The sequence below is a fragment of the Polaribacter porphyrae genome, assembly GCF_002954685.1.
GTDB classification, from domain to species: Bacteria; Bacteroidota; Bacteroidia; order Flavobacteriales; family Flavobacteriaceae; genus Polaribacter; species Polaribacter porphyrae.
This window is the reverse complement of the sequence record NZ_MSCN01000001.1, coordinates 115,344-173,014: the sequence shown is the minus strand read 5'-3', so window position 1 is coordinate 173,014 and position 57,671 is coordinate 115,344. Positions and strand designations below refer to the sequence as shown.

The following is a 57,671-nucleotide window of genomic DNA, read 5'->3' as shown; positions in this document are numbered from 1 at the left end:
AACAACATGGGATCACGATTTTTTCGATTTAGACTTTTCTTTTGTGGGTTCTAAAACATTAGTTTTATTAATACATGGTTTAGAAGGTAGCTCTGAATCTAAATATATGACCTCACACACCAATCATTTTAATAATTTAGGTTTAGACACAGTTTGTTTCAATTTACGAGGTTGTAGTGGAGAAGATAATTTATTGTTAGCTACTTATCACAGTGGAAAAACCGAAGATGTCGATTTTGTAGTAAATCATCTATTAAAAGAGTATAATTATGAAAATATAGTTATTGTTGGTTTTAGTTTAGGTGGCAATTTAACCTTAAAATATTTAGGTGAAAAAGGAGCTAATGCATCATCAATTATTAAAGGTGGAGTAGCTGTTTCTGTACCTGTTGACATTGCTACTGCAGAAAAGGAAATGGATAAATTAAAAAACAAACTCTACATGGAAATGTTTTTTAAAACCATGAAAAATAAAATTTTAGAAAAAGCCCATAAATTCCCTGAATATAAACTAGATAAAGACAAACTCTTCAAAGCCACAAAATTTAAGCATTTAGAATACTTATATACTGCACCAGTTTTTGGATTTGATAGCCCAGAAGATTATTGGGAAAAAGCGAGTTCTAAACCCTATCTTTTAAAAATTAAAAAACCTACCCTTTTAATTAACGCAAAAGATGATTCTTTTTTATCAAAAGAATGTTATCCTTATAATGAAGCAGAAAATTCAGAATTTTTCTTTTTTGAAGAAACAAAATATGGAGGCCATGTTGGTTTTATGACTTCTTTTAAACCCAAAGAAAATACTTGGTTAGAGCATAGAATAGAAAGGTTTATTAAAGAAAACATTCAAATCGATTTTTCTTAAACAATATCTGTTAAAAAGAACAGTTATTTTAGTAGGTTTTAAGATATTTGTTATCTATAATTTGGTATTGGTGAAAAACAGATTTTTACTTTTTTTTGTCGTTTTTACGGCTATGACTAATGCACAATCGTTTAGAAATTATTCTAATGAATTTTTAAATATTGGTGTAGACGCTGCTGCATTAGGTATGAGTAAAGCTGTGGTTGCCACAACTAACAACGTAAATTCAACCTATTGGAATCCAGCAGGTTTAGTAGGTATAGAAGATTATCAAGGCTCATTAATGCATGCTTCTTACTTTGCAGGAATTGCAAATTATAATCATGCAGCTTTTGCAATGCCCATTAACAAAGAAAGTGCTCTAGGCATTTCAGTTATTCGTTTTGGAGTAGATGATATTTTAAATACCACAGAATTAATCGATAATGATGGTAATATCGATTTTAACAGAATTAGCCTTTTCTCTGCTGCAGATTACGCTTTTAATGTGTCTTATGCTAGAAATTTAATTTTTAAGGATGTAAAATTTGGAGTAAACGCCAAAGTTGTAAGAAGAATTATTGGTGATTTTGCCTCTTCTTGGGGTTTTGGTTTTGATGCAGGTATTCAATTCGAAAGAAACAATTGGCATTTTGGTTTAATGGTAAGAGATATTACCACAACTTTTAATACTTGGGCTATCAACGAAACCGAATTTGATAAAATTAAGAATGCTATACCTGGTCAAAATCAAGAACTACCAGAAACAACAGAACTTACCAAACCTAAAATACAACTAGGTGTTGCTAAAGAATGGAGAATTGGTCGTTTTTTTAATCTTTTATCAGAAGTTAATTTAAATGTTCGTTTTGAGCAAACTAACGATATTTTTTCATCAGAATTAGGAAGTATAGACCCTGCAATTGGTTTTCAATTAGATTATGATAGATTAGTGTACTTGCGTTTAGGAGTTGGTAATTTTCAATATCAAACAGAGTTTGATAATTCTAAAAACTTAACCTTGCAACCAAATTTCGGTTTGGGTTTTAATTACAGAGGCATTCAAGTTGACTATGCTTTAACCAATATTGGCAGTGTTGGTAATGCATTATTTTCTAATATCTTTTCTATTACTTTTGATTATAGTTTCTTTAGAAGATAAAAATGAAAAAATACATTCTCTTTTTTATTGTTTGTTTTTCTCTCTCAACATCCATTTTTTCTCAAGTAAAACTCTCTGTTTATTCAGAAATAAGTATCGTTACTGCTGGTCCTGGCACAGCATTATATGAAGCTTTTGGGCATTCTGCTATTCGAATTAAAGATCCTGTACTTCGTTTAGATTTGATTTACAACTATGGTGTTTTTGATTTTAATCAGCCTAATTTTTATACAAATTTTGCAAAAGGCCACATGCTCTACACACTTGCTAGGTATGATTTTAAATATTTTATAGCTAGTTATAATAAAGACAAACGTTGGCTAAAACAACAAGTTTTAAACTTGACACAACAGCAAAAGCAAGCTTTTTTTATGTATTTAGAAAAGAATGCTTTACCAGAAAATGCAGCTTATTTATATGACCCATATTTTGATAATTGTGCAACAATTTTAAGAGATATTACAGATGATGTTCTTGGAGATAAAGTTCAATTTAATGACAATTACGCAAATAAAAACCTTTCTTTTAGAGATTTAACTAATAACGAAATTCACTGGAATACTTGGGGAAGCTTTGGGTTAAATCTAATTGCTGGCATTCAATTAGATAAAAAACCAACCTCTAAACAATATCTTTTTTTACCAGATTATGTTTTTGATTCTTTTAAAAATGCTAAAACCAAAGTTAATGGAGAATCTAAAAACTTGGTTTTAAAAGAAGAAACTTTACTAAATTTCAAAGAAAAAAAGGCTGAAATTTCGATATTTAATCCTCTTTTAATTATTAGTTTACTATCGCTTTTGGGCATTTTTATTACTTATAAAAACTTTAAAAATAACAAACGTTCAAAATATATTGATTTTAGTTTGTTCTTTATAAGTGGTTTTATTGGCTGTATTTTATGCTTCTTTTGGTTTTTCTCTAGCCACACAACAGCTCCACATAATTATAATGTTTTGTGGGCATTTCCTTTAAATATTATAGTAGCTTTTTTAGCCTTAAGAGCACAATTTCCCAAAAAAATACTTTTGTATTTAAAGTTCTTGTTAGCACTTTTTATTTTTATTCCAATTTTGTGGATATTTGGCATTCAAGTGTATCCTTTGGCATTAATTCCTTTTTTAATTTTTATTGTTACTCGATATTTGTTTTTGATAAAAATATCAGAATAAATCAATCTCTTTCAATTTTTCATAATTTTTATAGCATTTTTTTGATGGAAATTTTATTTTTGATAAATAAAATCATCAACCATGAACAAGCAACTTATAGAATGTGTCCCAAATATTAGTGAAGGCAGAGACCTTGCAAAAATCAATTCAATTGCTAATGTTGTAAAAACAGTAGAAGGTGTAAAACTACTTGATGTTGATCCTGGCAAAGCAACAAACAGAACTGTTATCACTTTTGTAGGAGAACCAAAAAATGTGATTGAAGCTGCTTTTAGGTTGATAAAAAAAGCTTCTGAATTAATAGATATGAGCAAACAAAAAGGTGAACATCCACGTTTTGGAGCAACTGATGTTTGCCCTCTTGTACCGATTGCAAATATTTCTATGGATGAAACTGCTAAATACGCACATCAACTAGGAAAAAGAGTTGGAGAAGAATTAGGTATCTCTGGTTATTTTTATGAGAATGCAGCTACATCAACAAATAGAAAAAATTTAGCAACAGTAAGAGCTGGAGAATATGAGGGCTTAAAAGATAAATTAGCAAACCCAAATTGGAAACCTGATTTTGGTCCTGACACCTATAATCCAAAAATAGTTTCATCTGGTGTTACAGCTATTTCTGCTCGCGATTTTTTAATCGCTTATAACGTTAATTTAAATTCTACCTCAACAAGAAGAGCCAATGCCATTGCTTTTGACATTCGAGAAGCTGGTAGAGTAAAACGAGAAGGTAACCCAATTACTGGTAAAAAAGTATTAGACAAAAATGGGGAACCTGTTCGAGTTTCAGGAAAATTAAAAGCTGTAAAAGGAATTGGTTGGTTTATAGAAGAATATGGAATTGCTCAAATTTCATATAATTTAACGAATATTTCTATTACCTCTATGCACGAAGCTTTTTATGAAACTGTAAAATCTGCGACTGAAAGAGGTTTACGAGTAACAGGTTCTGAATTGGTGGGTTTAGTACCTTTAAAAGCGATGTTAGATGCAGCAGATTTTTTCTTAATAAAACAACAACGTTCATTAGGTATTAGCGAAACTGAAAAAATAAAAATTGCTGTTAAATCTTTAGGTTTAGATGATTTAAAACCTTTTAATCCACAAGAAAGAATTATTGAATATGTAATGAATACTGATGCTGAAAAAAAACTTGTAGATTTTACTGTAAGTGATTTTGCTGATGAAACTGCCTCTGAATCTATGGCTCCTGGAGGAGGAAGTATTGCTGCTTATGTAGGTGCTTTAGGGGTTTCTTTAGGAACAATGGTTGCCAATTTATCTGCTCATAAAGCTGGTTGGGATGATAAATGGGAATATTTTTCTGATTGGGCAAAAAAAGGACAACAATACAAAAGCGAACTATTATTTTTGGTTGATGAAGATACCAATGCTTTTAATAAAATTATTGATGGTTTTAGAATGCCAAAATCGAATGCTGAAGAGATTAACACTCGAAAAAAAGCCATACAAAATGCTACAAAGTATGCTGCTGAAATTCCTTTAAAAGTAATGCAAACTGCATACAACTCTATTGAAGTGATGCTAGAAATGATGGAAAACGGACTACAAAACTCTCTTTCTGATGGTGGTGTTGGTGTTTTATGTGCTAAAACTGCTGTAACTGGAGCTTATTTTAATGTGAGGATAAATGTAAAAGATATTAAAGACGAGGTCTTTAAAAAAGATATTCTAAAAAAGGCAGAAGACTTATATCAAAAAACGATTATTTTAGAAAATAAAATGATGGGTATAATCAACTCAAACATATAAGTTTTGGAAATTGAAAAACTAAAAATAATTCCTTTTGATGAAAAATATGCTCAAGATTTCTATGATTTAAACGTAGAATGGCTTAAAAAGTACTTTTATGTAGAACCTTATGATGAGAAGGTTTTGAGCAACCCTAAAGAATATATTATTAATAATGGAGGTTATATTTTCTTTGCTCTTTATAAAAATGAAATCGTAGGTGTTGTTTCACTCATCAACCAAAAAACTTTTTTTGAATTAAGTAAAATGGCTGTTCCTCCTAAATATCAAGGTAAAAAAATTGGCAAAAAGTTAATGCAACATTGTATTGGTTTTGCAAAGAGCAAAGGTTGGGATAGTATTACTTTATATTCACATAGAAGCCTAGAAAGTGCTATTTATTTATATAAGAAAATAGGATTTAAAGAAATTCCTCTAGAAGAAAATTCACACTATAAACGCTCTGATATTAAGATGCTTTTGAAATTATAAAAAACTCTGAATAGCCAATTCATACCCTTTTAACCCAAAACCAAACAACACTCCTTTTGCAACAGGAGCAATAAAACTTTGATGTCTAAATTCTTCGCGCGCATGAATATTAGAAATGTGCAACTCTACAACAGGAGTTTCAATGCCTTTAACAGCATCACCTATACCAACAGAAGTATGTGTGTAAGCAGCAGCATTTAAAATAATACCATCATAACTAAAACCAACTTCGTGTAATTTATCTATAATTTCACCTTCTATATTTGATTGAAAATAAGACAATTCAATAGTTTCAAACTTTAATTGCAAAGTTCTGAAAAAATCTTCGAAGGTTTCTGAACCATAAATTTCTGGTTCTCTTTTACCTAATAAATTTAGGTTTGGTCCATTTATGATGATTAATTTCATGTAAATTTTTAAAGTGTAAATATATACTTTATTTTTAGCAAATGAAATGGCAACCTGCAATAAAAGATTATCAACTCTATTTGAAAATAGAAAGAGGGTTATCTAAAAACACCATTGATAGTTATACCAGAGATTTAGAAAAATTAACGCATTTTTTAGGTAAAAATGACATCGTATTATCTCCTATTATTATTGATAAAAATACAATTCAGCAATTTATTTATGAAATTGCAAAACAAGTAAATCCAAGAAGCCAAGCACGTATAATTTCTGGTTTACGTAGTTTTTTTGACTATTTGGTTTTTGAAGATTATAGAAAAACTAACCCTACAGATTTGTTAGAAGCCCCAAAAATCGGTAGAAAATTACCAGATACACTTTCTGAAGATGAAATTGATGCATTGATTAAAGCTATAGATTTAAGTCATCCTCAAGGAGAAAGAAACAGAACTATTATCGAAACCATGTATAGTTGTGGATTACGCGTTAGCGAGTTAATTACTCTAAAAGTTTCTGATTTATTTTTTGATGAAGGTTTTGTAAAAGTAACAGGTAAAGGAAACAAAGAGCGTTTTGTACCTATTCATTATAATGCCCAAAAATACATTACCATTTATATTGATGAAATTCGCAGTCATATTAAAATTAAAAAAGGTTTTGAAGACACTCTATTTCTAAATAGAAGGGGTAAAGGGTTAACACGTCAAATGATATTTACCATTTTAAAAGATTTAGCAATAAAAGTAAATCTAAATAAAAAAATTAGCCCACATACATTAAGGCATTCTTTTGCAACTCATTTACTTAAAAATGGAGCTGATTTGAGAGCAATTCAACAAATGCTAGGTCATGAGAGTATAACTACTACTGAAGTTTACGTACATTTAGATAGAACGTATTTACATAAAGTTGTTGAGAAATTTCATCCTAGAAGAACAAATTAGCATACAGTTTTCAGTAGCAGTAATCAGTTAGAAATTCACTGAATACTTGTTATACTGAAACTGTAAACTTTCTTATTTAGCCACGTTAACAGCTCTAGTTTCTCTAATTACAGTAACTTTTACTTGACCTGGATAGGTCATATCATTTTGTATTTTTTGAGATATACTAAATGATAGTTCTGCTGCTTTAGTATCATTTACTTTAGTACTTTCTACCATTACACGTAATTCACGACCAGCTTGAATAGCATAAGCTTTTTGAACTCCTGAGAACCCAAAAGCAATCGCTTCTAAATCCTTTAAACGTTGAATATAAGAATCTAAAACTTGACGTCTTGCTCCTGGTCTTGCTCCAGAAATCGCGTCACATACTTGCACAATAGGAGATAATAAACTCTTCATTTCAATTTCATCATGGTGTGCACCAATAGCATTACAAACCTCTGCTTTTTCACCATATTTTTCAGCCCATTGCATTCCTAATAAAGCATGTGGTAACTCACTTTCAGTCTCTGGCACCTTACCAATATCATGCAACAAACCTGCTCTTTTGGCTAGTTTGGCATTAATACCCATTTCTGCTGCCATTATTCCACAAAGATTAGAAACTTCTCTAGAGTGCTGTAATAAATTTTGTCCATAAGAAGAACGGTACTTCATACGACCAATAGTTTTAATTAATTCTGGATGCAAACCATGAATTCCTAAATCTATGACTGTACGTTTACCTACCTCTATAATTTCTTGTGTGATTTGCTTTTCGGTCTTACGAACTACCTCTTCAATTCTTGCAGGATGTATTCTACCATCAGTAACTAACTTGTGCATAGACAAACGAGCTATTTCTCTACGTACAGGATCAAAACAAGATAAAATAATAGCTTCAGGAGTATCATCAACAATAATTTCTACACCTGTAGCTGCTTCAAGAGCTCTAATATTACGTCCTTCTCTACCAATTATTCGTCCTTTTACATCATCAGATTCTAGATTAAAAACAGAAACACAGTTTTCAACTGCTTGCTCTACTCCTACTCTTTGTATAGTTCCTAAAATAATTTTTCTAGCTTCTTGTTCTGCAGTAAGTTTGGCTTCTTCTATCGATGTTTGTACAAAAGCCATTGCTTCGCTTTTAGCTTCATCTTTTAAAGATGATACTAATTCTTTCTTGGCTTCATCTGCAGAAAAACCAGAAATTTGTTCTAGCATATCTACATGACGATTGTGCATTTTTTCTAACTCACTTTCTTTCTTTTCAAGAAATTCAAGTTTATAATTGTAATCTTTTTCTTTTTGTTCTAAAGATTGATTTAATCGTTTTGTTTTATCAACTTCAGAGGCAGCTTTAGATTCTCTATCTCTAATCCTTTTTTCTACGTCAGAAATCTTTTTTTCTCTAGATAAGATAACTTTCTCATGTTCAGATTTTAATTCTATAAACTTTTCTTTAGCTTGTAAAATTTTATCTTTTTTTATGGATTCTGCATCTATTTTAGCTTCTTTTAAAATTGAAGCTGCTTTGGTTTGAGTTTCATTTAAAATCTTTTTTCCTTTCGATTTTTCTATCGATTTGAAGATGATAATGCCTATTATTATCCCAACTATAACACCTACAATAGCAGGTAGTAATAATTCATTCATAATTTAATTTTGATATATAAAAAAAGCCTACGTTAGTTGGTTTTTTTTAAACTCCATAATGACATATATAGGATTAACTAACTGTTCAAGGATCCACCCAAGATACTGAAATAATACTGAAATAAATTCAGTATAAGGTTCAGCACTAGTGGCATGCTTTAGTAGTTAAGACTCATCCTTCATAATAGAATAGTGTTGAGTTTAATAAACAGTACTAACGTAGGCAGTGTGTTACTATATTTTAATGAACTTATTCTAAATGAGCACTTACCAATTGCGTAAGTTCGTTTAGTTTTTTTATTTCTTCTTTTTTTGTGTCGTTTTTAACTAAAGATAGTATTTCTAATTTAGACGCAAATTGTAATGCAGACATAGCTAAAACATCTTGTTTATCGCTAACTGCGTAATTTTGCTCGTACATAGAAATTAACTTATTTATTGCATTTGCTGCTTTACGCATTCCTTCTTCTTCTTTAGTGTTATTTACACTTAAAGGATATGTTCTACCAGCAATTACAATATTAATTTTTAGTTTGCTCACAATGTAAAGAACTTTATTCTTGTAACTGAAATATACATTTATCTATTTCTCTAATTAATGAATTTATTTTCAGTTTTGTATCTTTTGTATTTGTACTACTGCCTTCAATAGTTTTGGCAATTTTCAGCAAATCGTATTCTTTTTTCTGATTGATTAAACGTTGCTCTTTTTCTAAAAGTTGATATTGCAAATTGGTATTGTTTTGAAGCAAAATTTTGTTTTCATTTTTTAAAAACTCATAATTAGAAAGTAAATTTTTTATTTTTTTTTCTAATAAATGGATTGCTTCTAACGTGTTACTCATAAACTTTTAGAATAAACTATCTCTACAAAGTTAGCATTCTGTTTTAAATATTACAACATTTTACTGCTTTTTTACTAAACCATTGATGCTAAACAAATTATAAAAACAATAGTTTTTACTATTTTTACCACAAAAATAATTGCCTTTTGAAAGTTTCTCTTTTTACATTACTATTATTATTTTACTTTTCAAATCTAAACTCTCAAGAAAAATATCCAAAAAACTATTTTAGGCATCCATTAGATATTCCTATTGTGCTTTCTGGTTCTTTTGGCGAATTAAGAAGTAATCATTTTCATGCTGGTTTAGACATAAAAACTCAAGGCAAACAGGGCTTACCTGTTTATGCTACTGCAGATGGTTATGTTTCTCGAATAAAAGTGCAACAATTTGGCTATGGAAAAGCAATTTATATCACACATCCTAATGGATATACTACTGTGTATGGTCATTTAAAAAAGTTTGCTAATCAAATAGAAAACTATGTAAAATCTGTTCAATATAAAAGAGAAAGGTATGCTACTGGAAATTTATTTTTCAAGGAAGATAAGTTCCCAGTAAAAAAGGGAGAAGTTATTGCATATTCTGGTGATACAGGTGGTTCTGGAGGGCCACATTTACATTACGAAATTAGAGATACTAAAACAGAGCATATTATCAATCCGCTTTTATTTGGGGTTAAGGTTGATGATAAAAGAGCTCCTACTTTTCGAGCCTTAAAAGGGTATACTTTAAAAAATAACTCAAGAATAAATCAACAACAAAAAAGTTTTCAAATCCCAATAAAAAATCTTGGTAAAGGAAATTATCAAGCTGATAGAATTTCTGCAAGTGGTCTTATTGGTTTTGCAGTTAGTGTGCATGACAGATTTGATAAGGCTCCTAACAAAAATGGAATTTATAGTTTAGAAATGCTGGTAAATGGGAAACGCTTTTTTTATCATGATGTAGAAACGTTTTCTTTTGCAGAAAGTAAATACTTAAATCTTCACATTGATTATAAGCATTACAAGAAATACAAAAGGCGTTATCAAAAAACACATAAGGTTACACAAAATAAACTATCTACTTATGAAAAGCTGATAAACAATGGAAGAATACATGTAAAAGAAGGATTAAATTATACTGTGAAAATTATTGCAAAAGATTACCAAGGAAACATAAGTACCATAAAAATCCCTGTTATTGGTAAAGAGAGTAATACTATTTTCAAAAAAATAAAAGACACAACAGCTTACAAAATAGAAGCAAAAAAGTTTCATAGATTTACTAAAAAAAATGTTACTGTTGCCTTCCCTAAAAATACATTTTATAATGATTTGTATTTAGATTTTAAGGTAGATAAAGGCATTGCAAAGGTTCATACACCTACTGTTCCTCTTGATAAGCGATTTACACTAACTTTTAATGTTTCTAACTATTCTGAAAAAGAAAAACAACAATTATATATTGCTAATGTAGAATATATAAGGTACCCTAGATATCAATATACACGAAAAAAAGACAGTATCTTTTATACAACCACAAAAACATTAGGAAATTATAAACTTTTAAAAGATAGCATAAAACCCAAAATACGTTTGCTATATTTTAAAGACAAACAATGGCTTACAAAACTAAAAACGCTGAAAGTTAAGATTTCTGATATTGGTTCTGGTGTAAAAAATTGGAGAGCCACCATTGATGATGAATGGATTTTAATGCAATATAATCATAAAAAAGGGATATTAACGTATAATTTTAGTGATAAAAAATTGGTTGGTAGCAAACATATCTTTAAACTTGTAGTTTCAGACAATGTTGGAAATACGAATGAAGTTTCTGCAACGTTCTATAAGAAACAGATAAACTAATTTTTGTGAAAAAAATCTTCTTTGTATTGTGCTTATTACCAAGTTTTTTGGTAGCTCAAAAAACCACTATTTTAAGAGGTACTGTAAAAAACAGCAGCAATATACCCATTGAAAAAGTATCTATTAAATATGGTAGAACTGGTACAGAAACTGATAAAAATGGGAACTACAGAATAAGAGTTCCACTTGAAAAAGAAGTTACTATTGCCTACAGCCACGTTTCCTATAAGACGTTTACCAAAAAAATTACTGCAAAAAACAAAAAAGGAATTCGTTTTAATACTATTCTAATTGCTAAAACTGAAGAATTAGATGAAATTATTATTCAAGATAGAAGAAAAGAAGCCCAAGGTTTAGAATCTATAAACATAAAAACCGCTTTAAGTACTATTGGTCCAAATGCTGGTGTAGAAAATACTTTAATGACTCTACCAGGAGTTAATAACAACAACGAGTTGAGTACCCAATACAATGTTAGAGGTGGTAATTTTGATGAAAATTTAGTTTACGTTAATGGTATTCAAGTGTATAGACCTTTTTTAATACGTTCTGGTCAGCAAGAAGGTTTGAGTTTTATAAACTCAAATATGGTGCAAAATATCGATTTTTCTGCAGGTGGTTTTCAAGCTAAATATGGTGATAGACTTTCTTCTGTATTAGATATTACTTATAGAAAACCAAAAGAAACTGCAACTACTATTAATGCTAGTTTACTTGGTGCAAGTGCTACTTTTGAAGGACAATTTCTAGATAAAAAATTGAGTACTATTACTGGTGTTAGATATAGAGACAACAGTTTATTTGTGAATAGCAAACAAATAGAAATTAACTTTAGACCACGTTTTACAGATGTTCAAACTTTCTTATCCTATGATTTTTCAGAAAAATTTACGCTAAATTTTTTAGGCAATTTTTCTTTGAATAACTATAATTATCAACCTTTATCAAGAAGAACTCGTTTTGGCACAGTTGCAAATCCTTTAGAATTGATTGTTTTTTATTCTGGACAAGAAGAAAATAATTACTTAACAATGTTTGGGGCTTTCTCCGGAATTTACTCGATAAATGATGATTTCACGTTAACAACAACAGCTTCTAGATACAATACACAAGAGGAAGAATATTTTGATATTGCTGCTCAATATAATTTAGGAGAGGTTGATGCTAATATTGGTTCAGAAAATTTTGGCGAGGTAGAATTTTCACAAGGAATTGGTTCTCAATTAAATCATGCCAGGAATGATTTAGATGCATTAATTACCAATGCAGAAGTTAGAGGAACCATCAAAAAAGATAAGACACAATGGAGTTTTGGCGTAAAATATCAGAAAGAAGATATTAAAGATAGAATTAGAGAATGGGAAATAATCGATTCTTTAGGTTTTTCTATTAGACCTCCAAATCATACCTCAAATAATCAACCTTATCAACCTTTTGAAGGTGATATTGTTCCTTTTCAAAACATTAGAGAAGATAATACTGTTGCTATTGATAGAATTACTGGGTTTGTTCAGTTCGATAAACGTTCTTTTTGGAACGAACATGAAATTTGGTATAATTTAGGGGTTAGAACACACCACTGGAAAGTTAAAGGAAATGGAGTTTCTTCGAAAAATCAATTTATTTTTAGTCCACGAGCTCAATTTGCTATAAAACCAGATTGGGAAAAAGATATGTTATTTAGAGTTTCTGGAGGATGGTATTCTCAACCACCCTCATATAGAGAATTAAGAGATTTTAATGGTCAGCTAAATGTTGATGTAAAAGCACAACAATCTATTCATTTGGTTACAGGAATGGATTATAGTTTTACAATGTGGGGCAGGCCTTTTAAACTCACTACTGAAGCCTATTATAAAAATTTAAGTAATATTAATTCTTATACTGTTGATAATGTTAGAATAAGATACAGAGCAGATAACGTAACCAAAGGATATGCTTATGGATTAGATTTACGTTTAAATGGAGAGTTTGTACCTGGTAGTGAAAGCTGGGTAAGTATTGGCTATTTAAAAACCGAAGAAAACATAAATAATAGAGGTTACATTTCAAGACCTACAGATCAACGATTAAAATTTGCGATTTTGTTTCAAGACTATGTACCTAATTTACCTAACTTAAAAGCATATTTAAATTTGGTTTTTAACACTGGAGTTCCTGGCGGTTCTCCTGCTTATGCAGATCCCTACAATTTTCAAGAAAGATTACGAGATTATAGACGAGCAGATTTAGGAGTTTCTTATGTTTTTACTGATGCTAACAAACAATATGATACAGGTTGGCTATCTAAATTTAAAGAATTAACTGCTGGTTTAGAATTGTTTAATATGTTTGATATTCAGAACTCTATAACCAATACTTGGGTTAGAGATGTGTATTCTAAACGTCAGTTTGGCATCCCTAATTTTATGACAGGTAGAGTTTTGAATTTTAAAGTTAGTATGAAGTTTTAAATATTTAAAACTTATTATCACCATCTAATAAATCTCCTATTCCTCCTAAAATTGAACCTTCGCCTCTACTTCCATTTCCAGTTTTAGGTGCCATTGCTAAAACTCTACCTGCAAGTCTGCTAAAAGGTAAAGATTGCACATATACAGTCCCTGGACCTTTTAATGTTGCAAAAAACAAACCTTCTCCCCCAAAAACTGTGTTTTTAATTCCTCCAACAAATTCAATGTCATAATCTACAGTTTGCGTAAAACCTACAATACAACCAGTATCAACTTTTAACACTTCTCCTGGTTGTAATACTTTTTTTGCCATTGTTCCTCCTGCATGAATAAAACTTAACCCATCACCTTCCATTTTTTGCATGATAAAACCTTCGCCACCAAATAAACCTCTACCAAGTTTTTTAGAAAACTCAATACCAATAGAAACACCTTTAGCTGCACATAAAAAAGCATCTTTTTGACAAATAAATTTGCCTCCAAATTCATTTAAATCAATAGGGATAATTTTTCCTGGATAAGGGGAAGCAAACGAAATTTGCTTTTTCCCTAGTCCATCATTGGTAAAAACGGTCATAAATAAACTTTCACCAGTTAAAATTCGTTTTCCAGCTGAAAATATTTTGCCCAAAATTCCTTTTTCTTGATTAGAACCATCACCAAAAATAGTATTCATTTTAATTTGGTCATTCATCATCATGAAAGTTCCAGCTTCAGCAACTACTCCTTCTTGAGGGTCTAGTTCTATCTCTACAAACTGCATTTCTTCACCAAAGATTTTATAATCTATCTCATGAGCATTTATTATTTTGCTTGATGAGTTGTTAGGTAGTTTATCTTGAAACATATTTTTATTTTTTAGTAGTAATTTACTAATTAGAGAACTATACATTAAAAATGTTACAAATATTTTTATAAAAAATAAAAGCCGAGAATAAATTCTCGACTTTCTTTTCTAATAAGTAATATCATCCCCCAATTTTATTACGTTATTAGCTACAAATATATAAAATCTATTAATAAATAAACAAATACATTTTTAAATTCTTTAATCTAACTTTTATATATTAGTGTACCCGAACTTTATTTAAAAGTTCCTTTTAATTTTTAACTTTTAAACTCCATTGAAATTGAAATGTTGAAACCACAATACCTTCTTCATTTTTACCTTCAGAGGTAAGTACTACTACTTGTCCTTCTTTTGTTTCTATAGAATTTTTTATTGTATTTTTCACTAATTGCCCATCATTACAAGTAAAAGTAATTTTACCAATAGCTTTTTTAAAAAAATCTCCTTCTTGATGCGTAACTAACATCGAAACATTTTTTTTAGAATTGGCAATTTCTTGCATTACCAGAACTCCTGTACTCATTTCTGCAGCCATACCTTGTGCTGCCCAAAACATACTTTTAAACGGGTTTTGATTTATCCATTTATGTTTAATTATTACTGTACAATTTGTATCTGTAAGTGTTTTTATGCGCATTCCTGAAAGCCAGCCCAGTGGCAATTTAAAAAACATAAATCTATTTATTCTAGATACAGTAATCTTCATAAAGCTTGTATTTACCTGCAATGTACAGCTTTTAAAGCGATAAAAAAACAACCACTATATGTTAATTAAATGTTAAATAAAGGTACTATGTATTGCATAATACCTTTTTTTAGATATATATTTGCATAAGAAAGTATTATATCAATTAATCATGAAAAAAAATAACGAAAAAACAAATGCCTTTTTAATACATATATCTGCTTTTGCAGGTTTTATATTTCCATTTGGCCATATTATTACCCCACTAATCGCTTGGCAAACTTTAAAAGAGAGAAGTTTGTTTTTAGATGAGCAAGGTAAAGAAGCTGTTAACTTTAATATTAGTTACACATTATATGTTTTTTTACTTACCATATTATTTGTGCCTTTTGCTATAGGTTCTTTTTTTCATGGTAATCACAGATATTTTAGATGGAATGATTTTAACATAAACCTAGATTTAGATTTTAGCAACTTATTTGGCTTTATTGGTTTAGGATCAATTGCTGGTATCATTTACTTTTTAGGTATTATACTCGTAATCATTGCATCATTAAAAGCAAAAGAAGGAGAAAATTATAAATATCCTTTTACTATAAAATTTATAAAATAAATCACAATAAATGAAGATAGAAAATACAAAAGCACAAATGAGAAAAGGTGTTTTAGAATTCTGCATCTTATCCATCTTAAAACATGGTGATGCATATACTTCTGAAATTCTTTCTACTCTAAAAAGTGCAGAAATGATTGTGGTTGAAGGTACCATTTATCCGTTGTTAACTCGCCTTAAAAATGCTGGTTTGTTAACCTATAGATGGGAAGAATCAACCTCTGGTCCACCAAGAAAATATTACGTTTTAACAGAAAACGGAGGCATGTTTTTAAAAGAGCTAAACAAAACATGGAGTAATTTAGTAAATGCTGTAAGCCAAGTAACTAGTAAAAAATCGACTACAAATGAATAAGACAATAAATATAAATTTAGGAGGGTTTTTCTTTCATATAGATGAAGTTGCCTACCAAAAACTGAAACGTTATTTAGAATCGATTTCTAAATCGTTAAGTGATGATCCTCAAGGAAAAAATGAGATTATAGCTGATATTGAAGCTAGAATTAGCGAACTGTTATCAGAAAAAATTGCTGATGCAAGACAAGTTGTAAATGAAGGTGATATTGAAGATATCATTAAAATTATGGGGCAACCAGAAGATTATGCAGATGCAGAAGAAGCATATAGCGATTCTAGTTACTCTTACTCTAGGAATAACAATTCAGGTAAAAAGTTATTTAGAGATGGTGATGATAAATTTTTAGGTGGTGTAGCCTCTGGTGTTGCTCACTATTTTGATTTAGATCCTATCTGGGTACGTTTAGGTTTAATCGCCTTGTTTTTCGGAGGTGGTTTTGGAGTATTATTATACATCATCCTTTGGATATTATTACCAGAAGCAAAAACTACTGCAGAAAAATTACAGATGGAAGGTACACCTGTAAACATTGATAATATTGAAAAGAAAATTAGAAAAGAGTTTACAAGTGTTTCAGAAAAAGTAAGTGAAGTAGCAAATCAAGCATCAGAAAAGTTAAAAGAAGGTGCTAACGAGTTTTCTGATAAAATGAGTAAAACTTTTTCGGGAAAGACAAAAAAAAATAACGGAGCAAGTGATTTCTTTGATACTATTGGTAAAATAATTTTATCAATTTTTAAAGTAATCGGAAAATTTATAGGTGTCATCATCATCTTTGTATCTGCTGCTGTTATTTTATCTCTAATTATTGGAGGGTTTTCTGTTGGGAGTTTAGAATGGTTAAATGTTAATGGCGAGTTTTTAAGCTATCCACCATTTTTTTACGATGCAATTTTACCTAAATGGTTATTAACATTAAGTATGTTCTTATTAGTTGGCATTCCTTTTTTAGTACTATTTGTTTTAGGCTTAAGAATCTTATCTAGCAATGTTAAAAAGTTAAGTAAAGCTACATCATTAACATTATTAGGTATCTGGGTTGTTTCTCTATTGTCTTTAATTTTTACAGGATTAGATTTTGGAACATCGCATTCTAATTATGGAGAATCAACTGATAAAAACGATTTGAATATTATTGCTAATGATACTTTAACATTGAAAATGGTAAATGATGATACTATTTATTATCGTCATAATTTAAGAAGGAGTACCTATAAAGAAGAAGTAGAAGTAAATGGTGAAAAGATGACTTATTCTAGTTATGTTAAAGTAGATGTTAGAAAAAGTAATACTAATGAGGCATATTTTATCATTCAAAAAGAATCTAGAGGTAAAAATAAATTGAGTGCTAAAAACAATGCTAAAAAGATAAAATACAAGTACGAAATTGTGGGTAATACCATTATACTAGATGCTTATTTTTTATCAGAATATAGAAATCTTTGGAAAGATGAAGAAATAAATGTTGCCTTTTATCTTCCTGAAAATGTAATTGTTTATTTTGATAATTCTGTAAAAAACTTCTTATATCATGTTGATAATGAAACTGATATTTATGATAAAGATATGGCTAATCATTATTTTATAATGACTGAAAAATCTTTAAAATGTACTGATTGTGAAGATGAAGAAATAGAAGAAGTGAAAGAGGTTACAGAAAAAAATCCATCAGAAATTAAAGAAAAAACTTCTAAAGAAACAATTTAGATACAATTCAACATAAAAAAACAACAATTGGGTAACCATACTTTCTTTTTAAGCGTCTAATAATAGACATTTGAATCGTAAACTAAAATCAATTTATTATGAAAACATCAATCAAAACAATTTTTTCAATTCTTTTTGTAACCATCTTTTTAAGCTCTTGCAATGTAAATCTATTTAATAGAATTAATGGTAACAGAAATGTTGTAACCCAAGATAGAAATACAAAAGAAGACTTTACAAAAATAAGAGTAAGTACAGGTTTAGACTTATATTTAAGTCAAGGCAAATCAACAGAAATTACTGTAGAAGCAGATGAGAATTTACACGATATTATCATCACTGAAGTAAAAGACGGAGTGCTAAAAATCTATTCTGAAAAAAATATTTGGAGAGCAAAAGCTAGAAAAGTATATGTAACTGTTACTGATTTAGAAAGACTTACAGCTACAAGTGGTTCTGATGTATATGCTAAAGAAACCATCAAAGTAAATGCTATAGATATTAGTGCTACAAGTGGTGCAGATATTAGAATTTCTATTGATGCTGATACTGTAGAAACAAGTGCTACAAGTGGTTCTGATATCGAAATTTCTGGTACTTCTAATAAACATATTTCTAGTGCTACTAGTGGAGCTTCAATAGATGCTTATGAGTTACGAAGTAAAAACACTACTGCAAAAGCTACTAGTGGTGCAGATATTAATGTATTTGCTTCAGAAAGTATAGATGCAAGAGCTTCTAGTGGTGGAGATGTAGATTTTAAGGGAAACCCAAAGCAAGTCAATAAAAAATCTTCTTCTGGTGGAAGTGTTTCTGCCAAATAAATAGTTTCAATCAATCAACCGAAAAAATCTAGAGGTTAGCAATAACCTCTAGATTTTACAACCAACCAAAATGAATACATTTCTTAAGCCTTTTAAAGAATCTTTACTTTTTAAAATTTTATTTGCAATTGCTCTATTTTTATACAGTTTTGTAAGTAATGCACAAGTTGATAAAAACACAGACTTATATAAGGTTTTAAAAGCCAAAGACAGTATAATTTTTGAAAGAGCCTTTAATAAGTGTGAAATAGAAAAGTTAGAACCTATCATATCAAAAAATTTCGAGTTTTATCATGATGTTTCTGGTGTACAGAATAGAAATGAATTTCTAAATGTTATTAAAAAGAACCTTTGTTCAAATCCTGGAAATATGAAAAGAGATTTGGTAAAAAACTCTTTGCAAGTATTTCCTTTAAAAAACAAAGGCAAATTATATGGTACTATACAAAAAGGAAAACATACATTTCAAGAAAAACAAAACGGAATATTAAAAACTGTTGGCATAGCAGATTTTACACACCTTTGGATACTTGAAAGCAATATTTGGAAACTAAAAAGAGTTTTAAGTTACAATCATAAACCATTTAAAGGGTAAAATAATGAAATTTCTAAAAAAATTATTTTATACTTTCATTTCTTTTACAATTATAATTCTATCATTATTTTACTTTGATGTTTTATGGAAATCTCCTTCGTATTACAAAGTAGAAAAATACACTGAATTAGAAGTACCAGTTATGAACATGAAAGAATATGATAAAATAATTTCAACTCATAGAAGACCTTATATTTATTCTATAAAAGCAGAAAACGGAGCAACAGTATCTATAGTTGGTGTAGAACATACAAATGATAAAAACCTACCTCAATTTGATTCTATCAAATATCAATGGATAAAATTAAATCCTGATATAGCTTTAGTTGAAGGTAGAATGGGCATATTTTTTTCTTGGATTCATAATCCAATAGAAGAATATGGAGAAAGTGGATTAATATCTTATTTAGCAAAAAAAGAGAACAAAGAACTCTTTACTTGGGAGCCTACTAGACAAAATGAAATTGAATTATTAATACAACAATACACTCCAAAACAATTGGCAATGTTCTATTGTTTAAGACCTTATTTTTCATTTATTAGAAATAATAAAAACTATAATGCAGAAGAAAAAATAGATGATTTAATAAACGAAAGAACAGATTATACATATTTAAAAAACACTTTCTCTAGCTACAAAGATTTAGACAAAGAATGGAAAAAATATTATCCAAATATTGATTGGAGAAATTATTCTAACAAACAGAACTATATGCCAGAAGGTATTATGTACCAAATATGGAATAGCTCTAATTTAGCAAGAAATAAACATTTAATTCAAATAATTTTAACATCTGTTAAAAAGGGGAAAAATATAATTGCAACAGTTGGTGTTAGTCATGCTCCAAGAATAGAGCAAACTTTACTAAAAGCATTAAAATATTAAAATTTATTAGAATAGCTAACTCTAATAATAGTACTAATACTTGGTTTTATTAGTTTACTTGGTAAGTCGTCGTTTTGCAAAAAACGACGCTTACTTTTTTATGCTGAATTTTATTAAGCATCTCTAAATTTATTTAAAGATATTTTAATCTATCAAAACACCTCATACAAATAAGTAACAATTACACCTTTCCAATTTTTAGGTTTAAGCGATAATAGTTTTGTTGCTTTTTTTGCCTTAAAGTTAAATGGTGGTTTTAATAAATCAACTCCACTGTGTTTTTTTAATCGAATTCCTTGCCCAGAAATAATATTAATATTAGCATCAAAATTGCCTTCAGGAATATGCTCTGTTAAAATAATATATTTGTAAGCATTCAACTTTTCTAAAATTTTGATAATTTCTTTATTAGACAAATGTTGTAAAACCTGTCTTAATAATATACAATCTGCTTTTGGTAATTTATTTGTTACTATATCTAAACATAAAAATGATAAATTACCTGCTGTATATTTTTTGATGTTATCATCAATTATACCTTGTACAATATCAATAGCTGTATATTTTTTTGAATGATGCACTAATTGCTTACCAACATTAAAATCTCCACAACCTAAATCTAATAATGAAAGTGGTTTATCAAAAGATGTTAAAAAAGAAGTGATCTTAACAATATAAGGTTTAACCAAATCTGGGTAATGAGAACCATCTCCAGAATAAAAATTAGTATTATTATCACCCCAAAGATTTAATTCATAAACTTGTTCCATCGCTTTCTTTGTTGGCCATGGTTTCTTTATTTTTTTATCATTCATAAATAGAGATAAAAATATCTTTTCTCAAGTAAAAATATCAACTTTATTTTTAACAGTTCTTAACAGGAAAAAATAGTATTACTTTACAAACTATTTTTGCTTTTATCCGTAAATTTGCAAAACTCAAAAAGCATGACTTTCGCATGAAAAAATTTTTAGATTTTCTGTACTCTACACGTTTAATGGCTGTTTTATTTATTTTATTTGCAACAGCAATGGGTGTAGCCACTTTTATTGAAAATGATTTTGGTACACAAACAGCTAAAGCTTTGGTTTACAATTCTTGGTGGTTTGAAGCAATCATGATTTTTTTTGTTATCAATTTTTTTGGAAATATTTTTAGATATAGATTATACAAAAAAGAAAAATGGGCAGTATTAATGTTTCATTTAGCATTTTTGTTTATCATTATTGGTGCAGGTGTTACCAGATATATTGGTTATGAAGGTATTATGTTAATCGATGAAGGTGAAACTACCAATACATTTTTATCAGAAACTACATATGTAAATGCCATTGTTGACAATGGTAAAGTACAAAAATCAGAAATTAATGAGCCTATTTTACTCTCTGCTTGGGGTAAAAACTCTTGGTCTTATTCAGATGATTTTACAACCAAAGAAACTAGCAAAGATTTTAAATTTGAATTGATTGACTATATTCCTTGGGCAGAAAGAAAATTAGTTGCTGATAAAAATGGAGATGAGTATTTATTTTTAGTAGAATCTTCTAGTGGTAGCAGACATGAACACTACATTAAAAAAGGAACTATACAGAATATTCATAATATTTTAGTTGGCTACGAAGCTGATAAAAGCGATGCCAATATTAGCATTTTTAAAAGAAATGATTCATTAAAAATAGTTTCAAAATCTGAAGGAATGTATCAGGTAATGGCTACTGAAAAAAAGGGACAATTAGCTAAAGATACAATTCAAGATTTTAAATTACGATCCTTATATAATATTGCTGGGTTACCTTTTGTTGTACCTCAATACCCGAGTAAAGGTATTATGAAAACGGTTAGTGGCCCAAAAGATGATAAAAAATTAGATGTTATTGTATTAAACGTAACTGCCAATGGAAGTAGCAAAAAAGTAGAACTTACAGGTGGTAAATTTAGTAATGATAATTTGCAAGAATTTTCTATTAATGGTCTTAATTTTAGAATGTGGTATGGTGCTAAAATTTTAGAAACTCCTTTTAGTGTAAAGCTGAATGATTTTCAACTAGAAAAATATCCAGGTTCTGAAAGTGCAGCTTCATATGCAAGTGAAGTTACTGTAATTGACAAATCAGAAACCTTTGATTATCGTATTTTCATGAATCATATTTTAGATCACAGAGGTTATAAATTCTTTCAATCTAGTTATGATTTATCAGGAGAAAGGGAACAAACTCATTTGTCTGTTAATCATGATTGGTGGGGAACTTTTATCACTTATTTAGGATATTCACTTTTATATACTGGAATGATTAGTATTTTCTTTGCAAAATACACACGTTTTGATAGTTTAAAAAATTCCTTAAAAAAAATAAGAACTAAAAAAGCAAAGCTTTCAGTAGTAGGTTTATTATTTTTAACAGGATTTAGTTATGGTCAACATCAAAATAATCATAATTCAAAAAGAATTACAGACCAACAAATAGATTCAATTTTAAAAGCTAATCTTGTTGCCGAAAGTCATGCAGATGAGTTTAGTAAACTGGTAATTCAGGATGCTGGTGGTAGAATGAAACCTGCTCATACATTTGCTTCTGAATTGGTAAGAAAGGTTACTCATTCTGAAGTATTAAAAGGAATGCAACCCAGCCAAGTTTTATTATCAATTATAGAAAACCCTATGCTTTGGTATGAGGTACCAGCCATTTATCTAGAAAGAGGGAATATGAAAATTCGCCAACAATTAGGTTTGGCAGACACAATAAAATACGCACGTTTATCAGACTTTTTTACAAATAGAGGAGAATATATTATAAAAAATAAAGTTGCTGAAGCTCAAAAGAAAAAAATTCAAAATAAATTTGAACAAGATTTAATTAAAATCGATAGAAGAGTTGGTTTACTATACAGTGCAATTGGTGGTGGAATTTTAAAAATATATCCTATTCCAAACCATGAGAACAATAAATGGGTTTCTCAACCAGAAACTTATGCAGAAAAAGGGTTTAAGGCATCAGATACCATTTTTGTTCGTAAATCTTTACCTCTTTATATACAGTTATTACAAACTGCAAAAAAGACAGAAGATTATACTAAAGCAAATCAAGTGTTAGATGGTATTAAAAAGTATCAAAAGAAGTTTGGAGCAGAAGTTATTCCTACAGATGATAGAATAGAACTAGAAATAGCCTACAATAAATATAATATTTTTCAAAAACTAATACGTTATTATGGTCTTGCAAGTTTGTTATTAATCATTTTTGTAATTGCACAAATTTTTAATTCCAAAAAGTGGCTAAATTTCACCGTAAAAGCTCTTATAGGGCTTGTAATTAGTCTATTTATAATACACACTTTAGGTTTAATTTCTAGATGGTATATAAGTGGTAATGCACCTTGGAGTAATGCTTATGAAGCCATTATTTACGTAGCTTGGGCAACTATGCTATTTGGGTTATGTTTAGGTAGAAAATCTGCATTAACAATTACAGCAACTACATTTGTTTCTGCAATAATATTATTTGTTGCTGGCATGAATTGGGTAGATCCAGAAATTGCAAATTTACAACCTGTGCTAAATTCTTGGTGGATGTTAGTACATGTATCTATAATTGTAGCAAGTTATGGACCACTAACTTTAGGTATGATTCTAGGTATCTTCTCACTTTTCTTAATCTTGTTTACAAATAAGAAGAACAAAAAGAAAATGGATATTAACATTAAAGAAATTACCATTATAAATGAAATGACTGTAACTGTTGGTCTGGTTATGTTAACCATTGGTAACTTTTTAGGCGGAATGTGGGCTAATGAAAGTTGGGGGCGTTATTGGGGCTGGGATCCTAAAGAAACTTGGGCTCTAATCTCTATTATGATTTATGCTTTCTTACTACATATGCGTTTAATTCCAGGTATGAGAAGTAGATATACTTTTAACCTATGGACCATTATTGCTTATGCATCTATAATGATGACATTTTTTGGAGTAAACTTCTATCTATCTGGTTTACATTCTTATGCTAGTGGAGATAGAGTTATTACACCAAGCTCTGTATATTACTCTTTAGGATTTGTTATTATTCTTGGCACGTTAGCATGGTTTAAATACGTAAAATATTACAAAAAGTAATTACCTATTAATCATCTACAAGGTTTTAAAATCCTTATAGGTATTTATCTAAAGAAAATGTATTTTTGCCCATTATTAAATAAACATAAGAACCAATGTTCAATAAAAATATAAAATTAGTTTTAGCAACATTAATTACAGCTTGGTCTGTATATCAATTTGTTCAAGGAAATATAATGAACGGAATTTCTATACTTCTTTTAGCTGGTATTTTTGTATTGCTTTATTTTAAAAATGAATTTATTTTATTAGCTTTTTTACAATTGAGAAAGCAAAATTTTGATGGAGCTAGAAAATGGTTAGGTTATATAAAAAGCCCTGAAGCTGCTTTAACTACAAAACAACAAGGGTATTACAATTATTTGCATGGTATTATGTTAAGCCAAACAAACATTACACAAGCAGAAAAATATTTGCGTAAAGCAGTTAGATTAGGTTTAGCAATGGATCATGATTTAGCTATGGCTAAACTACAATTAGCAGGAATTGCAATGACAAAAAGACGTAAACGTGAAGCTACTAATCTAATGGCTGAAGCTAAAAAATTAGACAAACATGGTATGCTAAAAGAACAAATGCAAATGATGAAACAACAAATGAAAAAAATCTAGTTTTTTCCTTTTTAAGATATAAAAAAATCCGCTTAAAGCGGATTTTTTGTTCTATTAATTTGTTTTATAAGATGCTGAAACAAGTTCAGTATTACAAAATACTTACTTCAACTTTGTTAAAGTTAAATCTTCATTGTATTGTACAATAAATAAGCCTTTATTTTCTGGTAAATAAGTACTGTTTCTATAATCGAATTTTGTTTCTACTCTTGCAGACTGGCCTTCTTCAAAAGTTTCTTTTAAATCTTTACCACTGGCTAATCTTACTAAAATATCATATGTAATATCAAAACCTTTAGTAGCATAAAAAGAAGGTAATGCTTTATTCTTTTTTAAATAGTGTTTTGTAAAAACTCTAGATTTAAAAGAATTCGTATCTAAATACTCATCACTTACATAAGTAAAACCTAGTTTTGCAAGTTTTCTATTATCAATTTTATCATAAACTCGTCCTTTATCAAAAGTAAAAACTTTAGCAGTTGTTAATTCTGGTAAACTGATTAAACTGTTTATTGCATCGTTTACAATGATATTATCATCAGTTGCTATAATAACCCAATTTTTGGTTTCTGGTTGCAGTAATTCTAAAAATCTACTTTTCTCTATGTAACCATCTTGTGGTGTTATAATATTAACTGTATTTGCTGTTGTATTATTGCTTAATGAAGATTGTAAATAATTACTGTTTTGTAAAGATTCTTGTTTACCATCACTTACAATTACAATATTGCCTTCGACAAAATTGTCTTTAAAATAGTTTTCTAACTCTTCTCTAAATACTTTTTTATCAGGAGAAGTTTTAATAATATTTGATGAGCTAAAACTAGATTGATTGCTAGAGTAAACAGGAAAAACAATAGGAATGTTAACATTAGATGCAACTGTTTGAACTTCTTCTGAATATAAGGGTCCAATCACAACATCATTCTCATTTAAATTGTTATTCGAGATAATTTCTATAATTTTATTAGTTCTTCTATTGCCAGTGTCAAACACATTTAACTCTATATCAACACCTTGCTTTCTCAAGGAATCTACTGCAACTTCAGCACCCAAATAAAAATCTGTAGCAATATTTAATAAAGTCGCATTTCTTCCAAAAATTTCTTTTAAAGTTAAGGTGTCATTTTGATATTTATGAGTTCTGAAAGGCAATAAAATAGCTGCTTTTATAGAAGTATTATAATCTATAAAATCATTGTAAAAAACTTCATCTATAATAACTTCTGGTATAATTTCTTTTATTTTTAGAACTTGACCTACTTTTAATCCTTCTGTTAATTCTGGGTTCAATAGTATTAGCTCCCCTCTAGTTACATCAAATTGCTTTTTTAAACTATAAAAAGTATCTCCTTTTTTTATTTCGTAAGTAACAAATTTCGGTAATAACTCATCAACCAATTTATCTTTGTCAATTAAATCATCATTTTTAGAAATAGAATCGGAAACAATCTCTTTATTAGTTATTCCTTTTCTTTTAAATTCTTCTAATTTCTTTTCTGGTACAACAATATAAGAATTTGCTCTTGGCAAACTATCAATACCTGGGTTTAAACGAATTAAATCTTTTTCTTTCATATCCAACTTTTGGGCAATCTTACTCACAGATTCGCCTTCCTTAACCTTATATTGAATATATCTTATTTGCTGCCCACAAGAAACTGTGAACGTTAACAAGCATAGAAAAATAAAAAACTTTAAATGCTTCATATATTTTATTCCCATTCTATAGTTGCAGGTGGTTTAGAGCTGATATCATATACAACTCTATTAACTCCTTTTACTTGATTTATAATTTTATTTGATGTTTTTTGTAAAAACGTGTATGGTAAATCTACCCAATCTGCTGTCATACCATCAGTACTTTCAACTGCTCTTAAAGCTACTACTTTTTCATAAGTTCTCTCATCACCCATAACTCCAACTGAATTTACAGGAAGTAACATTGCTCCTGCTTGCCAAACTTTATCATACAAACCATCTTCTTTTAAACCATTGATAAAAATAGCATCTACATCTTGCAAAATACGAACTTTTTCTGATGTAATATCTCCTAAAATTCTAATACCTAATCCTGGGCCAGGGAAAGGATGGCGTCCTAAAAGTTCTTTGTCAATTCCCATTGATGCTCCCACTCTACGTACTTCGTCTTTAAAAATCATACGTAAAGGTTCTACAATTTTTAACTTCATAAAATCTGGCAAACCACCTACATTATGATGACTTTTTATAGTTGCAGATGGACCTCCGTTTACAGAAACTGATTCGATTACATCTGGATAAATAGTACCTTGTGCTAGCCATTTTACATCTTTAATTTGATGCGCTTCATCATCAAAAACATCTATAAATGTGTTACCTATAGCCTTTCTTTTTCCTTCAGGATCTGTAATACCTTCTAACTTTTTCAAAAAACGCTCTGATGCATCTACACCTTTAACGTTTAAACCCATACCTTCGTATTGATTTAATACACTTTCGAACTCATTTTTACGTAACAAACCATTATTCACAAAAATACAATATAGGTTTTCACCTATTGCTTTGTGTAATAACACAGCTGCAACTGTAGAATCTACACCTCCAGAAAGCCCTAAAACTACTTTATCATTTCCAACTTTTTCTTTAATAGCGTTTACTGTGCTATCTACAAAAGAATCTGGTGTCCATTCTTGAGCAACATCAGCAATATCTACTAAAAAGTTTTCTAGTAATTGTTTACCATCTTTTGAATGATATACTTCTGGATGAAATTGGATTCCATACGTATTCTCTCCTTTAATTTTGTAAGCAGCATTTTCTACATCATTAGTACTTGCTAACAGTACTCCATTTTCTGGTAACTTTTTAATGGTGTCTGAATGGCTCATCCAAACTTGACTCCCTTCTGAAATATTTTTAAAGAAAGCTTCATTATTTTTTATAAATGACAAGTTAGCTCTACCATATTCTCTAGTATTAGATTCTGCTACTTTTCCTTCAGAAAAATGTGCCAAATACTGTGCACCATAACAAACAGCTAACAAAGGTTTTTTGCCTCTAATTTCTGATAAATCTGGATGCAGTACATTTTCTCCTCTTACAGAGTTTGGGCTACCTGATAAAATTACTGCTTTGAAATTAGCTAATTTGCTAGGAATTTTATTGTAAGGATGAATTTCACAATAGATATTTAATTCTCTAACTCTTCTGGCTATTAACTGTGTGTATTGTGAGCCAAAATCTAAAATAAGGACACTTTGTTGCATGCGCAAAAATAATATTTTGATATTAGATTTTTGACATTATATATTAGAATTTTTAAATGGATTAGAATTCGTAGAAAAGTGGTTAGAATTTGTAATTTATTCTTTCTCAAAATAACAAAAATACAGAGATATTAGTTTTGTGTTACATAAAATGATGTCTAAAACCTTGAGTCTAATATTTATAAACAACTGCATTAATATTCATACCTGCACCAACTGAAGCTAGTATAATAACATCACCTTTATTTACTTCTTGATTTTTAATTTTACCTTTTAAAACTAAATCTAACAAAGTAGGCACTGTTGCTACAGAGCTATTGCCTAACTTATGAATACTCATTGGCATTACTCCTTTTGGAATTGGTTTCTTATACAATCTGTAAAATCGTTTAATAATCGCTTCGTCCATTTTTTCATTTGCTTGATGAATAAACACTTTTTTTACCTCATCAATGGCAACATTACTTTTTTCTAAAGCTGATTTCATAGCTAATGGAACATTGGTTAACGCAAATTCATAAATTTTACGGCCAAACATTTTAATGTAACGTGTATCCTTATCTAAATTAGTATTGAAAGATTTACCAAAATGTAAAAAATAGGCTTCATCTTTTGCAAAGGTTTGTGATGCATGACCAAGTATTCCTGAATCTTGTTCATCTGTTTTTTCAACAATACAAGCTCCTGCACCATCACTATATATCATGGCATCTCTATCATGTTTATCTACAACTCTTGATAAAGTTTCTGCACCTATTACCAAACATTTTTTTGCCATACCAACTTTAATAAAGGCTTGGGCTTGAATAACACCTTCTACCCAACCAGGACAACCAAACAAAATATCGTAAGCCACACAATTTGGGTTTTCGATTTTTAAAAGGTACTTTACTCTTGAAGCTAAACTTGGTAGAGTATCTCCTTGGATTGCACCTTGTTTCACATCACCAAAATTATGAGCCACTATAATATAATCTAAATCTTCTGGATTAATACTAGCATCTTCAATAGCTTTTTTTGAAGCAAAAAAAGCCAAATCTGATGTTGTATATTCTTTAATTGCATAACGTCTTTCTTCTATGCCAGTAATGGCTTTAAATTTTTCTATAACTACATCATTACTATAAGAAAAATCAGAACCATCACTATTTAAAAATTCTTCTTTTAAAAAATCTGAATTTGTTTTTATAAGGGATGGAATAAACGTGCCTGTTCCTGTTATTTTAGATGAAATCATAGATTATGTGTTATAGTGTAGCAAGTTATTAAAATCAAGGTTAAGAAATTTACTATGCACGCATAGTAATGGAAGGTTCAAATAAAGGTTTACCTAATAATCTAGTCTAAAGAAATAGTTTCACTTTTTGTAAATATTCAGCTTAAGCTTCATTACTGTTGCTATTGAGAGTGCTCGAGTTTTCATTTGAGTAGATTTCTCTCCTTCAAAATAAGTATCTATTGTTTGTGAAAAATACGACACCCAAATAGAAAAATGCTCTTTTTGAAACTTGATAAAAGTATTTTTATCTAAATGCTTTTGCATTACATTATTGGAATAGGTAATTGTATCAAATAAAACATCATTCCAAAAGTCTGTAATAATTTCTAAATGATAATCAAGATGGTTTCGTTTAATTATATCTTCAAAAAAAGGATACATTTTTTTATCAGCAAGCAATTTATCATAAAATTTTGTGATAATGAGTTTTATATCATTTCTTGAAGAAATATCAGTTTTCATCTATAAATAAGAACTATCAAAAGAAAAAGGTAACAAAGAAGCTAATGATTCTGTTTTTACAACCTCACCAACTTCTCCCATAAATAAAATTTCGAAAGGTTCTTTTTGCTTGATTTCGTATTCTGATAACGTTTGCCTACAAGCACCACAAGGCCCTACAGGCTTATCTACTTTGCTAGTTGTTGAACTTGCTGAAATAGCTAACTTTAAGATTTTTACATTAGGATACGTTGAACCACCTTTCCAAATTGCTACTCTTTCTGCACACATTCCTGAAGGATAAGCTGCATTTTCTTGGTTATTTCCTAAAATAATTTCACCATTTTCTAACAATAAAGCAGCACCTACATTAAATTTAGAATAAGGAGCATAGGCTTTTTCACGAGCTTCAATAGCTTTATTCATAAGATTTTTATCATTTATAGATAATTCTGAAATACTATTATAAACTATTGCTGATGTTGATATTTCTATTTTTTTCATAAATAAAATAGTCAAAAAAAGCAGCCTTTTGGTGCTGCTTTATATTGTTATAAAATTACTAAAAATAATTTGTTTTAATAATTGTCATAAATTTCACCTAAATCGAATGATAATGAGAAACGTAAAGAGTTTTCTAATGGGTTATTAACATCAGAAGAATTGATTAAATACGATAAATCAATATTTAAAGCATTTGTTTTAAAACCTGCTCCGATTGTAAAATATTGTCTATTTCCATTATTTTCACTTTCGTGAAAATACCCAGTTCTAAGTGCAAATGCATTATTGTACAAATATTCTGCACCTAGTGCATATGTAACTTCACCTAATTCTCCACTAAAACCATCTTGTGCATCACCAAAAGAGCTAAAAACACCTTGAATCCAACCTTGGTCTTGGTCAGCACCTACTGAAGGGACTAACAACTTCGTGAATTCAACATTTGTAGATATAATATTATAATCATCTAAAATAAAATCAAATCCTCCACCAAATTTTAGGTTTGTTGGTATAAAATCTTCTCTATTACCTCCATAAGATACTTTTGGTCCAAGATTGGTTATATTAAATCCAATTCTATAACGTCCATTAAAATTACCATAGTTTTCTTCAAAAGATTGGTAATACCCAGAAATATCTACTGCAAAAGAATTAGCAGGTTCTATAGTGTTACCTGCTGTATTATTAAAAGATAAATTAGAACGAATGTATTTTAAACCTACACCCATTGAAAAAGTTTCGCTTAATTTAAGTGCGTAAGAACCAGTAAATACAAGTTCGTTTGGATTTATAGTACCAATAGAGTTTCCTGAACCGTCAGTTAAATCTATTTGTCCCAAAGAAAAATATCTAAACTCTGCTCCCCAAGCTGCATTTTCGCTGAATCTATTGATGTAAGAACCAGCACCAATAAAAATATCGTCTGTTAAATTACGTAACCATGGAGAGTAGGTTAATCCTGTTTTTATTTGCCTATCCATAAATGCAGTTTTTGCAGCATTATGAAACAAAGACCATGCATCTGCAGAAGTAGCAACACCCATATCTCCCATTGCTCCTGCTCTAGCATCTGGTACAATTAACAAAAAAGGTGCTGCAGTTGTAATACCTCCAATTTCACTTGTATTAATTGAAGTTTGTGCATTAATTTTTAAACTTACTAAAGCACAAAGTGCAAGACAAAATCCTAATTTTTTCATTTTTTATTTTTGATTTTTTGTTTTACAAATATCTAATTTTTATTGAAGTATTACTAATTTTTCGTACTTCTCTGAAACCAAGTTACTTGCTGTTGATATTACTTTGAGTTTATAAACATAAACTCCTTTACCTATTTTATTACCAAAATCATCTAAACCATTCCAAGTAATATTTCTTGATAAATTACCTGTTGTTTGTACATTTTGATTGATGGTCTTTACCAATTTACCAGAAACTGTAAAGATTTGAACTTGTACCTCTAGAGGTTCGTTAGGTTTATTGTGATTAAACCAAAACTCTGTGTAATTTACAAAAGGATTTGGATAATTCAATACATTTTCTAAATTTAGGATAGCATCACTAACAACCACGAAGTTTAACGTAGTTTCTGATGAATTATTGTAAGTATCCCAAGCTTTCAATTTTAATGTGTGTGGGCCAACTTCTAAATCTCTTAATGTATAGTTTACTTTTCCTTTAGAAAAATCATTTAATTCAGTTTCGTAAAAATCATTTAAGATGATTGGATTTGTAGTGTCTCCATCTAAAATAGCAACAATATCATGATCAACAGCAGTAATTGATGTATTAATACCACTATCATCTTTTAAAACAGCAATTAAATTCGGTGATGTATTGGTATTTCCTCCATCAATAAAAGATTCATCATTCATAAATAAGTTGATTTCTGGCCCAACAGTATCATCTGGTGCATTTTCATTAATGCCACCAACAACAACATCAAAATTTGCACCAGCTTTATCTATTTCACCATTTTCTGCATAAAAACTTAATTTACCTTTACCAAAAGCTACTTTAATATCTTTAGGTACAATAAAATCGAAGCTAAACTGACCGTTTTCAATAGTAGATTTCCCTCTAAAAAGCTTACTATCTTGGGTATCAAAAACCATCTTTATACCAAAACCATCATTATCTAACGTAGTTTTATTAATTATTTTATCAAAAACTGTTGTTGATAAAGTACCATTAAAATTTGATAAAACTGCATTAGAATTATCAGTAACAACACCTTCAAACTTAATTTTAGATAATGCTTTTATGGTATCTAAAGACGTTGTTATGTCTTTATCGTTCATTTTTGTAATACGTACATTGGGCTCTGGAACTGCTAATTCCATAGCTGGGTCTCCAAAATAATAAATAAAGAATTTTTGAGAACTCGAAAAGTTATTTTTTGCTGTTGCAAGTGCTTCTGCTATAGTAAAATCCTCATTATTAAAACCTAATAAAATACGAATCAATTGTTCATTAAATCGCTGACCTGTAGATATGAAAACCTCTCTTGTGGTTGTAACCATTGCTGCAGATCCACCTGTTTTACTTTTAAAATTTAACTCACCTGCTGTAATTCTATTTGGGTTATCAAATCTAGAAAAATCACACGTAACTGTTATTAATAAAGGTAAGGTGTTTGGGTTATTGAAGGATTGTATTTGTGGTACATCTAATATTCTTTCTGATGCAAAACCATCTTCTCCTCCATGACCAAAATAATCAAAAACCAAAGTTCCTTTTTCTATAGCATTGGTAATGGCTTTATTTACTTCTGGATAACGTTCTCCTCCAGAAGAATTTTGTTGAACAAAGGCATCTACGTAAATTTTATTAACATTAAAAACTGGTTTGTTGTTTTTAATTTCATCTGCAATAGACTCTACTCCTTGTTCTATAACTTCCTCACCTGCAACATCTATATCATCTGCTAAAAGTGTAATGGTATTTCTCCAATCTCCAATTGCTTTTTTACTATAATAAGATAAAATTTTATCAACAACATCAGTAGCCTCTGCAACATTAGAAACTGGTATTCTACCCGAAAAAACATCAATAGAGTGTGAGGTTAGCATTGTACCTTCGTTATCTTCTAGCATTACAAAATAATCATCTGTAACCCATGAACTCGCCAAATTAAAACTTGATGTAGATAATTTAACTGGTACAATATTGTTGTTTCCTTGAATTCTATCTTTATAATCGTAGGAAGAATCACCAAAAAAACATACGTATTTTAACTTTTTATCTGCTGATGTGTTTGTATTATAAACATGTTTTAGAAAATCTCTAATACCAGTAATATCTTTTGAACCTGAAGAAAATTCATTATAAATTTCGTCTAACACTACTACTTTAGTTGTTAGATTGCTATTTGTAGTATGATAATCTGCCAATCTTTGTGCTTGCCCAGAAAGTTCATTATTTGTAATTATGATATAATTTATGTCTTTTAAACTGTGTAAATTTTGATTTTCTATTTTTGAATTTTCTACAGTTTCTGGTATGTAAGCATCATTTTCGTCTACAATAATATATTCTCTCATTTGTCCACCAACATCAATAAAACTAAAATTATTTATTGTTGATTGATTTATAATTTGCTCTGGGTTTGTGTAGTTTGTAACATCCCAAATTTGTAAGGCATTTTGCCCATTTTGTATTTGAAATTCAACAAAACCTGTTGCGTCTTCTTGCTCAAAACTTCTAAAAGAAAATTGTTTATTATTATAAGATAAATTCTTTTTTCCTGTAATTTCTATAAAATCTAAAAATGCATTTGCTGAAGGGTTACCATTGTTATTATATGTAATTTCTACTGAAATCTTATCTAACGTATTGGCAATACTCCCTGTTCTTTCAATAGCAAATGCTTTTGTTAATGATGCAGAATTTATAGCAGGATAATTTATGGCAAAAATGTTTTGTCCGTTCACTTTTACATCCATAGTAGATGAAACTACAGAATTACTAACTCCTCTTATTCTTACGTTAATATTATTTCCTGAAACCGCATTTGGAAAAGGAATCGTAAAAGTTTGGGTATTTTCTATATTAAAATCTTCGTTAAAAAACCATTGTGTACCAACAGCTAGTAGGCTTCTTTCTTCTTTTTCAAAGAATGTAAAATCGTCATAGGTGTTTACTTGAACAGATGCAATATTATTATTTGCTGGTTTTTGTTGAATTCTCTTTCCATCAACATCATTTACTGTAATAAAATAATAGGCTTTATCAGAATAAATATTTTGTCTATGCCTAGCTGTATTTGAAGTTGAATTTATTGTCCAATCATGTGGTCCTTTTGCATAAAATAAAATATAATCATTACCATCAAAAGAACCATCATTTTCTCCTTCTATATAAATAGCATTTTCTTCTAAATCATCATATCTAAAATCACTATTCAATTCAGGTAAAAGTTGCCCTCCATTACCGTAAATATGTATCTTTTTTGGATTTAAACCGTTTAATGATATACCTATTTGTTGTAATAAACCTCTGTCAATTTTAAAAACACCTGTAGTATCTACAGAAAATTTATACCAATTGCCAGAAGACAATACAGAATTAGTTATTTGAGTGTAACTACTCTGCACTAGAAATATCAAGAAAATTTGTAAAAAAAATTTTTTCATATAAGTACTCAAATAACGTAAATAATGCTTACATATTTTACAGAAAACAAAGATAATTTATACTAAATTAAAAAAGTAATCGTTTACTAGAATAAGTGAAAAATAATGATGTTTTAATTTAAAGAAATTACTTGTTAGAAAGTATAATTATCGTAAATTGCATTGTTATAAAAACCTATCAATTTTAAATTAGGAAATGAAAAGCATATTTAAAATATCTCTAGTATTACTTACAATTTTATCATTTGTAAACTGTAATAAATCAAGATCTAATCAATCTAGATTAACAGGTTTAACTTTTAATGATCCTAAAAATGGTAACTATATAAGAAACAGTTCTTTTAAAGGGCAAAAACCTCCTTTAGGTATGGTTGGTGTTGAAGGTGGTTCTTTTACTATGGGGCAAGTACAAGATGATGTAATGTTTGATTGGAATACCACTCCTAAAAAGATACATGTTCGTTCATTTTTTATGGATGAAGCTGAAGTAACAAATTCAGAATATTTCTTGTACGTACAATATACAAAAGATGTTTTTTCGCCATCAGAAGAAAAATACAAGCATATTTACACTTCTGTTTTACCAGACACTTTGGTTTGGAGGAAGAGTTTAGGAAATACAGATATTTTAACAGATAACTATTTTAGACACCCTGCTTATGCAGATTATCCTGTAGTTGGTGTGAGTTGGTTACAAGCTAACGAATATTGTAAATGGAGAACAAACGCTGTTAATTTAAAAACGCTAATAGATAAAGGACATATTAAAAACATTTTTGAAATGGATAGTGTTAGTAATGCTTTTGATACTGATGCTTTTTTAACAGATAATACCAAATCTTTTCAAGGTGATAGCACTATTTACAAAAGAGGTGTAGGTAGAACTCCAAGAAAAAAAGGGCAACCAAGACCAAGTAGAGATGCTTTTCAAGGAAGACCTATTACCAAAGCAGATGGTATTTTAACACAAGGGTTTAGATTACCAACAGAAGCTGAATGGGAATTTGCAGCTAAAGCAAACATAGAGAACAGAGAATATAATAATATAAGAGGTAGAAAAAAATATGCTTGGAATGGAAAATATTCAAGATCTAAAAACAAAAGAACTAGAGGTGATCAATTAGCCAATTTTAAGCAAGGTAAAGGAAATTATAGTGGATTGCCTGGTTGGAGTTCTGATGGTTCTGATATACCAAACAAAATTAAATCATATCCTCCAAACGGATTTGGTTTGTATGACATGTCTGGAAACGTAGCAGAATGGGTTTCTGATGTTTATAGACCTATCATAGACAATGAAGCAAACGACTTCAATTATTATAGAGGTAATATTTTTACTAAAAAGATGATTGATGAAGAAGGTAATGTAGTTTTTGCTGCAACTGATGATGCTCCTGAAATAGAATATGATACTCTTGCTAATGGTAAAATTGTACCTAAACAATTACCAGGTACCATAAAATATGTTCCTATCACTAAAACAGATGCTTCATTAAGAAGAAACTTTGCTAGAGCAGATAATGCAAATATAGGCGATGGTGATTTAAACTCTTCTAGGTTCTATGAAGATGATGAAGATCAATTCAAATCTAGACCAAGTATGTACAATTCGCCAAAAGCACCCACAAGAGTTTTTGATAGTATTACAGGTAAAGAGATTTTACAAAACGATGCTAAAAAAAGGACAACTTTAATAAGTGATAGAACTAGAGTTTATAAAGGCGGATCTTGGTCTGACAGAGAGTATTGGTTAGATCCTGCACAAAGAAGATATTTACCAGAATATATGGCTACAAATTATATTGGATTTAGATGTGTATCTGATAAAGTTGGGCCAATGGGCACAGGTAAAAGAACAGCTAGAAACCCTAGTAGATAAAACAAAATTATAGATTTAAAGCCTCATTATTTTTTAATAATGAGGTTTTTTTATATTTAAGAATGGAAATCTCATCACTTTACAAGATTTATTTAGAACATCCTCTAGTTGATACTGATACTAGAAAAATCAGTAAAAACTCTATTTTCTTTGCGTTAAAAGGAGATAATTTTAATGGTAATAAATTTGCAGAACAAGCTTTAAAACTTGGTGCTAGTTATGCTATAGTTGATGAAAAAGAATATAAAACGCATAAAAACATAATTCTTGTTGATAATGTTTTGAGTACACTGCAAAAATTAGCTAACTATCATAGAAAACAATTAAATATTCCTGTTATTGCTTTAACAGGTAGTAATGGTAAAACGACTACAAAAGAACTTATAAATTGTGTTTTGAGTAAAAAGTTTAATACACTTGCTACTAATGGTAACTTTAACAATCACATTGGTGTTCCTTTAACATTATTAAGAATTACTAAAAACCATGAAATTGCCATTATAGAAATGGGTGCAAACCATCAAAAAGAAATTGAATTTTTATCTTCTATTTGCGAACCAGATTTCGGTTATATTACAAATTTTGGAAAAGCTCATCTAGAGGGTTTTGGTGGTGTTGAAGGCGTTATTAAAGGTAAAAGTGAATTATATACTTTTCTAAAAGAAAATGACAAAACCGCTTTTGTAAATCCTGATGATAAAATCCAAATTGATAAGACAAAAAATATTAAAACTATTTTTTTTAATTTAGAAAAATTATCGCTTTTAGAAGTGAATCCTTTTGTAAAACTATCTTATAAAAATGAAGAAATACAAAGTCAGCTAATTGGTAAATATAATTATTCAAACATTATAGCAGCTATTACTATTGGTAATCATTTTGATGTATCTACAAATGATATAAAATCTGCAATTGAAAGTTATATTCCTAAAAATAATAGATCTCAAATTATAAAAACAGAACATAATAAAATTATATTGGATGCATATAATGCAAATCCATCTAGCATGAAAGTTGCTCTAGAGAGTTTTGCTTTGCTTAAAGAAAAGCCAAAAGCTATAATTTTAGGTGATATGTTTGAGTTAGGTAATGATAGTATACAAGAACATAAAAATATTATCGATTTGGCTACATCATTAACTTTTGACAAATGTTTTTTTGTTGGAGAAAATTTCTTAAAAACTGAATCAAATATTAATCTATATAAAACTTTTGAAGAACTAAAAGAGTCATTAGAAAAAGACTCTTTATATAATTATTCTATTTTAGTAAAAGGTTCAAGAGGCATGCAACTAGAAAGGCTATTAGAGGTAATTAATTAAAATTTTCTCTATGGTATTCCAGCAAATTGTCAATTGGTCTTTGAATTACATCTGTAACCTTTAGATTGAATTTATTTGCTACTTTATCTAATATATCTTTAAAGTAAAATGCTATTGATCCAATAAAAAACAAAGGAGTGCTAGAATCTTTTTCAAAAGGCAAAATTCTATATTTAAAAAATTCTTGAAATCCTTTCTTTATTATTCTTTTAATGTATTTTTCTTCTTTAAACTCAAACATAAATTTAGCAAAGGACGCCAAATACATATTAGGGTTTGGAGTTCTATAAAGATTCTTCTTAATATAATCAGCATCTAAATTAAATTCTTTTTCAAACTTTTCAGCAATATACTTTGGCATTTTATCATAATAATACTCTCTTACAAGTATTTTACCAAAATAATTACCACTAGCTTCATCCATCAAAACATAACCTAAAGAAGCTGTTTTCATTTCTATATTTTGTCCATCAAAATAACAGCTATTAGAGCCTGTACCCAAAATACAAACTAATGCAGGTTCTTTACCAGAAGCTGCATATACAGCAGCTAACATGTCTTCTGCAACAAAAATTTTGGCATTTATAAAAATAGTTTGCAAAACATCTTTCAGGATTTTTGCAGGTTTAGGTGTTCCACAACCAGCTCCATAAAAATGAATTTCTAGAACATCATCTTTTACATTTATGAGCTGAAACATATTTATGATTCTATTGTTTAACTCTTCTTCTTCAACTACAGCAGGGTTTAAACCCAAAGTCCTTACTCTAAATTCCTCTTCTTTATCTTTGTTTAAAGCTATCCAATCTGCTTTTGTTGATCCTCCGTCTGCGATTAAAATCATATTACTTATTTTAAATCAAATATATAGTAAGAAAACAGGTTATACAACTTAAAAAAAATTTCAATCGATTTCGGTTTCTAAAAAAATACTTTTTTTATTTTGATTGTTGTAAATTTGATTAAATAGATATGATATGTTATTTTTTAAGAAAAAACAAATACCTCTAAACGAATTCTTTCCTGAAGGATTTGTTGATATTCACTCTCATCTTTTGCCAGGTATTGATGATGGAGCAACTGATTTGGATAATTCAATTGAATTAATTCAGAGAATGTCTTCTTATGGAATCAAAAACTTTATAACGACTCCACATATTTTAGGAGATTTGTATCCAAATACTCCAAAAATTATTAAAAGCAAACTTAAATTAGTACAAGATGAATTACTAAAAAGAGGTATAACTGATGTCAAAATTGATGCAGCAGCAGAATATATGATGGATGAGAAATTCTTACTAATGATTCAAAACAATGAAGAATTATTAACTCTTAAAGACAATTTAGTATTAGTTGAGATGTCTTACTTTAGCCCTCCAATTAACTTGTTTGATATTCTTTTTCAAATGCAATTAAAAGGTTATAAACCTGTTCTAGCACATCCAGAAAGATATACAACTTATCATAAAAATTTTAGAATCTATACAAAACTAAAAAATGCAGGGTGTTTATTTCAATTAAACTTATTATCTCTTACTGATAATTATGGAAAAGGTGTTCAAAAAATAACTAAAAGACTATTAAAAGAAGGTTTTTATGATTTTGTAGGTACAGATGCTCATAATGAAAATCATTTAAATTTATTAAGAAAAATCTCAACAATAAAGAACTTAAATATTATTCAATCTATTTTAAAAAATAATAAAACTATCGATAAAAAATAAAGAGTTTTTTTACCTCTTTATTTTTTAACTGAAAATTCTTTTATACCATGGTTTTTTTTCATTTTCAAAATAACTATTTCCATAGCCATAACCGTAACCATAACCATAACCATAGCCTTTTTTAACATCTACATCGTTTAATAAAATAGACATATTAGGTATTTTATTTTCTTTATAAAGAGCTTGTGGTATATTTAATAGTCTTTTATCTAAATAATTTGCTCTCGCTACATACATAAATGTATCTGCATATTTAGAAACCAACAATGTATCAGTAACTAGATTTACTGGAGCAGTATCTACAATAATGAAATCATAATCTTGTTTAACTTGTTCAAAAAGATCTTCAATTTTATCACTTAATAGTAATTCAGCTGGGTTTGGTGGGATCACTCCAGAAGAAATAATATCAAGATTTGTTATTTCAGGTATTGAGAATTTAATATCGTCAAGTTGAATATTATCAGATGTAATATAATTTGTTATACCTTTTCTATCTGGAAGCCCTAAATACTTGGTTACTTTAGGCGCTCTCAAATCTAGTCCTAGTAACAAAACTTTTTTATTTGATAATGATAATGCAGCAGCAAGGTTAATGGATATAAACGACTTACCTTCACCACTTGTTGTTGAAGTAATAAAAATTGATTTACCGAGATTTTTTTGATTATCTGTTAGCATAAAATCTAAATTAGTTCTCACTAATCTAAAAGATTCAGCAATACTTGTTCTAGCATCTTTAGAAACAACTATTTTATCGTCTTTATCAGAATGAGGAATTTCACCAATAAAAGGCATTGATAAAAACTCTTCAATATCTCTTTTTGAATGAATTTTTGTATCTAATAAGTTCTTTAAAGAGATAATTATAAAAGGGATTATTATCCCAAAAATTAAAGCTGTTAAATAAACACTATTCTTTTTTGGTGAGACAGGAGTATCAGAACCATAAGCAAAATCAATAATTTTCGCATTGGGAACAGTAACAGCCAAGGAAATAGCAGTTTCTTCTTTTTTCTTTAACAGATAAGTGTACAATTCTGAATAAATTTGATTCTGTCTTTTAATATCAATCATACCTCTTTCTATAAGCGGGATTTCAGATATTTTTGAAGATACTTTTTGGGCTTCTGTATTTAATTGACTCAATTGAATTTCGAGTGATTTTTTTAAATTTGCTAAACTCGATAATAAGTTTTTATTCAACGTTGTGATTCTTTTTTGGGTTTCGATTAATTGTGGATTTCTATTACCCGCCGTTACTATCAACTTGTTTTTATTCAAAACTAATTCATTATATGCCTGTATAGATGAAGTAATAGTTAAATCTGTAAAGCCTAAATTTGTTGGTAATACATCATTTTCTTTAGATTCCTTGTTTAATTTTTCTTGAATCCATTCAGCAAGATTCAACTGACTCTTTATTTCAGCTATTTTTTGATTGTTTACAGAAACAGCTTCAAGTGCTAATATTCCTTCTGATGAAAGACCTGTAATACCAAATTGTAATTTATAGTTCTTTACCTTGTCTTGAATGATTCCTAAATCGTTACCAACACTTTTTAAACGATCTTTAATAAAATCTCTTGTTTTTTCAGAAACAATATTTTTATCTTGAATGGCATCTAAATTATATTGTTTTACCAATTCATTTAAAAAATCTTCCGCTTTATTTTTCACAGCATCCTCAAGACTTAAGGTTAATACACTTGAGTTTATATTAACAGCGCTTATCTTAATTCTACTCCGATAACTATCAATCATTTTATTTCTCCCTTTGTGACGAATTATGATCTCTTTTTCATTAAAATCTTGTCCAAACTCATTTGAAAGTACTATATTAAATAACCCTATTTCACTATCAATAATTTCATTAAACTTTGAGGACAGAATCAATACTCCCTCAACATCTTTTATTTCAAAATTATTTTTATCTATAATTGATATGACAAAAGTTGTATCTTTTTCTATAAAGTTTGCTTCATTTTTTATAAATTCTAAAGAAATTGGACGTTGTTTATAAATTTCCTTATTCAAAACCCTCCCTTCTGTAAAATAGGAGGTTGTTAGGTTCAAAGAATCCACCACATTCCCAATAATTTTACGAGATTTTAATATGTATATTTCATTATCGGTATTGTTCGCAGAACCACCTCCAATAATTCCTAAATCTTTAAAAGCTTCTAATTCTTGGGAAATACCAGACTTTTTATTGTCTTTGATCATGATAGAAGCAGTAGCACTATATTTTGGTGTGGTGTATTTTAAATTAATAAATGCTAGAGAAAGTGACAAAAAGACACCAAGGACAAACCACCTCCAATTTCCCAAGTATTTTTCTAACTCTTCTCTTATATTAATGTTATGAGAGCCTTCTAATTCTTGATTGTTTATATAGTTGTGTTTTTGTTCTAGCATTTTTATCTTGTTAAAAGAGATACGATGGTAATGAGTAAACCAGTTATCGAAATAAATAAAGTAGTATTTGAGTTTGATGAAGCGGACTGGATACTTGCATAATTCGGCTCTACATACATGACATCATTTTGTTGTAAATAATATACTGGTGATGTCAATAATTTATTTGATCTTAAATCAACTCTGTATTGTGTTTTTCTACCATCTTCTTCTCTGATAATCATAATGTTACTTCGTTGTCCTGAAATATTTACATCACCTGCTAGCGCTAATGCATCTAAAATGGTAATTCGCTCATTCGGAATGCTATAACTTCCAGGTCTTCTAACATCTCCAATTACAGAAATCTTGTAATTGGCAATTCTAATATTAATATTAGGATCTTTGATATAATCAGGTGAGAGTTTATTCCTTAACAACTCTATGGTTTCTTCACGGGTTAGTCCACCTATTTTAATTTTACCAATTACAGGAAAATCAATCTCCCCTTTATTGTCAACTAAATAAGTCTGTTGTTGCGCTACCCCTATGGCAGAATTTGAAGTTGTAGAATAAGTAACTGCTGCTAGATTAAAAGGTCTTACCGCCTCTATATCCAAAGCAGTAATGGTAATTTGTAATACATCATCTGGTTTGATAATAGTTTTGTAACTATTGCTTACTTTAGATTGTTCTATTTCATCATTTTGAAAATAGATAACTTCTTTTTTTGAAACACACGAAACAAAAAAAATTATTAAAAAAACACAAAGAATTTTCCCTGACTTATTCACATTAAAAAATTTGTTGCGAAAGTAATATATTTTTTAATTATAAGACATCTTTTTAAATAAAAAACATTGTTTTTTTTACAAATTTTATTTTTAAGTAACTAGCTTTATAATATAACATCTAATTACTTCTTGCACCTTTAAATAACACATTTTTAAATGAAAGTAATAGATATTTCAAATCTGTATTAAAAGGCGCTTTAGAATATGCTAATAAATATTTTTTCTCAGATGCCATTATTTCATTCATATCTTTTGGTAAATCTGCGTAAAAGGGAGGTATAAATCCGGGTTTAAATTGAGTACGTAAATCTTGCAATTCATTAGTATATAAACCAAAAAAATGTGAACTTAAAGGTCTAACTCCAACTAATTTCATATCCCCTTTAATTATGTTAATTAGCATTGGTATTTCATCTATCCAAAACTTTCTAAAAACTCTACCTTCTGGTGAAATTCTAAAATCATCTTTTATTTTACCCCCTTCTTTTAAACTATTTTGATTATATACATACTCTTGGAGATACTCAGAAAAGGGATGCATAGTTCTTAACTTGTATACATTAAATTTTTTCTTATTCTTACCAATTCTTTTTAACCTTATAATAGGACCATAGGTGGGGTCGTTATCAAAAATAGGGTCTTTTACTTTTTTAACAACAAAATAGAGAGTATTATTTATCGTTTTTTCATCTACAATTTCAAAGCCGCAAGAATACAATCTTCCATAAGTTTCAGCTCTTGAAATTACTCTACCTTTACCTTTTGTTAGATAAAAATATATTTTTTTTGTAATTTTTAATTTGGGAAAAACTCTTGTAAAAAGGGTATCAAAAAAATATACAAACCAATTAATTACTGGAGGATATTTTTCAAACAAAACTTTTCTTCTATTCGGATACGTTTCTACACAGCCTAAATAAAACCCCGAATTTGGTAATTTAATATTTATTGATTCAAAAAATTTATTGATAAATCTTACATCATTTATTTTTTTTAAATTTACAATGCTAGAAATACTATTATCTTTTAGCCTATCAATATTAAAAAGTGTTGAAGTTGAAGTTATATATGTTTGCTCTAAACTTAATTCAAAATGTTTTTGAATAAACTCTAAAACTTCATTATTATTAACTTCTTTTAAAATTAATTTTTTGACTTTTGGCTCATTGTTAGAGCAGTTTTCTAAATCTTTTAAAAAACTTGATTTAATTTCTTTCTTCTTACCTTTAGCAATTATTTCATTCATAATATTTTTTTTTAAATATTTTACTGATTATTAGGGAATAATGCAAATATATAAAAACAATATTAATATGTTAAATTTTACCCATGCTATAAACCAACCCTAAAGATAAACTTGGTAAAATGTCATCATTTCCTTGGTAAATATCCCAACCAACAATAGCTCCAATATCAAATTTAATTTTAATTCTATCAGAAATTGAAAAATGATTACTTGTTCCTATAATACCGTGGATAGCTGAATTACCATAATAGTGATTTTGAAAATATCCAAACCCTACATGAAACAACAAATCATAAAACCTGTTATCTTCTTTTTTTGATAATAAAATATTTTTAGCATTAAAGACTACTTCTGCAAAATAGAAATCATAAAAATGTTTATCATTATCTGCTATTGCATTAAAATATCTTCCCTGATACCCTCCTTGAATAGCAATATTTTTATTTAACCATTTTCCTACAATTATTCTTATTAAATGAGAATAATTAGAACTTATAAAGTCTTCACTTTTAATTCCAGACATTTGAATACCATAATCTATTGATGCAAACCATTTTTTATTAAAGCTTACTGAATCTATATTTTGACTTGAACTTAATTGAGAATAACTTACAACAACAAAAAATAAGATAAAAAATTTCAATTTTTTCATATAAAATTAAGTTTAGTATAATTGAGGCATTTTATTTACAGTTTTAATAACATCTCTAAAATCCAAACCAATAATTTCTAAATACCATTTTAAAGAGTTATATCGAGGTTTATTTTCATCATAAACTAATGCTAAACCTTCTTCTCTAGTTAGCATACCTTCTCTAATTTGATTACTTCTAAATGTATCATTTTCACTAAAACCAGCCACTAAAGTATATACATAATTATAAAAACTTGCTGTACCATCACCAATTCTCCAAGTAGATTTTGTATCTATAGAAGTTTCCCATTTATATTCATTTATAATAGTATCTTCAATGGTTTTTTCATCCCATTGCATATAATCAAATAAGTGATAATAGTCTGATTTTGGAGCAACATATCTAGATGCAAAAGAACCTAAAGAATCTAAAATAGATTGATTTATATAACCAGGACTTTGAATTAAATTTTTCCCAACAAATCCAAATAATTTTAACTGATTTTTAACCGATAAAGAATAAATTTTTTCTTTATCAAATTGTGGTGCTAAACCACCAAAACCTGTTTTAAAATCCGTGTTTTCAAGGTGGTTAATTCCCCAAATATTTAACTTTATATTTGTTTGTTTTTTTACTTTATCAGCATAATAAAAGAAAAATTTATCTCCAGCCATAAAAAGAGGAATCATACCTAAATCTGGTTTTTTCAACCAAGCTTTAATATTTTTTCTAATATTAGTTCTTTTCCAGTGCATATCTGCAGCAACAATAATATTCTCTACACCTAATTCACCACAAATTCTTGCAATATTTCTTCTTGCTAAATCTGTTACCATTCCCCAATCATAAGTAAAAGCAATTGGGTTTAAACCTAATTTTTTCTTTATAACATGCATTACATACATACTGTCTCTACCTCCACTAAATGGAACTAAACAATCAGGAGAACCGTCTTTACTTCTATAAGGTTCAACTAAAGCTTTTAACTCGTCTAAAGATCTTGATTGGTTTTTCTTTTTGTAATTTTTGCAATAATTACACTCTCCCTTTTCGTCATATTCTATATAAGGAAAAGTTTCTGGTAAGATACACTTTTTACATCTTTTGAGCTTTTTAATTTTCTCAAAAGGATAGATAAGCATGTCTTTATCTTTAACAGCTTCAGAACTTAAATGTATTTCATTTAAATCTAATACTGTTGAAATTTGTTTTTTTCGAGATTCTTCACTATAAAAATTTAGGTCTTTTTTAGTACTTGAAAACTCTTCACTTTTTTTATTTTCTTCTATTTCTGAAAAAGATTTTTTGTTAAAAGTAAAGTTTTTTAAATCTAAAACAAGCAAGTTTTTTGCTCTTAATTGAAAAAACTCGAACTCTCCAATTGTATCTTTTAAAGACATTTTTTCTATAAGACCATTTAGCATTGCTCTTTCTGAAGCAAAATAAATAATGTCTTTATTATTATGAATAACATATAAAGAACCATTATTAGTAGCTAAAACAAATTTTTCTAAATCTGCAAATGTTGTTGCTATTGAAGCGGTTCCAAAAACTTTATCAATACTATTTTTAACAGAAGATTCTATTGAGTTTCCTTTGTTGAGTTCCATTCTAATTAATGCAGGTAAAATCTCTGTATCAATTTCGTTCTCCCTAACTAAAGTTGGATGCTCTTTCCACAAATCATCAACATTAACAACAATACCATTATGAATACAAATAATATCATCTTTCATAACTGGCTGGTTATTAGAATCTTCTAATTGAGTTCCGTTAGTAACTAGTCTAGCATGCCCAAATGCAAGCTTAATTTTATCATCATTTTCTTTAGAAAACAAGTTGTCTAGGGTGTATTTAACTTTAGATCTCTTTAATAGTTCATTAGCAGGTATAGGACCTTTAATAATGTCAAAACTATTGTCTTTGTGATTTAAACTACACAGACCTGAAGAATCTTTTCCTCTAGTTTCAGATAATTTTGCTAATGATTTTAATGATTTTTTTAAGAACTTGTTACTGTACCTAGCTTCTTCTTTTGTAATAACTCCAAATATTCCGCACATAATTTATAATTCTTTATTATTAGAAAATAGTTTATTACAAATAAATTGCGAGGCTTTACCATTACCAAAAATTTTTGGAAACTCCTCTTCTTTTGAACTTTTAAAATTATTAAAAGCCTCAATAATATCTGAATAATTAGCTGAAGTTAATTTTGCTTTACCAGTTTCTAAAATTTCCAACCATTCTGTTTCTGGTCTTAAGATTATACAAGGTTTATTAAAAAAATAAGCTTCTTTTTGTACTCCACCAGAATCTGTGACAACCATTTTAGATGATTTTTCTAATTCTATGATATCTAAAAATGATGTAGGAGGTATCAACAATAAATTTTCATTACTGATTATAGAATTATATAAATCTTTATCTTCCATTTCATTCAATTTATTTTTTGTTCTTGGATGTAATGGCAATACTATTTTATATTCTTTAGATATGGTTAAAAGAGCTTTAAAAATAGATTCTAAATTTTCTTGAACGTCAGTATTATGATCCCTGTGTATTGTAGATAAAATAAATTTATTTGGCACTAAATTATATTTGCTTAATATCGTAGATTTTTTAGCAGAAATTTTAGCGAAATGCAAAGAGTTATCATACATAATATCTCCACAATGAAAAACCCACGGATTGTCTGGGGTAAAAGGCTTTTCTTTTTTTACACTAAACCCTTCTTTAATTAGATTATTATAACCTGTTAATGTTGGAGAAAATAATAATGTTGATAAATGATCACAAACAATTCTATTTATTTCTTCAGGCATTTTTCTGTTATAAGATCTTAAACCTGCTTCTATATGTACAATTGGAACATTTATTTTTGATGCTGCTACAGCACCTGCTAATGTAGAGTTAGTATCTCCATAAAGTAAAATAAATTGAGGGCTTTCTTTAATTATAATTTCTTCTATACCTTCAATCATTTTTCCAGATTGTACTCCATGAGAACTAGAACCCACATTTAAGTTGTAATTTGGTCTTGGTATATTTAATTCATCAAAAAAAAATTCCGACATATTTTGATCATAGTGTTGACCTGTATGAACAATTATTTCTTCAATTTTATTTGAGTAATTTTTTAATATTTCTCTACTAATTGCTGCAGCTTTAATTATTTGTGGTCTTGCTCCAATTACTGTAATAATTTTCATAACATACTTTTTCTTAAATTAGCCCATAAAATTAATAAACTTTTCCTGATATAAAGGGTTTTTCTTTAAGGTTCTTATACTATCAGGGAAATTCTCTAAAAGCCATATCATAAAACTTGTTAAATCCACCTTCTCTGAAAGCATTCTTTTTTGATTTTCTTTTATTTTAAGAGAAAAAACGTCTCCATTTAAACTGTTTTCTAAATCTTTAAGTAAGAAAGAAAATTCTGATGTTTTATAACTTTTAGATAGCTTATAAACATCATCTTTCTCATCCATAACCCCTATTTTACCTACAAAATCATTAAATCTAAATGAGGGAACTCCTAAGATTGCTGCTTCCGAAGACATAGTTTGACTATCTCCAATATATGCCTTTGCTTGTGATAATACATCTTTTAATTGGTGTGGTTCAATTTTCAATTTATATTTCTCTAGTTCAGGACTTAATTCTCTTTCTGCACTTATATAAACTTGCCCATATTTTTCTAAAAGACTTATCAACTGCTTTGCTTTTTCTTTTGTGATACCAGATTTTCCAACATCGTGATATGCTGTTAAAGAAACTAACCTTAAAATAAAAAAGTTTTTTTCTGGAATTATTTTTTTTACCAGCTCCAAATCTGGGGTAAATTGATTTGGATGTAAATATGCTAATTCTTTATAACCATCAAATGCAATTTTTTTTTCATTAAATTTACCTAAATTAGTTATTGATGGTGCTAAAATATAATTTGCAAATTTTAATATTATTGAAAATTGTTTTACAATTGCAAGATCATCATCTGTAAAAGCAATAGTTGGTATTTTTTTTATTTTACCAACATATACTAATAAATCATCAGTAATAAATAAATCGTATTTTTTATTTCTACAATATTTTAATAATCTATGTATTGTTCTAAAAAAATTTACACCTGCACTTATATAAGGCGAAACATTTTTAAACTTTCTCCCTTCTGGGAAAATATTAGTATAATTCCAGCCTTCATTTTTCACTAATTCTTCTAATACATCTTTAGAAGTTATTAATATATCCACATTATGACCATTACTTTTTAAATGATTAATGGTTTTCTTAAAAACATGAAATTTAGAAGGATGTACAAAAAAGAAAAGAATGTTCATGAAATATTTGAGTTGATAATATTTTTTTTGGTTTTAATACTTTTGAATCCAAATCAATTTTTTATTAAGGACATTTTTTTTCATTAAATATTAGCACCGATTTATATAAACTCATAATTCGCTTGGCAATGGTTTTTGAATCTAGCCCCAACTCAATGATTTTTTCCCTACCTTTTGTTTGTCCTTTGTTCTCAGAAAATTCTAAAGATATTTTAAGACTTTTAGCAACATCTTCAGGGTCATAAGAAGTAATACAACATCCTTGCATACCGTTCAATAACCAACGTATATCTCCAACATCCGTTGAAACAATCGGACGGTTGCAAGCCATAGCCTCTTTTATAACGTTGGGAGATCCTTCCCACAAACTGACAAGTAGCACAACATCAGCTGAATTCATCCATAAAGGCATCTGTTTAGGAGAAACATCGTTTAGAGAATGAAGTACGATGTTTCCATTATTAAGTATTGAAAATGCCTGTTTAGCTAATCTAAAGTTTTTTTCTGGTCTTAATGGATTGGCTGCAAATAGAATATGTTTTTTATTATAATCCCATCCTAATTGCTTTTGACAATCTCTTTTATTCATTGAATAAAATATTTCTAAATTAACACCGTTCGGTATAACAGATATGTTTTTAAAACCAAGGCTATTAAGCATTTTGGTTGATTTAACTATTATATTTTTACAGTAGAGCTTATAAAGAAACTTAATGGCTAATTTGGATAGGTAGCTACCTTGGACATCGCTTCCCATTAAAGAAACAACTAATGGTTTAGCATTAGCTAGTGCTGCAACAAATGCAGAAGATGAATAGTGTGCATGAACAATATCATACTTATTGATTAATAGGTGTTTTTTTAACAAAAAAATATTTTTAATATAATTCAAAACTCCCTTTCCTATTATAGGAAAGTAATAAACAACATCATCAGATTTGTTAATTGAATTCCCTTGATTCTTTGTGATTGGAGAAACACCAAAAACAGAATTTCCACTACAGACAAAAAGAATTTTCATAAATCGAGCCCGTTAATTTTAATCGCATCTTTTAGTCGCAAATCATAAGATGAATTTGAATTAAAATTACCCTTCTCAAAAACCCATTGATCATCTTTAAATAAATACCTCCCTGGTATTCCATCAACTAACATTTGATATGGATCTGACTGACCAAAAATACACTGAGCTTCATTAATTAAATACTGGCCTTTTACTGGCTCAAAAACATCTACTGCGATACTTCTGAATCTAAACAAATCTGTCAATGAACGGACAAAATTCAACAACTCAACTGGGGGAGTTCCATATTCTTTTTCTAATGTACCGCTTGCTTTCTTGTTTAATACAATTTTTTTATGCGCGAAATAAGAGTCCCCTATTCGTACAGCTCTCCATTCATAATCATGTTTAATGAACTCTTGTAAAATAATAAATCCTTTTTGAGAATCCGAAGCAATATCCCTATATGTTCTGAGTTTGTTGATTAATTCTTTGGGGTGAGTAAACTTATGCCAAGCACGCTGAATCAATTTACCCTGACTTAATTTTGGGCCAGTATTGGAAACCAAACCATCGCTAAAAGCTCTCTTAATATATTTTTTTACTTGATTTTTTGAGTCAAGTATCTGAACACCTTTACCAGAAGCACCGATATTCATTTTTCCAACCAAAGGAAAGTTCATTTTTTTTAGTGCTTTTAACGCTTCATTGCGATGATAATAAACCCATGTTTTTGGATGGGGCAATTGATGAGCTTTTGCCCAATATGCAAAGTACCTTTTACTTTCATAAATCCTAACTTCATCAAGAGATGGAAAGGTTTTATACTTTAGTGAAGTTACTAAAATTTCTAGGCGCTCTTGATATAAACTACGGTATAAAGATGTTTTGCCAGAAGGTTTCAATAACAATAGACTAGGGGAGTATGCGGTTATATCTTCCAACCAAGTCTCAATTGTTAAATCAAACACTTCAAAATCAATATTTATTGGGTAATCTTCGCAGGCATTGACCCATTTTAAGTGGTCAAATGGATCTTCGTTTTTTAGAATTGCAAATTTTGTTTTATTTTTGATTTTCATAAACTGTGTGTATGCTTTAACGTATCTGCTATAAATAGATTCTTTTTAATTAGTTCTTTGCTTTATTAAAAGTAAATCAACCATCTACATCCTCTTCAGATAAAACACTACGTAAAAGTTCAAGATGACTCTCGCATCTTATTAAATTAAGCTTTACATGTCTATTTTTTTGTGAAGGGAGAAATAAAAATTTGGGGTTAATAATTTTACCCACCCTACGCATACCTCGAAAATGAACAGGTAAATAATTTTTTAATAAAAGTGTATTTTTTTCTTTTTGACAAAATTCATTCCAGGTTTCAATATAAAGATCTTCATTACCAAGAATATTATTATAATATTCAATTTTTTTTAAAAATACATTTTTAACAGAACCCGACATTTTACAAAGCCCCCCCTGTTCAACTGACTGTGTGTAGGGTATAACATTGAATTTAGATAACTTCTTATCTTCAATAGTGTATTCTAGACTAACAGCATAACCTTCGTTCCATCCCTCTGGTGGGGTTGAGTGATCAAATATGAGATTCCCTAGACTGTAAACAATGGGTTTATCTTTATAAATTTCGTAAGCACCAGCAACATGAGGATGATGACAGATAACAGCATCTGCCCCACGAGTGATATAATACCTACACAATTTTCGTAAACCTGGCCTAGGTAATGAGAAATATTCATTACCACCATGTATACTTACAAAAACAAGATCTACCTGATTTCGGACAGATTCTATCTGTAATGTATTATCCACTGGATCTAATGGTGCAGCACCAGCTTTATCAGTATCGGCAATACTGAATTCATGCTCAGCTACAGCAATATAAGCTATCTTCAAACCACGACTTTCTACTATAGTTATATTTTGTGCTTCTTCCAAATTTTTTCCAGCACCACATATGTTCAAATCAGCGCTCTTACAAGAAAGTATAGTTTCTTCAAGTCCTTCTTTATCAAAATCCATAATATGATTGTTTGCTAAACCGACTACATCAAATCCGGCACTTTTTACAGCCTGAATACAATCTGGATGAGCTTTTAAACTAGGTCCAGTTTTTTCAATAGGATTGTTATAAATACACAGAGGTGTTTCAAGGTTCAAAAAAGAAAAGTCTGCTTCAGTAATATCTTTTTGTAGATTACCAAATATTTCATTTTTTTTTTGGAGAACCAGACTTTCGAATCTACGACAAGGTGCAAAGTCACCTGCGAAAAGTATAGAAATTGATGAGCTCATACTTTACTATTTTGAGTGTTTAAGATAATTATAAATCGACAGAGAAATTAATATATTGGGTTCTTCAACTTTTTAGAAAAAAATACGAATTGAGATTTTTAGAACTTTTATTTTGTTTAACGTTTATTTAAATTTCGTTTCAAATTTAATACTTTTTCTCTTTCCAAGCTATTAGAGTAAAAGATTATAATTAAAACAATCAACCCTGATGAATTAAAGAAAATCATTTGATTATAATATAACAAAATATCCCACAAAAAATAAAAGAAGATAATCCATGCTAATTTTTTGTTTTTTATTGAAAAAATTATCGATGCTACAAATACTAGCAAAAGTATTGACCCCATATAACCAAGTGTATAAATCAAAGCACCGCCTTCCCCTATTAAACCTTCGTGCTTTATACCATAATCTGAACGTCCTCCGGCAGTAAAACGTCCATACTTACCAATAGCTACTTCATAAACGCCTTTACCAAAAAGTATTTCCTTATTACTTTCAAGTGTTAACATCTCTGGCTTAAAATACAAATAAAGCGCTGCTCCTCTTCCGATTCCTTTACTATCTTTATCTAATAATGATCTAGCCTGGTCAGTACCAAAATAATAACTTTTGATATAATTACTAACAAAAGAAATATCAAAACTTCCTCCTACCTTTTTTTCTGGTGTAATCGTCGGAGTCATTCTGACACCGACATAAAAAACTATTAAAGCTATAATTAAATATTTAAGTAGTCCAACTAATCTTAATGTACGGGCGACAAAAACAAATAAAAAAAACAATATAGCAGGAAAAATAATAATCGGTTGACGTTTACCGCTTGCAATAGCGATGATTAAAATTAAGCCAGTGACAATCCAGTCTTTTTTTGTAAACTTACCATTTTGTATCAACCAGTAAAAAATCATTGCCATAATCGGTATAACAACTGCAGGCCCACCACCACCATAACTCATAGTACCAACTAACCCTTCAAATTTAAAACCCATTAAAATTATTTTAAATACAGCTACCGCAATCTGAACATAAATGATGTTGAGAAGTACATTTTTTACATATTCTCTTTTTGGAATGTTATAAATAATATCTTTGAGATAATGGTAAGCAATCCATAAAAATGCATACTTATATAAATATTGACTTAATATTGTTAACAAGACCCCGCCATAAAAATAATAGGTAATCCAAAATGATACTGTAAATAATAAAAAAGTAAAATTTACTGCTAGGTCAGCTTTATTTTTAAAACGATTTCTTTTTTTCCATGATATCGAAACAGCATAAAAGACAACACATATTTTGTATATACTTAATAACCCAGATATAGTGACAGTATCTAGATAGTCAAAGAACCCTTCCCAGAAAACAAGAACCAACAATAAACTAACCCGAGATAAACCAACTTTATAAAAAATATAGAGCATACCAAGAAATACAAATGAAAAGTAAAGCGCAATATTTAATGTTGACATAACATTATTTTAAATTAAAAAAGGATTGTTATTTTATAAAAGCTATCAATAGAATATCTGGTCTATTGGTTTTGTATAAACTTAAGTAATTTCTTGACTCTATTGTCCCAAGAATATAATTTGAATGCCTTTTCTCTAACTATTTCACCATAATTAAAAATATCTTTCGCTATAAGCGCCTTGCTTAATGACGATTTAAGTGAATCAAAATCATCAGGCTGACACAAGATTGAGTCCTTTTCATTTTCAAGTACTTCTCGAATGGTAGGGAAGCCATGAGCCACAATTGTCCTACCAGCAGCCATATATTCAAAAATTTTTAATGGTGAGCAATAATTAATTGTAGGGACTTTTGATGACCATAAAGCTAGTAAAATATCGGAGGCATATAAATAATGTGGAACCAAATTATGTTCTACATAACCCATAAAATTTATATTTAAGACGGAATCCTCCAGTGACAGTTTTTGAAAATTCTGTCGATTTTTTTCAGGACCTCCAATAACTAAAAAGTCCACATCTGGAAAATCTTTTGCTAAATAAACAATATTTTCAATGCCTCTACTCGGATACAATCCTCCAGTATAGGTAACTATGGTTTTATCAGTAGGAAGTTTTAATCTTGATTTTGCAGTATTTATGTCAATATGTTTTTCAAAAAGAGAGGTATCAAAGCCATCGTGCCAAGCAAAGAGCTTTCTTTGAGGTATACCTTTTTGCTCCCAATGTTTTGAAAGGGATTCACTTATAGAAAATAAACACTTAAAATTTGATGACTTTGCTACGCGCAGTAATCTTTTTTCCAAAAATTTATGCAGTATATTATGTCCAGTATGCAATTTAGAATTGTGTGATTCAAAAATAAGGGGAACATTAAATTTAGTCAGAGCATTTAAAACAAATGAATCCCTGGAAAAAATAATATCCGGTACATTTAGCTTGACAAGTTGAACAATGTTACGTTTAACCAAAAATCGATTAATAAACAAATTCTTAGATTTTTGATTCCATGTTTTTATTTCAAAATTAATTCCATTTTTGAATGAATTATTAATAAAATCTTTGAGATTGTTTTCAAAGTTCTCATTTTTTTGCATGGCCAAAGTAACTTCATATCCTGCTGTTACAAAAGCATTACACATTGAAAAAACTTGCAATAGAGTAGTATTCAACCCACCAGATTTTGAAGATTGAACCGAAGCCATATGTATGTAAAACAACTTTTTAGTCATGTATTATGTTTAATTTAATCAGATTGGTATTCAAATTTCTATAATCTCACATTTCAATCAATGAGTCTGAGTAATTTTATGGCTTTAAAGCCATCGAATTCATCATCAATACATATGATAGTTTCTGTGTTGTTAACTCTAGGGTGTAAATCGGTTCGTACTTCACTTTTAAACTTATTATGTCTATAAAAACGTGCCTTTTTTATATATTTAGTTTTCAAATCTAATGTTATTAGAGATTGCTGCCTAAACCGATTTGGATAAGTATCTGTTAGCAATGCTGTATTGTTCCAAATGAATGTAGGATGCCCATCATTTTTTAAAACAGTTGGTAGTAATTTCTCACACTTCCCTGATTTAAGATCATAGTTTGTATAGCTAAATGCTTTACTTAGTTTTGAATAAACTGTGCAAAGAAGAGTATTGTCATCTTTCCATGTGTAATGTGATATTACATCAGAATCATCTAGCAATTTTAAATTAGAACCATCTGTATTACAAACAAAAAGTCGAGAATGCCTCTTCTTGTTTTTTGATAATAAATGCAGAAACATGAACTTTGTACCAGATTGGTTAAAGCATAAATGATTTATATAATGTTGAAAATCTTTCCAATCTTCTGGCATTTTACCAATATTGACAATTTCATCAAATGAAATTAGTAGTTTATTTTTTTCTATCTTAAAATCAAACAAAAAAATGCCATCATGTTTTGGGATGTTTTCATTTTCAGTTATATCAGGCAAGGATGCATAACCATAACCTGGACGTAAGCGCTGCAGTCGTGAAAAATTTAAAGACAATCCCTTATTTCCGCAATTTGATATATCATACAAAGGCAATGGAATTTCTTTAATTATTTCTCTAGTATATATATCCTGAATGATGCCGATATATTTGTCAGCCTTTACTGTATTATAAAAAACAGTTTTCTCATTAGTTTTTTTTGGAAACCATTGTAACCTACTACCTTGCTGCCAACACCATGCATTACTTTCGCCAATTTTAATAAAATTGGTGTTGTTTTTTAAAGAATCAATATCATAATAGCCTATATCAATACAGCTTTTCGGATCGGGTGATATTAATGGGTGATGTGTTCGATGCGCAAGTACTTTTGTATCATTTTTATCAAAAGGAGACAAATCATAATAACCGAAAAAAACATGCTTACCATCACTATTCAAACATTTCACATCAAACCTCTTATTCATCATATTAAATAGAGGTTGAGTAATGAAACCGATAAATTCCAGTATTGGACTTATTATTTTACTTATATTTTTTTTCAAAGAGAAATATTTTTTTATTAAAATTTCATTCACTTTTGCTCCATGCGAAATTAAGTATAATTATTCTCTATTTTAAAAGTATTTGGTGCTATCTTAACTATATTACGCTTCTTTTCTTTCTGTTTGCCAATAATTTTATCTAATGATGTCAAACGCATTTCTATATCTTCTTTTTTTAAACCGGGAAATTTTTGAAATTTAGCTTGTGCAACCTTTGATTCTTTCTCAATATCTTTGTGCTGTAATGTTCGTTTTACCTTCCCCAATAATCTGCTTCCCCATCTCTTTTTTATATCAAAGTAAAATAGTAAATGAATTTTTTTTCTTAACAATGCGAGTGAAAATATGCTTTTTTTATTCAAATGCTCGTCCTCAACATAGAAAGATTCCAATACATGCACTATATTTTCCGCAGCATCAGCAGAAAATACATTTTTAATATAACTTTCAACGAAATTAGAGTCCAAATCAAACCTATTATCTTCCGTCTTGCTTAGTAAAACTTTTAACTCTTCAACTACCCTTTTTTCTGTTTGTACAGTTTTTCCAAATCGATTTGGAAGAGCTGGGTCAAATTTAGTTTCAGGGTTCGGATGGTATCGAAGGGTTGGTTTGTTCATTGCCCATGCCTCTATTGCTGTTGTACAACCTGAATAAATTAACACTTTTGCCCCCAAAATCCAATAGGTGGCATTACCACTATATTCAACAACTACGTTATTTGTGGAAGCAAAAATATTCCGCCATGCTTCATGATTTTCATCAGGATGAGGTCGAATTACAAACTTGGTATTAGGAAATGCCTGGCTGAGTCGTTTAAGTAGAGAAACATAAGCTTCGAATAATTGTGCTGAATTCTCACTTACTTTTGTAAACAAGTTAAAATCTTCATCATTATGAATAAACCCTCGATCACGCATATGCTCAACATAGGAAGACGTTCCATATAATAAGGGGTTCCAATTTCCTGGAGTAAACATACTATTTATTAAAACATAGCCATCATCAGAATAAGATAGTTGTTCTTTTGATTGATCTTTAAGGAATTGACGATATTTTGAATGCAGTACATCAAATCGGGGGTTTCCAATCAAATGAAT

Annotated in this window: 48 protein-coding genes and 1 other RNA gene (2 of these 49 cut by a window edge); 19 read left to right on the top strand and 30 right to left on the bottom strand. The window is 29.0% G+C overall.

Annotated elements, in window-relative coordinates; all coding sequences use genetic code 11:
• The 5 genes from BTO18_RS00795 to BTO18_RS00775 form a co-directional block, all read left to right on the top strand.
• Window positions 1–868: the 3' portion of a YheT family hydrolase gene (locus BTO18_RS00795; protein WP_105017460.1), read on the top strand. The gene continues 116 nt to the left of window position 1, outside the view; 868 of the gene's 984 nt are visible here — the last part of the coding sequence; its start codon lies beyond the left edge, outside the window; it ends in the stop codon at window positions 866–868.
• Between the two features lie 70 nt (window positions 869–938).
• Window positions 939–2,009, top strand: a complete 1,071-nt coding sequence (locus tag BTO18_RS00790; RefSeq protein ID WP_496559571.1) for a putative type IX sorting system protein PorV2 — start codon at window positions 939–941, stop codon at window positions 2,007–2,009.
• A gap of 2 nt (window positions 2,010–2,011) precedes the next feature.
• Window positions 2,012–3,181 (top strand): lipoprotein N-acyltransferase Lnb domain-containing protein, encoded by a 1,170-nt coding sequence (locus BTO18_RS00785; protein ID WP_105014389.1) that lies wholly within the window; start codon window positions 2,012–2,014, stop codon window positions 3,179–3,181.
• A gap of 81 nt (window positions 3,182–3,262) precedes the next feature.
• Window positions 3,263–4,957, top strand: a complete 1,695-nt coding sequence (gene ftcD / locus BTO18_RS00780; RefSeq protein ID WP_105014388.1) for a glutamate formimidoyltransferase — start codon at window positions 3,263–3,265, stop codon at window positions 4,955–4,957.
• 3 nt (window positions 4,958–4,960) lie between these two features.
• On the top strand, window positions 4,961–5,428 hold the full coding sequence (locus BTO18_RS00775; protein ID WP_105014387.1) for a GNAT family N-acetyltransferase: 468 nt from the start codon (window positions 4,961–4,963) through the stop codon (window positions 5,426–5,428).
• On the opposite strand, the gene aroQ is transcribed toward BTO18_RS00775, so the two are convergent.
• On the bottom strand, window positions 5,423–5,836 hold the full coding sequence (gene aroQ, locus BTO18_RS00770; protein ID WP_105017459.1) for a type II 3-dehydroquinate dehydratase: 414 nt from the start codon (window positions 5,834–5,836) through the stop codon (window positions 5,423–5,425). The two genes, BTO18_RS00775 and aroQ, sit on opposite strands and share 6 nt — an antisense overlap.
• A gap of 41 nt (window positions 5,837–5,877) precedes the next feature.
• On the opposite strand from aroQ, the gene xerD reads away from it, so the two are divergent.
• Entirely contained in the window at window positions 5,878–6,780 is a 903-nt protein-coding gene (gene xerD, locus BTO18_RS00765; RefSeq protein WP_105014386.1) for a site-specific tyrosine recombinase XerD, read from the top strand.
• A 72-nt stretch (window positions 6,781–6,852) separates the two neighbouring features.
• Here xerD and rny read toward each other — a convergent pair whose 3' ends face one another.
• The 4 genes from rny to BTO18_RS00745 all read right to left on the bottom strand — a co-directional run bounded on the left by rny (window position 6,853) and on the right by BTO18_RS00745 (window position 9,266).
• Window positions 6,853–8,421 (bottom strand): ribonuclease Y, encoded by a 1,569-nt coding sequence (rny, locus tag BTO18_RS00760; RefSeq protein WP_105014385.1) that lies wholly within the window; start codon window positions 8,419–8,421, stop codon window positions 6,853–6,855.
• A gap of 48 nt (window positions 8,422–8,469) precedes the next feature.
• Window positions 8,470–8,622, bottom strand: a non-coding RNA gene (ssrS, locus tag BTO18_RS00755) — 6S RNA.
• A 49-nt stretch (window positions 8,623–8,671) separates the two neighbouring features.
• Window positions 8,672–8,962, bottom strand: a complete 291-nt coding sequence (locus tag BTO18_RS00750) for a cell division protein ZapA (RefSeq protein WP_105014384.1) — start codon at window positions 8,960–8,962, stop codon at window positions 8,672–8,674.
• Between the two features lie 13 nt (window positions 8,963–8,975).
• Window positions 8,976–9,266 carry a coiled-coil domain-containing protein gene (locus BTO18_RS00745; protein WP_105014383.1) on the bottom strand — a complete coding sequence of 97 codons (291 nt, stop codon included), beginning with the start codon at window positions 9,264–9,266 and terminating at the stop codon, window positions 8,976–8,978.
• A 146-nt stretch (window positions 9,267–9,412) separates the two neighbouring features.
• Between BTO18_RS00745 and BTO18_RS00740 the strand changes: the two genes are divergently transcribed.
• Both BTO18_RS00740 and BTO18_RS00735 read left to right on the top strand, forming a co-directional pair.
• Window positions 9,413–11,119: a M23 family metallopeptidase gene (locus BTO18_RS00740; RefSeq protein ID WP_105014382.1), complete on the top strand. Its 1,707-nt coding sequence runs from the start codon at window positions 9,413–9,415 to the stop codon at window positions 11,117–11,119.
• 5 nt (window positions 11,120–11,124) lie between these two features.
• Complete coding sequence (locus BTO18_RS00735) at window positions 11,125–13,572, top strand: TonB-dependent receptor (protein WP_105014381.1); 2,448 nt, start codon at window positions 11,125–11,127, stop codon at window positions 13,570–13,572.
• A 4-nt stretch (window positions 13,573–13,576) separates the two neighbouring features.
• On the opposite strand, the gene BTO18_RS00730 is transcribed toward BTO18_RS00735, so the two are convergent.
• Both BTO18_RS00730 and BTO18_RS00725 read right to left on the bottom strand, forming a co-directional pair.
• On the bottom strand, window positions 13,577–14,377 hold the full coding sequence (locus tag BTO18_RS00730) for a TIGR00266 family protein (protein ID WP_105017458.1): 801 nt from the start codon (window positions 14,375–14,377) through the stop codon (window positions 13,577–13,579).
• 295 nt (window positions 14,378–14,672) lie between these two features.
• Window positions 14,673–15,128, bottom strand: coding sequence for a DUF4442 domain-containing protein (locus tag BTO18_RS00725; RefSeq protein WP_105014380.1), 456 nt, complete (start codon window positions 15,126–15,128; stop codon window positions 14,673–14,675).
• Window positions 15,129–15,279: 151 nt separating this feature from the next.
• Between BTO18_RS00725 and BTO18_RS00720 the strand changes: the two genes are divergently transcribed.
• The 6 genes from BTO18_RS00720 (at window position 15,280) to BTO18_RS00695 (ending at window position 20,091) form a co-directional block, all read left to right on the top strand.
• Window positions 15,280–15,720: a DUF4870 domain-containing protein gene (locus BTO18_RS00720; protein WP_105014379.1), complete on the top strand. Its 441-nt coding sequence runs from the start codon at window positions 15,280–15,282 to the stop codon at window positions 15,718–15,720.
• A 10-nt stretch (window positions 15,721–15,730) separates the two neighbouring features.
• Complete coding sequence (locus tag BTO18_RS00715; protein ID WP_105014378.1) at window positions 15,731–16,075, top strand: PadR family transcriptional regulator; 345 nt, start codon at window positions 15,731–15,733, stop codon at window positions 16,073–16,075.
• On the top strand, window positions 16,068–17,786 hold the full coding sequence (locus BTO18_RS00710) for a PspC domain-containing protein (RefSeq protein WP_105014377.1): 1,719 nt from the start codon (window positions 16,068–16,070) through the stop codon (window positions 17,784–17,786). Before BTO18_RS00715 ends, BTO18_RS00710 begins: the two co-directional genes overlap by 8 nt.
• 98 nt (window positions 17,787–17,884) lie before the next feature.
• A complete protein-coding gene (locus tag BTO18_RS00705) occupies window positions 17,885–18,610 on the top strand; it encodes a head GIN domain-containing protein (protein WP_105014376.1) in 726 nt (241 codons plus the stop codon).
• Between the two features lie 70 nt (window positions 18,611–18,680).
• Window positions 18,681–19,205 carry a nuclear transport factor 2 family protein gene (locus BTO18_RS00700; protein ID WP_105014375.1) on the top strand — a complete coding sequence of 175 codons (525 nt, stop codon included), beginning with the start codon at window positions 18,681–18,683 and terminating at the stop codon, window positions 19,203–19,205.
• 4 nt (window positions 19,206–19,209) lie between these two features.
• Complete coding sequence (locus BTO18_RS00695) at window positions 19,210–20,091, top strand: hypothetical protein (protein ID WP_105014374.1); 882 nt, start codon at window positions 19,210–19,212, stop codon at window positions 20,089–20,091.
• Window positions 20,092–20,243: 152 nt separating this feature from the next.
• Here the strand turns inward: BTO18_RS00695 and BTO18_RS00690 are convergent, their stop codons facing one another.
• Window positions 20,244–20,906 (bottom strand): class I SAM-dependent methyltransferase, encoded by a 663-nt coding sequence (locus BTO18_RS00690; protein ID WP_105014373.1) that lies wholly within the window; start codon window positions 20,904–20,906, stop codon window positions 20,244–20,246.
• A 143-nt stretch (window positions 20,907–21,049) separates the two neighbouring features.
• Between BTO18_RS00690 and BTO18_RS00685 the strand changes: the two genes are divergently transcribed.
• Together BTO18_RS00685 and BTO18_RS00680 are read left to right on the top strand one after the other, a co-directional pair.
• Complete coding sequence (locus tag BTO18_RS00685; protein ID WP_105014372.1) at window positions 21,050–24,199, top strand: cytochrome c biogenesis protein CcsA; 3,150 nt, start codon at window positions 21,050–21,052, stop codon at window positions 24,197–24,199.
• Window positions 24,200–24,294: 95 nt separating this feature from the next.
• The gene (locus BTO18_RS00680) at window positions 24,295–24,810 is read left to right on the top strand and encodes a hypothetical protein (RefSeq protein ID WP_105014371.1); all 516 of its coding nucleotides are present in this window, start codon (window positions 24,295–24,297) and stop codon (window positions 24,808–24,810) included.
• A gap of 102 nt (window positions 24,811–24,912) precedes the next feature.
• On the opposite strand, the gene BTO18_RS00675 is transcribed toward BTO18_RS00680, so the two are convergent.
• The 7 genes from BTO18_RS00675 to porU form a co-directional block, all read right to left on the bottom strand.
• Entirely contained in the window at window positions 24,913–26,520 is a 1,608-nt protein-coding gene (locus BTO18_RS00675; protein ID WP_226789072.1) for a LysM peptidoglycan-binding domain-containing protein, read from the bottom strand.
• Between the two features lie 5 nt (window positions 26,521–26,525).
• Window positions 26,526–28,058 (bottom strand): glutamine-hydrolyzing GMP synthase, encoded by a 1,533-nt coding sequence (guaA, locus tag BTO18_RS00670; protein WP_105014369.1) that lies wholly within the window; start codon window positions 28,056–28,058, stop codon window positions 26,526–26,528.
• Window positions 28,059–28,230: 172 nt separating this feature from the next.
• Window positions 28,231–29,295: a 3-oxoacyl-ACP synthase III family protein gene (locus tag BTO18_RS00665; protein ID WP_105014368.1), complete on the bottom strand. Its 1,065-nt coding sequence runs from the start codon at window positions 29,293–29,295 to the stop codon at window positions 28,231–28,233.
• Window positions 29,296–29,415: 120 nt separating this feature from the next.
• Window positions 29,416–29,799, bottom strand: coding sequence for a group III truncated hemoglobin (locus tag BTO18_RS00660; protein WP_105014367.1), 384 nt, complete (start codon window positions 29,797–29,799; stop codon window positions 29,416–29,418).
• On the bottom strand, window positions 29,800–30,282 hold the full coding sequence (gene cdd / locus BTO18_RS00655; protein WP_105014366.1) for a cytidine deaminase: 483 nt from the start codon (window positions 30,280–30,282) through the stop codon (window positions 29,800–29,802).
• Window positions 30,283–30,356: 74 nt separating this feature from the next.
• Window positions 30,357–31,481, bottom strand: a complete 1,125-nt coding sequence (gene porV / locus BTO18_RS00650) for a type IX secretion system outer membrane channel protein PorV (RefSeq protein WP_105014365.1) — start codon at window positions 31,479–31,481, stop codon at window positions 30,357–30,359.
• Window positions 31,482–31,520: 39 nt separating this feature from the next.
• The gene (gene porU / locus BTO18_RS00645; protein ID WP_105014364.1) at window positions 31,521–34,916 is read right to left on the bottom strand and encodes a type IX secretion system sortase PorU; all 3,396 of its coding nucleotides are present in this window, start codon (window positions 34,914–34,916) and stop codon (window positions 31,521–31,523) included.
• Window positions 34,917–35,112: 196 nt separating this feature from the next.
• Here porU and gldJ point away from each other — a divergent pair, with 196 nt between their 5' ends.
• Together gldJ and BTO18_RS00635 are read left to right on the top strand one after the other, a co-directional pair.
• Window positions 35,113–36,795, top strand: coding sequence for a gliding motility lipoprotein GldJ (gene gldJ / locus BTO18_RS00640; RefSeq protein ID WP_105014363.1), 1,683 nt, complete (start codon window positions 35,113–35,115; stop codon window positions 36,793–36,795).
• Window positions 36,796–36,857: 62 nt separating this feature from the next.
• Window positions 36,858–38,117: a UDP-N-acetylmuramoyl-tripeptide--D-alanyl-D-alanine ligase gene (locus BTO18_RS00635; protein ID WP_105014362.1), complete on the top strand. Its 1,260-nt coding sequence runs from the start codon at window positions 36,858–36,860 to the stop codon at window positions 38,115–38,117.
• On the opposite strand, the gene BTO18_RS00630 is transcribed toward BTO18_RS00635, so the two are convergent.
• Window positions 38,110–38,961 (bottom strand): N-acetylglucosamine kinase, encoded by an 852-nt coding sequence (locus BTO18_RS00630; RefSeq protein ID WP_105014361.1) that lies wholly within the window; start codon window positions 38,959–38,961, stop codon window positions 38,110–38,112. The genes BTO18_RS00635 and BTO18_RS00630 overlap by 8 nt on opposite strands.
• Window positions 38,962–39,094: 133 nt before the next feature.
• On the opposite strand from BTO18_RS00630, the gene BTO18_RS00625 reads away from it, so the two are divergent.
• Window positions 39,095–39,841, top strand: a complete 747-nt coding sequence (locus tag BTO18_RS00625) for a tyrosine-protein phosphatase (RefSeq protein WP_105014360.1) — start codon at window positions 39,095–39,097, stop codon at window positions 39,839–39,841.
• A gap of 24 nt (window positions 39,842–39,865) precedes the next feature.
• Here the strand turns inward: BTO18_RS00625 and BTO18_RS00620 are convergent, their stop codons facing one another.
• The 14 genes from BTO18_RS00620 to BTO18_RS00555 form a co-directional block, all read right to left on the bottom strand.
• Window positions 39,866–42,259, bottom strand: coding sequence for a GumC family protein (locus BTO18_RS00620; protein WP_105014359.1), 2,394 nt, complete (start codon window positions 42,257–42,259; stop codon window positions 39,866–39,868).
• A gap of 2 nt (window positions 42,260–42,261) precedes the next feature.
• Window positions 42,262–43,032, bottom strand: a complete 771-nt coding sequence (locus tag BTO18_RS00615; RefSeq protein ID WP_105014358.1) for a polysaccharide biosynthesis/export family protein — start codon at window positions 43,030–43,032, stop codon at window positions 42,262–42,264.
• Between the two features lie 118 nt (window positions 43,033–43,150).
• Window positions 43,151–44,278: a sugar transferase gene (locus tag BTO18_RS00610; RefSeq protein ID WP_105014357.1), complete on the bottom strand. Its 1,128-nt coding sequence runs from the start codon at window positions 44,276–44,278 to the stop codon at window positions 43,151–43,153.
• Window positions 44,279–44,348: 70 nt separating this feature from the next.
• On the bottom strand, window positions 44,349–44,930 hold the full coding sequence (locus tag BTO18_RS00605; RefSeq protein ID WP_105014356.1) for a hypothetical protein: 582 nt from the start codon (window positions 44,928–44,930) through the stop codon (window positions 44,349–44,351).
• 12 nt (window positions 44,931–44,942) lie between these two features.
• The gene (locus BTO18_RS00600; protein ID WP_105014355.1) at window positions 44,943–46,976 is read right to left on the bottom strand and encodes a glucosamine 6-phosphate synthetase; all 2,034 of its coding nucleotides are present in this window, start codon (window positions 46,974–46,976) and stop codon (window positions 44,943–44,945) included.
• 3 nt (window positions 46,977–46,979) lie between these two features.
• On the bottom strand, window positions 46,980–48,125 hold the full coding sequence (gene wecB / locus BTO18_RS00595; RefSeq protein ID WP_105014354.1) for a non-hydrolyzing UDP-N-acetylglucosamine 2-epimerase: 1,146 nt from the start codon (window positions 48,123–48,125) through the stop codon (window positions 46,980–46,982).
• A gap of 18 nt (window positions 48,126–48,143) precedes the next feature.
• Window positions 48,144–49,253 carry a DUF354 domain-containing protein gene (locus BTO18_RS00590; protein ID WP_105014353.1) on the bottom strand — a complete coding sequence of 370 codons (1,110 nt, stop codon included), beginning with the start codon at window positions 49,251–49,253 and terminating at the stop codon, window positions 48,144–48,146.
• Between the two features lie 64 nt (window positions 49,254–49,317).
• Complete coding sequence (locus BTO18_RS00585) at window positions 49,318–50,274, bottom strand: glycosyltransferase (protein ID WP_105014352.1); 957 nt, start codon at window positions 50,272–50,274, stop codon at window positions 49,318–49,320.
• Window positions 50,271–51,338: an ATP-grasp domain-containing protein gene (locus tag BTO18_RS00580; protein ID WP_105014351.1), complete on the bottom strand. Its 1,068-nt coding sequence runs from the start codon at window positions 51,336–51,338 to the stop codon at window positions 50,271–50,273. Before BTO18_RS00580 ends, BTO18_RS00585 begins: the two co-directional genes overlap by 4 nt.
• Window positions 51,339–51,414: 76 nt before the next feature.
• The gene (locus BTO18_RS00575; RefSeq protein WP_105014350.1) at window positions 51,415–52,572 is read right to left on the bottom strand and encodes a CapA family protein; all 1,158 of its coding nucleotides are present in this window, start codon (window positions 52,570–52,572) and stop codon (window positions 51,415–51,417) included.
• 116 nt (window positions 52,573–52,688) lie between these two features.
• The gene (locus tag BTO18_RS00570) at window positions 52,689–54,047 is read right to left on the bottom strand and encodes a hypothetical protein (protein WP_105014349.1); all 1,359 of its coding nucleotides are present in this window, start codon (window positions 54,045–54,047) and stop codon (window positions 52,689–52,691) included.
• A gap of 62 nt (window positions 54,048–54,109) precedes the next feature.
• A complete protein-coding gene (locus tag BTO18_RS00565; protein ID WP_105014348.1) occupies window positions 54,110–55,279 on the bottom strand; it encodes a glycosyltransferase in 1,170 nt (389 codons plus the stop codon).
• A 53-nt stretch (window positions 55,280–55,332) separates the two neighbouring features.
• Window positions 55,333–56,604, bottom strand: coding sequence for a hypothetical protein (locus BTO18_RS00560; RefSeq protein WP_146106864.1), 1,272 nt, complete (start codon window positions 56,602–56,604; stop codon window positions 55,333–55,335).
• A 17-nt stretch (window positions 56,605–56,621) separates the two neighbouring features.
• On the bottom strand, window positions 56,622–57,671 hold the 3' portion of the coding sequence (locus BTO18_RS00555) for a surface carbohydrate biosynthesis protein (protein ID WP_105014346.1). It continues 396 nt past the right edge of the window; the window shows 1,050 of its 1,446 coding nt (coding positions 397–1,446); the start codon falls outside the window, past its right edge — the gene reads right to left on this strand; the stop codon is at window positions 56,622–56,624.

Bases quoted from the DNA above. Each gene is read 5' to 3' on its own strand.
- gldJ (WP_105014363.1), top strand. From the start codon at position 35,113: ATGAAAAGCATATTTAAAATATCTCTAGTATTACTTACAATTTTATCA.
- BTO18_RS00665 (WP_105014368.1), bottom strand. From the start codon at position 29,295: ATGATTTCATCTAAAATAACAGGAACAGGCACGTTTATTCCATCCCTT.
- guaA (WP_105014369.1), bottom strand. From the start codon at position 28,058: ATGCAACAAAGTGTCCTTATTTTAGATTTTGGCTCACAATACACACAG.
- ftcD (WP_105014388.1), top strand. From the start codon at position 3,263: ATGAACAAGCAACTTATAGAATGTGTCCCAAATATTAGTGAAGGCAGA.
- BTO18_RS00610 (WP_105014357.1), bottom strand. From the start codon at position 44,278: ATGAATGAAATAATTGCTAAAGGTAAGAAGAAAGAAATTAAATCAAGT.
- BTO18_RS00675 (WP_226789072.1), bottom strand. From the start codon at position 26,520: ATGAAGCATTTAAAGTTTTTTATTTTTCTATGCTTGTTAACGTTCACA.
- xerD (WP_105014386.1), top strand. From the start codon at position 5,878: ATGAAATGGCAACCTGCAATAAAAGATTATCAACTCTATTTGAAAATA.
- rny (WP_105014385.1), bottom strand. From the start codon at position 8,421: ATGAATGAATTATTACTACCTGCTATTGTAGGTGTTATAGTTGGGATA.
- BTO18_RS00565 (WP_105014348.1), bottom strand. From the start codon at position 55,279: ATGACTAAAAAGTTGTTTTACATACATATGGCTTCGGTTCAATCTTCA.
- BTO18_RS00680 (WP_105014371.1), top strand. From the start codon at position 24,295: ATGTTCAATAAAAATATAAAATTAGTTTTAGCAACATTAATTACAGCT.
- cdd (WP_105014366.1), bottom strand. From the start codon at position 30,282: ATGAAAAAAATAGAAATATCAACATCAGCAATAGTTTATAATAGTATT.
- BTO18_RS00660 (WP_105014367.1), bottom strand. From the start codon at position 29,799: ATGAAAACTGATATTTCTTCAAGAAATGATATAAAACTCATTATCACA.
- BTO18_RS00620 (WP_105014359.1), bottom strand. From the start codon at position 42,259: ATGCTAGAACAAAAACACAACTATATAAACAATCAAGAATTAGAAGGC.
- BTO18_RS00575 (WP_105014350.1), bottom strand. From the start codon at position 52,572: ATGAGCTCATCAATTTCTATACTTTTCGCAGGTGACTTTGCACCTTGT.
- BTO18_RS00690 (WP_105014373.1), bottom strand. From the start codon at position 20,906: ATGAATGATAAAAAAATAAAGAAACCATGGCCAACAAAGAAAGCGATG.
- BTO18_RS00590 (WP_105014353.1), bottom strand. From the start codon at position 49,253: ATGAACATTCTTTTCTTTTTTGTACATCCTTCTAAATTTCATGTTTTT.
- BTO18_RS00585 (WP_105014352.1), bottom strand. From the start codon at position 50,274: ATGAAAATTCTTTTTGTCTGTAGTGGAAATTCTGTTTTTGGTGTTTCT.
- BTO18_RS00695 (WP_105014374.1), top strand. From the start codon at position 19,210: ATGAAATTTCTAAAAAAATTATTTTATACTTTCATTTCTTTTACAATT.
- BTO18_RS00580 (WP_105014351.1), bottom strand. From the start codon at position 51,338: ATGAAAATCAAAAATAAAACAAAATTTGCAATTCTAAAAAACGAAGAT.
- porV (WP_105014365.1), bottom strand. From the start codon at position 31,481: ATGAAAAAATTAGGATTTTGTCTTGCACTTTGTGCTTTAGTAAGTTTA.
- wecB (WP_105014354.1), bottom strand. From the start codon at position 48,125: ATGAAAATTATTACAGTAATTGGAGCAAGACCACAAATAATTAAAGCT.
- aroQ (WP_105017459.1), bottom strand. From the start codon at position 5,836: ATGAAATTAATCATCATAAATGGACCAAACCTAAATTTATTAGGTAAA.
- BTO18_RS00685 (WP_105014372.1), top strand. From the start codon at position 21,050: ATGAAAAAATTTTTAGATTTTCTGTACTCTACACGTTTAATGGCTGTT.
- BTO18_RS00715 (WP_105014378.1), top strand. From the start codon at position 15,731: ATGAAGATAGAAAATACAAAAGCACAAATGAGAAAAGGTGTTTTAGAA.
- BTO18_RS00570 (WP_105014349.1), bottom strand. From the start codon at position 54,047: ATGTCAACATTAAATATTGCGCTTTACTTTTCATTTGTATTTCTTGGT.
- BTO18_RS00625 (WP_105014360.1), top strand. From the start codon at position 39,095: ATGTTATTTTTTAAGAAAAAACAAATACCTCTAAACGAATTCTTTCCT.
- BTO18_RS00710 (WP_105014377.1), top strand. From the start codon at position 16,068: ATGAATAAGACAATAAATATAAATTTAGGAGGGTTTTTCTTTCATATA.
- BTO18_RS00605 (WP_105014356.1), bottom strand. From the start codon at position 44,930: ATGAAAAAATTGAAATTTTTTATCTTATTTTTTGTTGTTGTAAGTTAT.
- BTO18_RS00705 (WP_105014376.1), top strand. From the start codon at position 17,885: ATGAAAACATCAATCAAAACAATTTTTTCAATTCTTTTTGTAACCATC.
- porU (WP_105014364.1), bottom strand. From the start codon at position 34,916: ATGAAAAAATTTTTTTTACAAATTTTCTTGATATTTCTAGTGCAGAGT.
- BTO18_RS00630 (WP_105014361.1), bottom strand. From the start codon at position 38,961: ATGATTTTAATCGCAGACGGAGGATCAACAAAAGCAGATTGGATAGCT.
- BTO18_RS00745 (WP_105014383.1), bottom strand. From the start codon at position 9,266: ATGAGTAACACGTTAGAAGCAATCCATTTATTAGAAAAAAAAATAAAA.
- BTO18_RS00635 (WP_105014362.1), top strand. From the start codon at position 36,858: ATGGAAATCTCATCACTTTACAAGATTTATTTAGAACATCCTCTAGTT.
- BTO18_RS00700 (WP_105014375.1), top strand. From the start codon at position 18,681: ATGAATACATTTCTTAAGCCTTTTAAAGAATCTTTACTTTTTAAAATT.
- BTO18_RS00720 (WP_105014379.1), top strand. From the start codon at position 15,280: ATGAAAAAAAATAACGAAAAAACAAATGCCTTTTTAATACATATATCT.
- BTO18_RS00725 (WP_105014380.1), bottom strand. From the start codon at position 15,128: ATGAAGATTACTGTATCTAGAATAAATAGATTTATGTTTTTTAAATTG.
- BTO18_RS00785 (WP_105014389.1), top strand. From the start codon at position 2,012: ATGAAAAAATACATTCTCTTTTTTATTGTTTGTTTTTCTCTCTCAACA.
- BTO18_RS00600 (WP_105014355.1), bottom strand. From the start codon at position 46,976: ATGTGCGGAATATTTGGAGTTATTACAAAAGAAGAAGCTAGGTACAGT.